General features: G+C 58.6%; 60 protein-coding genes and 7 pseudogenes (2 of these 67 cut by a window edge). 54 read left to right on the top strand and 13 right to left on the bottom strand.

Annotated features, from left to right (window positions below):
• From BLW22_RS03275 to BLW22_RS03410, 28 genes are all read left to right on the top strand, one after another.
• On the top strand, nt 1–46 hold the final stretch of the coding sequence (locus BLW22_RS03275) for a hypothetical protein (RefSeq protein ID WP_074844110.1). The gene continues 179 nt to the left of window position 1, outside the view; 46 of the gene's 225 nt are visible here — the last part of the coding sequence; its start codon lies off the left edge, out of view; the stop codon is at nt 44–46.
• 63 nt (nt 47–109) lie between these two features.
• Nucleotides 110–454: a phage holin family protein gene (locus BLW22_RS03280; RefSeq protein WP_065927355.1), complete on the top strand. Its 345-nt coding sequence runs from the start codon at nt 110–112 to the stop codon at nt 452–454.
• A gap of 19 nt (nt 455–473) precedes the next feature.
• Nucleotides 474–1,205 (top strand): hypothetical protein, encoded by a 732-nt coding sequence (locus BLW22_RS03285; RefSeq protein WP_143045090.1) that lies wholly within the window; start codon nt 474–476, stop codon nt 1,203–1,205.
• Between the two features lie 208 nt (nt 1,206–1,413).
• Nucleotides 1,414–1,908, top strand: a complete 495-nt coding sequence (locus BLW22_RS03290) for a hypothetical protein (RefSeq protein ID WP_053130817.1) — start codon at nt 1,414–1,416, stop codon at nt 1,906–1,908.
• Complete coding sequence (locus BLW22_RS03295; protein WP_083381315.1) at nt 1,847–3,943, top strand: phage terminase large subunit family protein; 2,097 nt, start codon at nt 1,847–1,849, stop codon at nt 3,941–3,943. Before BLW22_RS03290 ends, BLW22_RS03295 begins: the two co-directional genes overlap by 62 nt.
• A gap of 3 nt (nt 3,944–3,946) precedes the next feature.
• A complete protein-coding gene (locus tag BLW22_RS03300; protein WP_074844112.1) occupies nt 3,947–4,168 on the top strand; it encodes a DUF6148 family protein in 222 nt (73 codons plus the stop codon).
• Nucleotides 4,165–5,775 carry a phage portal protein gene (locus tag BLW22_RS03305; protein WP_074844114.1) on the top strand — a complete coding sequence of 537 codons (1,611 nt, stop codon included), beginning with the start codon at nt 4,165–4,167 and terminating at the stop codon, nt 5,773–5,775. Before BLW22_RS03300 ends, BLW22_RS03305 begins: the two co-directional genes overlap by 4 nt.
• Before the next feature lie 2 nt (nt 5,776–5,777).
• A complete protein-coding gene (locus BLW22_RS03310; protein WP_074844116.1) occupies nt 5,778–7,142 on the top strand; it encodes a S49 family peptidase in 1,365 nt (454 codons plus the stop codon).
• 42 nt (nt 7,143–7,184) lie between these two features.
• Nucleotides 7,185–7,601: a hypothetical protein gene (locus tag BLW22_RS03315; protein ID WP_074844118.1), complete on the top strand. Its 417-nt coding sequence runs from the start codon at nt 7,185–7,187 to the stop codon at nt 7,599–7,601.
• 62 nt (nt 7,602–7,663) lie between these two features.
• Nucleotides 7,664–8,611 (top strand): Mu-like prophage major head subunit gpT family protein, encoded by a 948-nt coding sequence (locus tag BLW22_RS03320; protein ID WP_074844120.1) that lies wholly within the window; start codon nt 7,664–7,666, stop codon nt 8,609–8,611.
• 35 nt (nt 8,612–8,646) lie between these two features.
• A complete protein-coding gene (locus tag BLW22_RS03325) occupies nt 8,647–8,895 on the top strand; it encodes a hypothetical protein (RefSeq protein WP_065899730.1) in 249 nt (82 codons plus the stop codon).
• Nucleotides 8,885–9,094 (top strand): hypothetical protein, encoded by a 210-nt coding sequence (locus BLW22_RS03330; RefSeq protein ID WP_074844122.1) that lies wholly within the window; start codon nt 8,885–8,887, stop codon nt 9,092–9,094. The genes BLW22_RS03325 and BLW22_RS03330 overlap by 11 nt, the downstream gene beginning before the upstream one ends.
• The gene (locus BLW22_RS03335) at nt 9,087–9,374 is read left to right on the top strand and encodes a hypothetical protein (RefSeq protein WP_074844124.1); all 288 of its coding nucleotides are present in this window, start codon (nt 9,087–9,089) and stop codon (nt 9,372–9,374) included. Before BLW22_RS03330 ends, BLW22_RS03335 begins: the two co-directional genes overlap by 8 nt.
• A 4-nt stretch (nt 9,375–9,378) precedes the next feature.
• Nucleotides 9,379–9,831: a hypothetical protein gene (locus tag BLW22_RS03340; RefSeq protein WP_074844126.1), complete on the top strand. Its 453-nt coding sequence runs from the start codon at nt 9,379–9,381 to the stop codon at nt 9,829–9,831.
• 10 nt (nt 9,832–9,841) lie between these two features.
• Entirely contained in the window at nt 9,842–10,597 is a 756-nt protein-coding gene (locus BLW22_RS03345) for a hypothetical protein (RefSeq protein WP_235865553.1), read from the top strand.
• Nucleotides 10,594–10,941 carry a hypothetical protein gene (locus BLW22_RS03350; RefSeq protein ID WP_074844133.1) on the top strand — a complete coding sequence of 116 codons (348 nt, stop codon included), beginning with the start codon at nt 10,594–10,596 and terminating at the stop codon, nt 10,939–10,941. The genes BLW22_RS03345 and BLW22_RS03350 overlap by 4 nt, the downstream gene beginning before the upstream one ends.
• Before the next feature lie 65 nt (nt 10,942–11,006).
• Nucleotides 11,007–11,207 carry a hypothetical protein gene (locus BLW22_RS03355; RefSeq protein ID WP_141122928.1) on the top strand — a complete coding sequence of 67 codons (201 nt, stop codon included), beginning with the start codon at nt 11,007–11,009 and terminating at the stop codon, nt 11,205–11,207.
• Between the two features lie 84 nt (nt 11,208–11,291).
• Nucleotides 11,292–11,693 carry a hypothetical protein gene (locus BLW22_RS34230; protein WP_143045091.1) on the top strand — a complete coding sequence of 134 codons (402 nt, stop codon included), beginning with the start codon at nt 11,292–11,294 and terminating at the stop codon, nt 11,691–11,693.
• A gap of 64 nt (nt 11,694–11,757) precedes the next feature.
• A complete protein-coding gene (locus BLW22_RS03360) occupies nt 11,758–14,529 on the top strand; it encodes a coiled-coil domain-containing protein (RefSeq protein WP_074844139.1) in 2,772 nt (923 codons plus the stop codon).
• 9 nt (nt 14,530–14,538) lie between these two features.
• Nucleotides 14,539–15,189 carry a DUF2460 domain-containing protein gene (locus BLW22_RS03365; protein ID WP_083381316.1) on the top strand — a complete coding sequence of 217 codons (651 nt, stop codon included), beginning with the start codon at nt 14,539–14,541 and terminating at the stop codon, nt 15,187–15,189.
• Complete coding sequence (locus BLW22_RS03370) at nt 15,186–16,046, top strand: DUF2163 domain-containing protein (protein ID WP_074844145.1); 861 nt, start codon at nt 15,186–15,188, stop codon at nt 16,044–16,046. Before BLW22_RS03365 ends, BLW22_RS03370 begins: the two co-directional genes overlap by 4 nt.
• Nucleotides 16,043–16,501, top strand: coding sequence for an NlpC/P60 family protein (locus BLW22_RS34235; protein WP_074844148.1), 459 nt, complete (start codon nt 16,043–16,045; stop codon nt 16,499–16,501). The genes BLW22_RS03370 and BLW22_RS34235 overlap by 4 nt, the downstream gene beginning before the upstream one ends.
• The gene (locus BLW22_RS03380) at nt 16,485–18,995 is read left to right on the top strand and encodes a phage tail protein (protein ID WP_074844151.1); all 2,511 of its coding nucleotides are present in this window, start codon (nt 16,485–16,487) and stop codon (nt 18,993–18,995) included. Before BLW22_RS34235 ends, BLW22_RS03380 begins: the two co-directional genes overlap by 17 nt.
• 12 nt (nt 18,996–19,007) lie before the next feature.
• Entirely contained in the window at nt 19,008–20,879 is a 1,872-nt protein-coding gene (locus BLW22_RS03385; RefSeq protein WP_143045093.1) for an SGNH/GDSL hydrolase family protein, read from the top strand.
• Nucleotides 20,879–21,718, top strand: coding sequence for a hypothetical protein (locus tag BLW22_RS03390; RefSeq protein ID WP_074844157.1), 840 nt, complete (start codon nt 20,879–20,881; stop codon nt 21,716–21,718). Before BLW22_RS03385 ends, BLW22_RS03390 begins: the two co-directional genes overlap by 1 nt.
• A gap of 435 nt (nt 21,719–22,153) precedes the next feature.
• Nucleotides 22,154–22,663 (top strand): glycoside hydrolase family 24 protein, encoded by a 510-nt coding sequence (locus BLW22_RS03400; protein WP_074844163.1) that lies wholly within the window; start codon nt 22,154–22,156, stop codon nt 22,661–22,663.
• Nucleotides 22,660–22,968 (top strand): ubiquitination-like system serine protease family protein, encoded by a 309-nt coding sequence (locus tag BLW22_RS35185; protein ID WP_074844166.1) that lies wholly within the window; start codon nt 22,660–22,662, stop codon nt 22,966–22,968. The genes BLW22_RS03400 and BLW22_RS35185 overlap by 4 nt, the downstream gene beginning before the upstream one ends.
• 2 nt (nt 22,969–22,970) lie before the next feature.
• A complete protein-coding gene (locus BLW22_RS03410) occupies nt 22,971–23,477 on the top strand; it encodes a lysis system i-spanin subunit Rz (RefSeq protein ID WP_074845147.1) in 507 nt (168 codons plus the stop codon).
• A 355-nt stretch (nt 23,478–23,832) separates the two neighbouring features.
• On the opposite strand, the gene BLW22_RS03420 is transcribed toward BLW22_RS03410, so the two are convergent.
• Entirely contained in the window at nt 23,833–24,021 is a 189-nt protein-coding gene (locus tag BLW22_RS03420; protein ID WP_074844172.1) for a hypothetical protein, read from the bottom strand.
• A gap of 380 nt (nt 24,022–24,401) precedes the next feature.
• Between BLW22_RS03420 and BLW22_RS35790 the strand changes: the two are divergent.
• The 3 genes and pseudogenes from BLW22_RS35790 to BLW22_RS03430 all read left to right on the top strand — a co-directional run.
• Nucleotides 24,402–24,959 (top strand): annotated as a pseudogene (locus tag BLW22_RS35790) (MCP four helix bundle domain-containing protein); the annotation flags it as partial.
• A gap of 486 nt (nt 24,960–25,445) precedes the next feature.
• A pseudogene (locus BLW22_RS35795) lies at nt 25,446–26,057 on the top strand (methyl-accepting chemotaxis protein); the annotation flags it as partial.
• Between the two features lie 351 nt (nt 26,058–26,408).
• Entirely contained in the window at nt 26,409–27,203 is a 795-nt protein-coding gene (locus BLW22_RS03430) for a DNA adenine methylase (RefSeq protein WP_074844178.1), read from the top strand.
• 526 nt (nt 27,204–27,729) lie between these two features.
• Here the strand turns inward: BLW22_RS03430 and BLW22_RS03435 are convergent.
• A complete protein-coding gene (locus BLW22_RS03435) occupies nt 27,730–28,056 on the bottom strand; it encodes a DUF2388 domain-containing protein (RefSeq protein WP_065926521.1) in 327 nt (108 codons plus the stop codon).
• A gap of 213 nt (nt 28,057–28,269) precedes the next feature.
• Here BLW22_RS03435 and BLW22_RS03440 point away from each other — a divergent pair, with 213 nt between their 5' ends.
• From BLW22_RS03440 to recX, 15 genes and pseudogenes are all read left to right on the top strand, one after another.
• A complete protein-coding gene (locus BLW22_RS03440) occupies nt 28,270–29,004 on the top strand; it encodes a LexA family transcriptional regulator (RefSeq protein WP_074844180.1) in 735 nt (244 codons plus the stop codon).
• Nucleotides 29,005–29,600: 596 nt separating this feature from the next.
• Nucleotides 29,601–29,945, top strand: a complete 345-nt coding sequence (locus BLW22_RS03445; RefSeq protein WP_027604569.1) for a phage holin family protein — start codon at nt 29,601–29,603, stop codon at nt 29,943–29,945.
• A 20-nt stretch (nt 29,946–29,965) separates the two neighbouring features.
• The gene (locus BLW22_RS03450) at nt 29,966–30,481 is read left to right on the top strand and encodes an ATP-binding protein (protein WP_074844183.1); all 516 of its coding nucleotides are present in this window, start codon (nt 29,966–29,968) and stop codon (nt 30,479–30,481) included.
• Between the two features lie 3 nt (nt 30,482–30,484).
• A pseudogene (locus tag BLW22_RS03455) lies at nt 30,485–30,913 on the top strand (phage baseplate assembly protein V); the annotation flags it as partial.
• Nucleotides 30,911–31,126 (top strand): annotated as a pseudogene (locus tag BLW22_RS35070) (phage baseplate protein); the annotation flags it as partial. The pseudogenes BLW22_RS03455 and BLW22_RS35070, both read left to right, overlap by 3 nt.
• Nucleotides 31,123–31,308 (top strand): annotated as a pseudogene (locus BLW22_RS03460) (baseplate J/gp47 family protein); the annotation flags it as partial. The pseudogenes BLW22_RS35070 and BLW22_RS03460, both read left to right, overlap by 4 nt.
• 373 nt (nt 31,309–31,681) lie before the next feature.
• Nucleotides 31,682–31,867: a Com family DNA-binding transcriptional regulator gene (locus BLW22_RS03465; RefSeq protein WP_074844186.1), complete on the top strand. Its 186-nt coding sequence runs from the start codon at nt 31,682–31,684 to the stop codon at nt 31,865–31,867.
• An 8-nt stretch (nt 31,868–31,875) separates the two neighbouring features.
• Complete coding sequence (locus BLW22_RS03470; protein WP_074844189.1) at nt 31,876–32,199, top strand: hypothetical protein; 324 nt, start codon at nt 31,876–31,878, stop codon at nt 32,197–32,199.
• Nucleotides 32,200–32,395: 196 nt separating this feature from the next.
• Nucleotides 32,396–32,514: pseudogene (locus BLW22_RS03475) on the top strand (chemotaxis protein); the annotation flags it as partial.
• Nucleotides 32,515–32,745: 231 nt separating this feature from the next.
• A pseudogene (locus BLW22_RS03480) lies at nt 32,746–33,144 on the top strand (phage late control D family protein); the annotation flags it as partial.
• Between the two features lie 22 nt (nt 33,145–33,166).
• On the top strand, nt 33,167–33,724 hold the full coding sequence (locus BLW22_RS03485) for a glycoside hydrolase family 19 protein (RefSeq protein ID WP_074844192.1): 558 nt from the start codon (nt 33,167–33,169) through the stop codon (nt 33,722–33,724).
• Complete coding sequence (locus BLW22_RS03490; RefSeq protein ID WP_065926516.1) at nt 33,712–34,212, top strand: lysis system i-spanin subunit Rz; 501 nt, start codon at nt 33,712–33,714, stop codon at nt 34,210–34,212. The genes BLW22_RS03485 and BLW22_RS03490 overlap by 13 nt, the downstream gene beginning before the upstream one ends.
• Before the next feature lie 81 nt (nt 34,213–34,293).
• Nucleotides 34,294–34,794, top strand: coding sequence for a CinA family protein (locus BLW22_RS03495; RefSeq protein WP_065926515.1), 501 nt, complete (start codon nt 34,294–34,296; stop codon nt 34,792–34,794).
• A gap of 83 nt (nt 34,795–34,877) precedes the next feature.
• The gene (gene recA, locus BLW22_RS03500) at nt 34,878–35,936 is read left to right on the top strand and encodes a recombinase RecA (RefSeq protein WP_065926514.1); all 1,059 of its coding nucleotides are present in this window, start codon (nt 34,878–34,880) and stop codon (nt 35,934–35,936) included.
• 8 nt (nt 35,937–35,944) lie between these two features.
• Nucleotides 35,945–36,412 carry a recombination regulator RecX gene (gene recX, locus BLW22_RS03505; RefSeq protein ID WP_012722522.1) on the top strand — a complete coding sequence of 156 codons (468 nt, stop codon included), beginning with the start codon at nt 35,945–35,947 and terminating at the stop codon, nt 36,410–36,412.
• Between the two features lie 205 nt (nt 36,413–36,617).
• On the opposite strand, the gene BLW22_RS03510 is transcribed toward recX, so the two are convergent.
• Nucleotides 36,618–37,730 (bottom strand): LOG family protein, encoded by a 1,113-nt coding sequence (locus tag BLW22_RS03510; RefSeq protein ID WP_065926513.1) that lies wholly within the window; start codon nt 37,728–37,730, stop codon nt 36,618–36,620.
• Between the two features lie 376 nt (nt 37,731–38,106).
• A complete protein-coding gene (locus BLW22_RS03515) occupies nt 38,107–38,547 on the bottom strand; it encodes a PA3611 family quorum-sensing-regulated virulence factor (protein WP_027604548.1) in 441 nt (146 codons plus the stop codon).
• A gap of 179 nt (nt 38,548–38,726) precedes the next feature.
• On the opposite strand from BLW22_RS03515, the gene BLW22_RS03520 reads away from it, so the two are divergent.
• The 3 genes from BLW22_RS03520 to BLW22_RS03535 all read left to right on the top strand — a co-directional run bounded on the left by BLW22_RS03520 (nt 38,727) and on the right by BLW22_RS03535 (nt 40,787).
• Complete coding sequence (locus BLW22_RS03520) at nt 38,727–39,446, top strand: tRNA-uridine aminocarboxypropyltransferase (RefSeq protein WP_065926512.1); 720 nt, start codon at nt 38,727–38,729, stop codon at nt 39,444–39,446.
• Nucleotides 39,447–39,698: 252 nt separating this feature from the next.
• Nucleotides 39,699–40,349: a response regulator transcription factor ErdR gene (gene erdR, locus BLW22_RS03530; RefSeq protein ID WP_074844194.1), complete on the top strand. Its 651-nt coding sequence runs from the start codon at nt 39,699–39,701 to the stop codon at nt 40,347–40,349.
• Nucleotides 40,350–40,424: 75 nt separating this feature from the next.
• On the top strand, nt 40,425–40,787 hold the full coding sequence (locus tag BLW22_RS03535) for a diacylglycerol kinase (protein ID WP_065938722.1): 363 nt from the start codon (nt 40,425–40,427) through the stop codon (nt 40,785–40,787).
• Nucleotides 40,788–40,790: 3 nt separating this feature from the next.
• On the opposite strand, the gene BLW22_RS03540 is transcribed toward BLW22_RS03535, so the two are convergent.
• Nucleotides 40,791–41,717 (bottom strand): LysR family transcriptional regulator, encoded by a 927-nt coding sequence (locus tag BLW22_RS03540; protein ID WP_027604543.1) that lies wholly within the window; start codon nt 41,715–41,717, stop codon nt 40,791–40,793.
• A 124-nt stretch (nt 41,718–41,841) separates the two neighbouring features.
• On the opposite strand from BLW22_RS03540, the gene fpr reads away from it, so the two are divergent.
• On the top strand, nt 41,842–42,621 hold the full coding sequence (gene fpr, locus BLW22_RS03545) for a ferredoxin-NADP reductase (protein ID WP_003172178.1): 780 nt from the start codon (nt 41,842–41,844) through the stop codon (nt 42,619–42,621).
• Nucleotides 42,622–42,736: 115 nt separating this feature from the next.
• Here the strand turns inward: fpr and tsaA are convergent, their stop codons facing one another.
• The 3 genes from tsaA to BLW22_RS03560 form a co-directional block, all read right to left on the bottom strand.
• Nucleotides 42,737–43,432, bottom strand: coding sequence for a tRNA (N6-threonylcarbamoyladenosine(37)-N6)-methyltransferase TrmO (gene tsaA, locus BLW22_RS03550; RefSeq protein WP_065926508.1), 696 nt, complete (start codon nt 43,430–43,432; stop codon nt 42,737–42,739).
• Between the two features lie 70 nt (nt 43,433–43,502).
• Nucleotides 43,503–43,964, bottom strand: a complete 462-nt coding sequence (locus BLW22_RS03555; protein ID WP_065926507.1) for a YehS family protein — start codon at nt 43,962–43,964, stop codon at nt 43,503–43,505.
• A 69-nt stretch (nt 43,965–44,033) separates the two neighbouring features.
• The gene (locus tag BLW22_RS03560; protein WP_027604539.1) at nt 44,034–44,744 is read right to left on the bottom strand and encodes an rRNA pseudouridine synthase; all 711 of its coding nucleotides are present in this window, start codon (nt 44,742–44,744) and stop codon (nt 44,034–44,036) included.
• A gap of 169 nt (nt 44,745–44,913) precedes the next feature.
• Here BLW22_RS03560 and BLW22_RS03570 point away from each other — a divergent pair, with 169 nt between their 5' ends.
• A complete protein-coding gene (locus BLW22_RS03570; protein ID WP_065924368.1) occupies nt 44,914–46,119 on the top strand; it encodes an ISL3 family transposase in 1,206 nt (401 codons plus the stop codon).
• A gap of 12 nt (nt 46,120–46,131) precedes the next feature.
• On the opposite strand, the gene BLW22_RS03575 is transcribed toward BLW22_RS03570, so the two are convergent.
• The 4 genes from BLW22_RS03575 to BLW22_RS03590 form a co-directional block, all read right to left on the bottom strand.
• On the bottom strand, nt 46,132–46,605 hold the full coding sequence (locus BLW22_RS03575; protein ID WP_074844201.1) for a GNAT family N-acetyltransferase: 474 nt from the start codon (nt 46,603–46,605) through the stop codon (nt 46,132–46,134).
• A gap of 99 nt (nt 46,606–46,704) precedes the next feature.
• Nucleotides 46,705–48,045 carry a 30S ribosomal protein S12 methylthiotransferase RimO gene (rimO, locus tag BLW22_RS03580; RefSeq protein ID WP_005785474.1) on the bottom strand — a complete coding sequence of 447 codons (1,341 nt, stop codon included), beginning with the start codon at nt 48,043–48,045 and terminating at the stop codon, nt 46,705–46,707.
• A gap of 169 nt (nt 48,046–48,214) precedes the next feature.
• The gene (locus tag BLW22_RS35075; protein WP_065926504.1) at nt 48,215–48,418 is read right to left on the bottom strand and encodes a type II toxin-antitoxin system YafQ family toxin; all 204 of its coding nucleotides are present in this window, start codon (nt 48,416–48,418) and stop codon (nt 48,215–48,217) included.
• A gap of 75 nt (nt 48,419–48,493) precedes the next feature.
• The gene (locus BLW22_RS03590) at nt 48,494–48,784 is read right to left on the bottom strand and encodes a type II toxin-antitoxin system RelB/DinJ family antitoxin (RefSeq protein ID WP_074844204.1); all 291 of its coding nucleotides are present in this window, start codon (nt 48,782–48,784) and stop codon (nt 48,494–48,496) included.
• A gap of 367 nt (nt 48,785–49,151) precedes the next feature.
• Here BLW22_RS03590 and BLW22_RS03595 point away from each other — a divergent pair, with 367 nt between their 5' ends.
• From BLW22_RS03595 to BLW22_RS03605, 3 genes are all read left to right on the top strand, one after another.
• Complete coding sequence (locus BLW22_RS03595; RefSeq protein WP_027604535.1) at nt 49,152–51,053, top strand: potassium transporter Kup; 1,902 nt, start codon at nt 49,152–49,154, stop codon at nt 51,051–51,053.
• Nucleotides 51,054–51,289: 236 nt separating this feature from the next.
• Entirely contained in the window at nt 51,290–52,396 is a 1,107-nt protein-coding gene (locus BLW22_RS03600) for an NADH:flavin oxidoreductase/NADH oxidase (protein WP_074844206.1), read from the top strand.
• Between the two features lie 270 nt (nt 52,397–52,666).
• Nucleotides 52,667–52,852 carry a hypothetical protein gene (locus tag BLW22_RS03605; protein WP_065926501.1) on the top strand — a complete coding sequence of 62 codons (186 nt, stop codon included), beginning with the start codon at nt 52,667–52,669 and terminating at the stop codon, nt 52,850–52,852.
• A gap of 47 nt (nt 52,853–52,899) precedes the next feature.
• Here BLW22_RS03605 and BLW22_RS03610 read toward each other — a convergent pair whose 3' ends face one another.
• Nucleotides 52,900–54,133, bottom strand: partial view of a glucan biosynthesis protein D gene (locus BLW22_RS03610; protein WP_065948862.1) — the 3' portion only. The gene runs 392 nt beyond the window's last position; the window shows 1,234 of its 1,626 coding nt (coding positions 393–1,626); its start codon lies off the right edge, out of view; its stop codon occupies nt 52,900–52,902.

Genomic DNA, 54,133 nt, shown 5'->3' on the forward strand with positions numbered 1-54,133 from the left:
TGAGCACTGCATTAGCGTTGACGAGGTACCCGTCCCTCAAACCTAATCGGACTAACTTCTCACTCAAGCCCTGCCCAGCGCAGGGCTTTTTCGTTTAAGGGGCAAGGCAATGACGAACGAACAGCAAGCGCTGGCAGAAATGCCGATCTGGTTAGTGATCGTCCTGGCCCTGGTGGGCGGTGTGTCGGGCGAGATGTGGCGAGCGGACAAGGAAGGGACGCGTGGTTGGGCATTGATCCGACGATTGGCCCTTCGGTCCGGCGCCTGCGTGGTGTGCGGGGTATCGGCGATCATGCTGCTGTATGCGGCAGGCATGTCGATCTGGACGTCCGGTGCGCTGGGATGCCTCACGGCGATGGCAGGGGCAGACGTAGCGATCGGGCTGTACGAGCGCTGGGCGGCCAAGCGCCTTGGTCTGCGTGAAGCGCAAGCCAACGGTGAAGCTGGACCATAAGCATCCAGGGGCAATGACCATGATGCGACTTGAGTTGCGTGACAACATCGACAAGATCGTTAGGGAGATGCGTGGGCTCAGCAAGTCGAAGGTGCCGATAGCCGCTGCCAAAGCGCTAACCTTCACCGCCGAACGCGTCCAGGCAGCTGAGAAGGCCGAGCTTGAGCGAGTGTTCGATAGGCCCACACGGTGGACGCTCAATTCGGTTTTCAAGCGCAGTGCCACGACCAGCCGCCTGTTTGCCCGGGTGTGGGTCAAGGACGAAGCCAGCTCAGGCGTGCCCGCGTCCAAGTACTTGCCGGTGCACATTGACGGTGGCAACCGGCCACATAAGCGATTTGAGAAAGCGCTGATCCACTACGGCTTGATGCCAGCTGACATGTACGCCGTCCCTGGTCGGCGCGCCAGGATGGATGGCAACGGCAATATCAGTCGCGGCCAGATCGTGCAGATCTTGTCCGCACTCGGAGCAGCTGAGCGGGTGTCGGGCTTCATGGCCAACCGCACTCAGCGCAGCCGGCGCCGTAACCGCAACGCACCGGACTATTTCGTAGGTCGACCTGGCAACGGCACCGGCCCTTTGGGTATCTGGCAGCGGATCGGCAACGGGGCACGGCCCATCCTGATCTTCGTCAAGCGCCCGACGTATCGGCGGCGCTTTGACTTCTACGGGGTAGCCAATCGCGTCGCCGAGGCCGAGTTCGAGCCGCTGTTCCGGCGCGCCCTGGCACGGGAGATGGAGCGAGGTTGACCTCTTGTCGGTCTCGTGCATTTTTTCTAAAAAACTTTCGAATTTTCAATGATTTGTCGGGGTTTTGGCTTGGCAGGTCGGCCTGCGACCCTAAATCAATGGGTCCTTCCAGGCAGCGGGGCCATCGGGGTAATTCGAACCCCGACTTTTTTGCAGATTCAACCCGACATAGGGGGTTCCGCTTCCCCTTCTGTAACAGGACCAGACCATGCCAACCCAACTTGAAATCGCCGAGCACCTGGATATGAGTGAGCGTGCTGCGCGCGATGTACTCAAGCGGTTGAACCTGGACTGGCAGGCCGTAAGCCTTGCCGATATTCGTACCGCCTATATCCGCGATTTGCGCGAAAAAGCCGCTGGGCGCGGGGGCAGCCAACTTGAACGGCTTAACAAAGCTCGCATTGATGACCTTGAGCAGAAGGCGGCAAACGGGCGGTTGGTGTATCACGAAAAGTTGCGCGTATTGATCCCGGCAGATGACGCTGAGCAGGTCCTATCCGACTGGACCAGCTACGCCAACCTTGAATATCTGGGCTGTATTGAGCGACTCATACAGGACATCGACAACGTGCTGAAAGTCACGGTAGATCGAGCAGGGGTAAACAAAATTGTCGGACCTACACTCGAGCGAATTGCAGGCTATGCGCAAAACCTTGGCGCGCAGCTTGTTGGCAGCAGCGACGAAGTTCAGCCCGCCGCGTGACATCCCGACGGCGCAGTATCTGAGTACCGAATTTCACTTACCTGCTGAGGGTGCTGTGTTGCGCGGCCTCTATGATTTCCAATACACACCTTACTTCCTTGGCGTTGCCGCTGCTCTGGACGATCCCAAGGTCCGTGAAGTGGACCTGATGAAGGCCGCACAGATCGGCTGGACATGGTTCCTGATCGGTTTTCTTTTCAAAGTGATCCAGCACCTGCCGCGCCCGATCTTGATCCTGTTTCCCAGGGAAAAAGATGGCAAAAACTTTCATGACGAAAAGATCTTCTTCGGTGTCAACGTCAACAAAAAAGTGGCGAAGTTGATGCCGGTCAATACCAGCCGCACTGCGGGCAATCGCTGGGACCACAAGAACTTCCCCGGCGGGTTTCTTAAATTGGTGGCATCGAACTCTCCCGGTAACGTCAAATCCACGTCATCGGTTGGCTTGTCGGTGGTGGAAGAACCGGACGACACCAGCGATGACGTTAAGGGGCAGGGGGATGCGGTCGCCCTGCTGGAGGAGCGCGGTAAGCGTTATCCCGGTTCAAAAATGTTGGTTGGTGGGACGCCTGCTATCAAGGGCGCGAGCAAGACCGAGGCTCGATTGGCGCTTACTGACTGCCGGGTACTGCCGATTATCTGCCATGCCTGCGGCCAGGCTCACGTATTGGACTTTGCCCACATTCGGTGGCTCGATATTCCAGAGGAGGTACAGCCCCACGAGATTTACGGGCGTGCGGATCCGGAAACGGCTGGCTACGCCTGCCCGCACTGTGGCGATATTTGGGACGATTACCAGCGAAAAGAAAACATCCGCAACACGGTGTTCAATGCGATTGACGCGGGCGATCCTTACTGCGGTTGGGTACCGACCAAACCTTTTTTCGGGCGCGCTGGATTCATTGAACTCAACGAACTCTACGCATGTTTACCCGGTACCCACCTGGCCGAAATTGTTCGCGAGAAACTCAATGCAGAACACCGCGCATCGCTGGGCGACCTATCGGTGTTGATCAAGTTCGTCAACCAGAAACAGGGCCGTGCCTACGAGTACAAATCCGACCTGCCTGAGGCCGATAAACTGGCTGAGCGAGCGGAGGACTACCCGGAAATGTTTGTGCCCATGGGGGGGCTGGTGATCACCGCGGGGGTCGACGTGCAGCACGATCGTCTGGCGGTGGTGATGCGGGCCTGGGGCCGAGGCGAGGAATCCTGGCTGATCTACTGGGGGGAGATCTACGGCGAGGTGGTGCTACCTGACCAGGGCGTCTGGCTGGATCTGGAAAAGTTGCTGTTTGCGCCGATCCCACACGCCTGCGGCGCCAAGCTGAGAGTGATGGCAGTGTCGCTTGATACTTCGGACGGCACTATTACCCAAGATGCTGCGTATGCGTTTTGCCGTAAGCATCAGCGCAGGCGAGTGATGGCGATCAAGGGGGCGAGTGAGCGTGGTAATACCCGTGCTGATGAACGAATGGAGATCTTCAGTGCGCCTCGGCAAGGTGTAGATACGGACAAAGAGCAAAAGGCCTCAAAATACGGCCTACGCCCCTATATGGTTGGTACGTCTCGGGCCAAGGACCTGTGGATTGAGGGGCGGCTGCCGTTGACGGGGAACGGTCCCGGTCGGATGCACTTTTACAAAACGGTGCGCCCCGATTATTTCCGGCAGATCACTGCCGAAGTGAAGGCGCCGAGCCGGCTACACCACTACCGCAAGGTCTGGCAGAAAAAGTCCGGCCAACCCAACGAAGGTACCGACTGCGAGACGTATGCGTTGCACGCGGCCCGCTCCCTGAAAACGCACTTGATGCGCGAGCATGACTGGGCAGGGCTCGATGCACAGATCCGTCAGGGGGCGTTGTTTGACCCGCCCGAGTCTGATCAATCCGAGACAGATCCCGATCCCGATACGGACGGGGGTAATCCGGAACCAACACCGCCAGTCGAACCACCCAATCTCCCGCCCTCTGGCGGGAGAGTTGTTTCTGGGCGCCGTAGTGCAATGCGCGTGCTCTCCCAACGCAGGAATTAATTCATGGCTATCACCCTGGAACAAGCGCAGGGCCAGCTGCAAGCCTGGCTCGATGCGAGCATGAAGGTCAGCCAAAAGCAGAGCTATCGCATCGGCACCCGGCAACTGGAATACGCCGACCTTGCCGAAATCACCAAGACGATCGACTACTGGCAACAGCAAGTTGATCGCCTGGAGAGCGGTCGCACTCGGGGGATCGTCCTGCGTGGGATTACGCCGCGATGAGCCGCGCGCCGAAAGTGCCAGAGCCGACGCTGCTGGATAAGGCCATCACCTGGCTCAGCCCCGAGCGCGGCGCCAAGCGCATGCACGCCCGGTTGACCATGACTGCCTTGGGCGGTTACAGCGGCGCGTCGAAGTCCAAGCGCACGTTGAGCGCCTGGACCCCGACGGCAGGCAGTGCGGCAGCAGATCTGCTGCCCGACTTGCCCACGCTTCGCGAACGCTGCCGAGACCTTGAACGCAACAACCCCATCGGTGGTGGTGCGATCAATACGGTGACGACGAAAACGGTCGGCACCGGCCTGGCGCTTAAGTCAGTGGTCAATCGCTCGATTTTGGGCTGGGACGAAGACCAAGCCAGGGAGTGGCAGCGCAAAACCGAATCGCTGTTCAAGTCCTGGGCGGAAACCACCTGCTGCGACATCACCCGCGAGCAGAATTTCTATGGTCTGCAGGATCTGACCTGGCGATCTGTGCTGAGCAGCGGTGACGTCTTTACGTTGCTCACGCACAAAGAACAACCGGGTCAGCACTACTCGGCGTGCATCCAACTGATTGAGGCCGACCGGGTTTGTAACCCTAGCAATAAGGCCGACACGGAAGCCCTCACGGCCGGCATTGAGCGTGACGCCGATGGTGCTCCGATCAGGGCTCACATTTTGCGCAGTCACCCGGGGGCACTCGGCGTCAAAGAGCGCGTTTGGGATGATCGTCCGTTCTTCAATGAGCGTGGCGGTCGCGTGCTGCTGCATGTGTACCGGCGTCGTCGGGTGGGCCAGCCACGCGGTGTGCCGTACTTGGCGCCGGTGATCGAGAAGCTCAAGCAGTTGGACCGTTACACCGATGCCGAGCTGGAAGCGGCGGTGGTGTCTGCGTTCTTCGCCGTGTTCATCAAACCGGGGCAGGGCGGCAATCTGAGCCCTCTGGCATCGGCCGTCAGCGGCAACACCCCGGTGGGTGGCGATAAACCCGCCGGGCGCGACCAGGGCGGTTGGGACGGCTCACTCAGTGGCGGCATTGTCGCCGAACTGGACGACGGTGCGTCGATTGATACCGCATCACCCGGTCGCCCGAACATGGCATTCGATCCGTTCGTACTCGCCATGCTTCGACAGATCGGCATGGCCCTGGAGCTGCCTTACGAGGTGCTGATCAAGCACTTTACCGCCAGTTACACCGCCGCACGTGCTGCGGTGATGGAGGCTTGGCAGTTCGTTCGCGGTTGCCGTGATTTCCTGGGCCAACATTTCTGCCAGCCCGTGTACGAGCATTGGCTTGAAGAGGCCGTGGCACAGGGAGACATTGAGGCTCCTGGGTTTTTCGACCACCCGTTGCTGCGCTATGCGTACAGCGGGTCGCTGTGGGTGGGTGATGGTCCTGGCACCGTTGATCCTCTCAAAGACATCAATGCCGCCGAAAAGCGCATCGATATTGGTGTCAGCACGCTCGCCAAGGAATCCATGCTTTACGACGGCAGCGACTGGGAAGAGAACCACGAACAGCGTGCGCTTGAAGTGAAGCGTAGGCGCGATGACGGCCTATCCGTGTCACCAACGGCTCGCCCCGAGGATGAGCCTGCGGCCAATCCTGATCTACCTGAACGGACCTAACTATGAGCGACAACCCAACCGATGCACCTCCCGTGCACCGGGTGACGGCGTTCGACCTGGTATCACGCGAGCCCTGGGCCATCACCCCGGACATGCTGCAGACCATCACCGCCATCGCCCGCCGGGAGCATGAAGGCCCGGAAGCCTTGGAGGCCAGGCAGGGTAAACCCCTGCAGAACAGCCGCGCGGTGAACCAGCGCGGCAATGTGGCGTTGCTGCCCGTCACCGGCCCGGTGTTCCGCTACGCCAACTTGTTTACGGCGCTGTCCGGTGCGACGTCGCTGGATGTGCTGGCCAAGGAGTTCACCACCGCCGTCGACGATCCGCGCACCGACACCATCATCCTGGTGATGGACACCCCCGGTGGTATTGCCAGTGGCATCGCTGAGTTCGGCCAGATGATCCGCGCCTCGCCCAAGCGGGTAGTTGCGTATGTATCCGGCAACGCGGCCAGCGCTGGCTACTGGATAGCTGCAGCAGCCCATGAAATCGTCATGAGCCGCACCGGCGCAGTGGGCTCCATCGGCACGGTGCTGACGGTGCGCAAAAGCGACGACGACGGCAGTTTTGAGATTGTCAGCAGCCAGAGCCCGAAAAAGCGTCCTGACTTCGGTACCGAGTCAGGGCGGGCAGTAGCGCAGGCCCATGTCGACCGGCTGACTGACATCTTTGTCGAGGACGTCGCCAATTACCGTGGCGTCAGTGTTGAAACCGTTTTGGCCGACTTCGGCCAGGGTGATATGCGGATTGGCTCCGATGCCGTGGCATTGGGCATGGCCGACCGTGAATCCACCCTTGAACAACTCATCGCCGAGTTCAACAGCAGTTCTTCTGGAGAAAGACCTATGTCTACTACCACCAACAGTAACGCACCCGCTCCAACTGCAGATAAACCCGTTATTAACCGTGAATACCTGGCCGCGAATCATGCCGAGCTGCTCGCCAGCCTGGAACATGACGCGCATGCCGCTGGTGCAGCTGCCGGCGCCCGCGCCGAGTGCGAACGCATCCAGGCGGTGGAAGCCGCCGCGCTGCCCGGGCACGAGGAGTTGATCGCCACGCTCAAGTTCGACGGCAAAACCAGCGGTGCCGAAGCGGCGGCGCAGGTCATCGGCGCCGAAAAAACCAAACGCGCCGGTGCGCTGGCCGACATTCGCACCCAGGCGCCTGCGCCAGTGCCCAACGTGCTGACGCCACCGGCAGCCCCAGAGGCTGTGAAGGAGGATCCAGAGGCGCCGCTGGAGGAACGCGCCAAGGCTACCTGGGACGGCGACAAGGAGCTGCGCGCCGAGTTTGGCACCTTCGAGGCCTATCACGGCTACCGCAAGGCCACCGAGCGGGGCCTGGTCAAGGTTCTGAAAAAGTAAGTACCGGGTAACCCCTTTCCACCCATGGCTCTGGAGAATCCTATGCCTCTTACACTCGACACCCCCCGCGCTTATGAGATCGGGGACATCAACGATTTGTCGGTCGCGGCCGGCGTGCAAATTTTCGAAGGTTCGGCGGTCGGCATTGTCGCGGCTAACGGCCTTGCGCGACCTCTGGCGGCAGGGGATCTGTTCGTGGGCTTCGCCGATCGCGGCGTCGACAATCGAATTGGCGCCGCTGCAGCAGCGCGTGTGCGTCTTCGCGAAGTGGGCAAAGTTGAACTGCCCGTCACTGCGCTGGCGATCACCGACATCGGTAAGCCGGTGTATGCCAGCGACAGCGGCACATTTGCGCTCACCGCCGCTGGTAACAGCCTGATCGGGCATGTTCACCGGTTCGTGCGCACCGGCGTCGGCATCGTCAAGTTCACCGCCCAGGCCATCCCCGCAGCGGCCTGACGCATCACTCAACCCGGTTTCAAACTTTTCTCTGACCGTATCCTTCTTCAGGAGAATCACCCATGGGTGCTGAAGTACTTTCCAGCCGTGCCATCATCGGCATGTTTTACGAACTGCTCGAGCAGAATGTGGGGTCGAACTGGATCGACGCCGTGTCCAACCTGTTCGACTCCGACCAGGCCAAAGAAACCTATCCATGGATCGGCATGGTGCCGACCTTGCGTGAATGGATTGGTGGTCGCCACGCCAAGGGCTTTATCAGCGCTGATCTCGAAATCGAAAACCTGCATTTTGAAGCCACCCTCGAAGTGCTGGTCACAGAGCTGCGCCGCGACAAAACCGGACAGTTGCGCATCCGCCTGGGCGAGCTGGCCGACCGCACCAACGCGCACTGGGCGCGACTGCTGTCGGTGCTGCTGCTCAACGGTGAAAGCCAGACCTGTTATGACGGCCAGTACTTCTTCGATACCGACCACGAAGAAGGTCAGAGCGGCGTGCAGTCCAACAAGATCACAACCAGTCTTGCCAGTTTGACGGCGGGGACTTCCGGTACCCCAACCCGGCCGAGTGTCGAAGAGTTTCAGCAGGCCGTCGCCAAATCCATCACCCAACTGACCAGCCTGAAGGATGATCAGGGCGAACCCATCAACGAGCTGGCCCGCGAGTTCCTGGTGATGGTGCCGTTCAACCTGCTGAGCGTTGCGCAGACGGCGCTCAGCGTGCCGCGCGGTACCAACATTAACGAGATCGTCATGCCGGACAACGTGGTGGTTCGCGTGGTGGGCAACGTGCGCCTCAACGCCTGGCAGGACAAGTTCGTGACCTTCCGCACGGATGGTCGTTTGAAAGCATTCATCCGCCAACAGGAAACCGACGTGGCCATGAAAGCCAAGGCCGAGGGCTCGGAGTACGAGTTCGACAACGATGCTCATCAGTACGGCGTCGACACCTGGCGCAACGTGGGTTTTGGGCGCTGGCAGTATGCCGTTCTTAACCAACTGGTGGCGTAAGCCTTTCGGCCTGACACCTCACTGAGGGCATTGATATGCCGAAATACCGCGTGGAACAGACGATCACCCTTTATGGGGGGGAACTGATCCTGAATGCGGCCCAGGCCAGTGCGCGTGCGCATAACCTGGAGCCGGTCGAAAACAAGAAGGGTCGCTACACCATTGTGTCGCCTGTTCAGTTCAAAGCCGGGGAGGTGATTGTGATCCCCGGCGAACCGGACAAGGCATTGGGGCAGCGGTTGTCGAAACTGGACAAGGTCGCAGGAGAGCGTAATGCCGAATAAATCCTACACGGTGCTATCCGGCTCCTTTCGCGGGCCAGATGACAAACTGACCGGTGCGGGGGGCGTGATCGAGTTGCCTGATGACGTGGCCCAGCGCTTTCGCCACCAGTTGGAAGTGTTGGTGGTCGAGTCAGCACCGGCACCTTCCGCTGTGGGTGAGGGCGGACGCAAGCCCGCCAAGGTGAGCCCTGATGTTTGACGAAGATCTCAAGGGCTTCCTTGAGGACTTCGACGTTGGCGGGATGGTTGATGGTCAGCCGTTTCTGGCCGCGCGGGATATGCCGGACGAAATCCACGGCATGGGCGGTATCAATAGCCAGTCGACCGGTTACGAGATCCTGGTCATCACCGCCGAGGCCGAGCGCCTGGGCATCGACAACCCAAAACTGATCACCGTAGCCGGCGTGAATTTTCGCGTCCGTGACCGCCGGATGATCGATGACGGCGCCTTTAGCCTGGCCTCCCTCACCAAGGTTTAACCTCATGCCCTCGATTCAAGAACGCATCGTCGCAAAGGCGCAGGCGCTGATTCTGGGCGCCGGTACGTTGGCGGCAGACCGGGTGTATCGCAGTCGTACTGAGGCGATCAAACGGGACATGACTCCGGCGATCGTGCTGCGCCCTGACCTTGAAACCTGTGAGCGCGAAAGCGCTGCAGTGGATCGCAACCAGTTCGAGCTGACGGTGGAAATCATCGCCCGGGAGGACACGGTCACAGGTGCTGCCTGGGATCAGGTCGCCGACTTGGTCAAGGTTGCCGTGCATGCGGTCCTGATGGCAGAGGAAGCCTTTGAGGAGGCGGATCGGGTGCAGCGCTTCTACATCGACTGGATCGAAGACGAGGGCGACAACACCGCCGGCAACTGCATGGTGCGCTACCGCTTCACCTACCTGTGCAACACCGGCGACCTGACGGCCGGACCTACCTTTTACTGAGGAACACATTATGCAAATCGCATTCGGCAGCGGGTTGTTTTACGCGACTCCGCTGATGGACGCCTATGGCAATGCCATTTCTGCGCCGACCCCCATCCTGCTAGGCATCATGCAAGAAGCCTCGGTGGATCTGTCGTTTGATTCCAAGGAATTGTTCGGCAGCGAGCAGTTTGCGGTCGACGCGGCACGGGGCCAGGGCAAGCTGACGGGCAAGGCCAAGTCTGCCCAGATCAGCCTGCTGCAGTGGAATCAGTTGGTGTTCGGGCAGACCCTGACCACCGGCCAGGTGTTAGTTCATCACTCCACGGAGCCCACAGCGGTGCCTGCAGGGGCCACCATTACCGTGGAGCCTCCGGCGGGCGGGACGCTCTCGGGTGATCTTGGGGTACGGGGCGCCGGTGCGATCCCTTACGTACGGGTACTGAGCGCGCCGATCGCGGGGCAGTACACCTTTGATGCTGCCACGGGGGAATATGCATTTGCCGCTGCAGACGTGGCCAAGTCGGTGTTCATTGATTACCGCTACACCGTTGCGACGGGTAAAAGTCTGTCGGTGAAAAACCTACCCATGGGTGACATGCCGGTATTCCAGGGCGAATTGGTCCTGAAATACAAGGGCAAGACTGTGTACGTGCGCGTGCCGAACTTTGTCAGCAACAAGTTGGGTATCGCCACCAAACAGGATGATTACACCATCCCGGACTTTGAATTCACCGGCTACGCGGATGAGTTCGGCGAGGTGTGCTACTGGAGTGCCAACGAATGACGGTCGTGAATGTCCCCGGCGTTTCGTTCCCGTTTCCAGGGAAAACGCTCGTCATCCCACCCCTTTCGCTGGGGGATCTGGAGCAACTGCTGGAGCGGATCAACGCGGTGATGGCCGGCAACATGGACCGTGACAGTATCGCAACGGTGATCGATGCCACTCACGCGGCATTGCGTCGTAACTACCCCGACATTGAGCGCGCAGAAGTGGCAGCCCTTCTGGATCTTCGCAACATGCGTGATGCGCTGGATGCTGTTATGAGTGCCTCGGGCTTGGAGGTCACAGAGCCAGCACCGGGGGAAGGCCAGGCCCCTTCGACTGGGGCCAACTCTACGCTCACCTGATCGCCAGTACCGGCCAAAGCCCGGTCACGCTTCGGCGTGATTGGGACATGGTCATGGTGGGCCATATGACCGATTACTGGCGTACCCATCCACCGGTTCATGTCCTAGTCGCGGGTTATATGGGTTACAAGGCGCCTCAGGACGTCACTGATGCCCCCGATCTGGCGCGCGACCTGGCAGCGATGGCCGCAGATCTACGGGACGATTTGCCAGAGCATTTGCGCAGTGGTTTAGATGCATTTGTCGGTGCGCCTTCGACAATATAATCACCTATGCTGATGTTAGATTTTGTCCATATCTATAGGTCGTCGCTATGCGATAAATCCTAATCACAACTGAGGAGGACTTATATGCGATATGCGATGTTTTTTGCTATTACGGGAATTTTGTTGTCAGGTTGCGCTGCTGTTCCAGACGCCAAAACGGAGCAATTAAAGCAGGAGTATATGAGCACCATTCCCGTCTGCATCTCCGATAAAGACTGTGAGTTGAAGTGGAGTGCGGCACGCCGCTGGGTGCTGAGTAATGCAGGCTATAAAATTCAGAGTATCACCAGCGATTACATCGAGACATTTAATCCGCCAGAAGCATCTTCCTTACTTGGTGCTCGGATTATTAAAGAACCTAAAGGTGACGGGACCTATCGTATTACTGCGGAGCTTTGGTGCAGCAATTGGATAGGGTGTCATCCACCAGTTTGGGAAGCCGCTGTAGATTTCAATCGAACAGTGAATGCCGCAAGGCTAAATTAGTTATTCAAAAACCCATAAACCCGCTTATGCGGGTTTTTTGTTATTTGAAGTTTGAGGTTTCGGCATGGATAGAAATATCGCGTACCAGTTCACGGCCGGAACTCAGGGTTTCGACCGTGCAGTTGAAAGCATCGAGCGCAACATGCGCGAGGCGCGGACGACATTCAGTCGCGAGCTGCGGGCGATCAACACCGAGATGGTCGGTAGTCAAACCCGGCTCGCTCGTTTTGGTCCGGCAGTGAATGAGGCGTTCGCCGGCGTCAGCACCATCATGCGTTCGGGCCTCGGTGGTGTGGCGGCTGGCATTGCGGGTGTGTTTGGTCTGGGTGCTTTCAAGCTGGGCCAGATCGTTAGCGATAGCAAGGACGCGGCGATCCAACAGGAGGCTGCTTACCGTGGTCTGGAAGCGGTGGCCAATCACGCCGGTGTCGGTATTGGCCGGGCCATGGATGAGGCCAACAAGCTCGCCTCTGACGGCTTGCTCAGCGTCGGTGACGCGGCCAAAGCACTGCAAAACCTGCTCAGCCGTGGCTACAACGTTGACCAGGCTGTGGCGGTGATCAACCGCCTAAAAGACGCTGCAGCGTTCAACCGGCAGGCCAATCTCAGCATGTCGGAAGCTGTGGTGTCGGCCACCGAGGGCTTGAAAAACGAAAACTCGGTGCTGGTGGATAACGCCGGTGTTACGAAAAACGTCGCCAAAATGTGGGACGAGTACGCCAAGAGCATCGGCACCAGTCGTGACAAGTTGTCCGACTCGCAAAAGATCACGGCCGAATACAACGGCATCATGAAAGAGACCGAGGCCCAGGTCGGTAATGCTGCCAAGGCGGCGGATGGATTAACCGGCAGCCAGGCCGAGCTCGACTCCAAAAGCAACCAGCTGCAGGTCACCATCGGCACCATCCTTGAACCGGTCTTTATCAGCCTGAATAAGCGGCTGTCGGAGACTGCCAGTTGGTTTAACAACCTGCTGAAAGGCATGACTGGCGTAGGCCTTACCGTGGATGAGGTGGCGGCGAACGTCGCGCGCTACGAAGCGATGTTAGGCACAGTCATCGCCGGCCCACGCGGTGGCGGTGGCAAGGCTCAATTGGAAGCCACGCTGGTCGAAGAGCGCCTGCTGCTGGAAAACATGCAGTTGGTCTCCAACAAGCTAGAGGAAGTCGATGCGGGTATGCGCTCCCGTTCAGCCCGCATCGAAGAGCAGCGGCGCAAAGTGGCCGAGATGGCCGCGACCGGCAATACAGCCCTGACCAAGGCACCGCAGCAGGGCAGAGTTAGGCCAACCGCTTACGGCATTGAGATCGCCCAGTTAACCAAACTGGAACAGGCTTACGCGGCAGCCGTCGAGCATCGGAAGAAAGTAGTTGAGTCCACGACGCCCCCTAAAAAAGCGGATGACCCGGTAAGTGCGCCGACGAAAGCCAAGTCTCGGGTCAGTGAGTGGGCAGAGACGCTGGATGCACAGAAAGTGGCTCACGCCCAACAGCAGGCGGAGCAAGGCACCTTCCTGCAGTTTTCTCAGCAGCAGGAAATGCAGTACTGGCAGGGCATCCTCAAACGCACGGATTTGAGCGCGGCCGAACGGTTGAGCGTTCAGCGCAATTACCTGGCGTCATTGAATGCGTTGCGCCGGCAGGACGAGGGCCAAGCCTTTGCCGATCTGCAGGCCCAGGCGCAGCAGTACCGCAACAATATGGACGCGCGCCTGCAGATTGCTCAGCAGACCCTGGAGCGCAGCCGGCAACTTTATGGACAGGACAGCCAGGAATACCGCAAGGCTGCGGCTGAGGTGGTTGCTGTCGAGCGCGAAAAGCAGCAGCAAATCACCAACATGAAACAGCAGCAGCTGGCTGCCGATCAGCAGGCGCGGCTTACCGATGTTGCCCATGCCGAACAGATGGCCCAGCTGGATCTGCAAGCCAACCTGATCACCCAAGGCCAACTGCTGCAAGCCCAAGCTGAGTTCGAAAAGCAACGGTATGCGATCGAAGCCCAGGCATTGGCCGAGCGTAAAGCGCTGCTGGAGCAGGATCCTGACCGTAACCCGGTCGCCCTGCAGCAGGTCCAGCAGCAGATCCTGGCGCTGGAGCAAACCCACCGCAACAGCATGGCAGTGATTGGCAGGCAGCAAACCTTCGAGTCGCAAAGCAACTGGACGGGCATGGTCGACAGCCTGCGTACCAGCTGGTCGAGCGGGCTTACCGGGATCATCAGCGGCACCATGAGCACTCAGGGCCTGTTGCGCGGGATCTTCACCAGCATCGGGACCGCGTTCGTTGAGAACATGGTCACCAAGCCGTTGATGGCATGGATGTTCGGTGAGACGGCTAAAACCGGTGCGACGGTGGTGGGTGTTGGCGTTCGAACGGCTGCAGAGGCAGGCGGTGCGGCCATGTCCGTAGCGATCTGGGGCGCAGCCACGATCAAAAACATCATTGCCAGTGCCTGGCAGGCCATGGCCGGTGCCTTTGCAGCCATGTCGGCCATTCCGATCATTGGACCGATCCTCGGCGCAGCGGCTGCAGTGGCTGCCGGCGCATTCGTATTTGGCCTGGTGAAAAACGTCGCCTCGGCCGAGGGCGGCTATGACATCCCTGCCGGTACCAACCCCATGACACAACTCCACGAGCAGGAAATGGTACTGCCCAAGCAATACGCCAATGTCATCCGCCAGGCAGCCAGTGGAGAGGGGCAGTTGGGAGGGGCCGGTAACAGCTATCACTACCACGACAGCAGCGGCCGGATGTCACCTGCGGATATTCGGCGGGGTGCCCGGGTGCTGGCCGAGGAAATGCAAAAAATGCGGCGCAACGGCGCCATCAAAACTTAGGGGGGCGAGATGTCGTTAGGACCTTTTTGGCCGGCGCGCTGGATCGCCAGTTACCCCGATATGGGCGCGGCGGTTGAAGGCGTTCTGCCGCGCCTGCCCGGGCAAACCCTTCTTTCAAAAAAGGCGCCTGAGTGGAGTACCGGTGTGCAGAAAGCTGCCAGTGGTCGACGCCGGACAACGGCGTATTACCCAGCGCCGCTTTGGTCTTTCCAACTGAGCTACAACGCCGTGCGCAAGCGCCCCGGCTTGGATGAATGGTCGAGGCTGATTGAGTTCTTTAATCAGCGCAAAGGGCAATTTGGCGAGTTCCTGTTCTTTGATCGTAGCGATCACCTGGTAACGCTTCAGCGCTTTGGCACCGGTGATGGCACCACGCGAACATTTCAGCTTTCCCGGGAGATAGGCCACTGGATCGAGCCGGTGTACGGCGTCGTCAATGTGGACGTCGTCACTGTCAGTGGTGCTCCTACTTCAGCCTTCACTGTGGATGAGCTGGGGCGCATCACCTTCACGGTGGCCCCACCCATCAATGCGGCGCTGGTGTGGAGTGGGGCGTTTTATTTTCGCTGTGCTTTCGAGGCCGATTCGCTCGACGGGGCTCAGCCTTATCGCGCGATATGGGAACTCAAAAAAATCGCGTTCACGAGTATCAAACCATGATCGATGCCACACCCGAACTGAAAGCTTTTCTGGCCACGGCGCGCAGTTTCGTCATGGCGGATCTGTACACGATTGCCCTGGCCAGCGGCCAGGTGCTGCGTTACACCGATGCGGGTTTGCAGGTCTTCTATGCGGGCCAGAACTACTCGGCCAGCGGCCCCCTGATCAAGCGCACCGGCGTGCGGGCGGTGCGCGGGATTGAGGTCGACACGTTAAACGTGACCTTTACCGCCGGTATGGACGATACCGTGTTCGGCGAGCCCTTGCTGCCATTCATTGCCGGCGGCGGTTTTGACGGGGCCACCCTGAACCTTGTTCGAGCGTTTATGGCGGACTGGCGATCACCCGTGGTGGGCACGGTCACACGTTTTATCGGGCGTGTCGCCGAGGTGGATCCTGCCGATCGCGAGCAGGCGACGGTGACAGTGAAGTCGCCGATCGAGCTGCTCGATACCAAGGTGCCCCGGGGTGTCTATCAGCCCTCCTGCCTGCGCACGGTGTACAGCGCCGATTGCGGGGTGAATCGCGCCCTGTTTGAAACCGTGGGTGTGGTCCAGGGCGGCAGCACGGCCCTGCGCGTGAACTCCAATGTGCCCGCCACTCAGGGCTGGTTTGACCAGGGCGTGATTCGTTTTGTGAACGGTGCCAATGCAGGTGTGACAAGGACCGTACGCCGATTCACGGCAGATGGTGCCGTGACGATGATCCTGGGCCTGCCAGGCGTGCCAGTGGCGGGTGATCAGTTTCTGATTTACCCGGGTTGCCCACGGACGCTGGATGCCTGCACCAACAAGTTCGGCAACCGAGCGCGGTATCGGGGTATGCCGTTCATTCCCGTCGCGGAGACATCGGTATGAGCCCGTTCGAAGTGCTGCAGCGTGATGCCGTGGTCTCGCAGGCTGAGCGCTGGTTGCGTACGCCGTACCAGCACCGGCAGCACCTGCTGGGTGTTGGTGTTGACTGCGCCTGGTTGCTGATTGAGGTGTATCACGCCGCCGGGTTGATTCCCTGGATCGATCCCGGGGCGTATGCCCAGGACTGGCACCTGCATCGCAGTGAGGAGCGTTATCTGGGCTGGCTGGAGTTGTATGGCCGGCAGATCGATACGCCACAGCGTGGTGATGTCGCGGTCTGGAAATTCGGCCGGACCTTCAGCCACGGCGCGGTGGTGGTCGATGAGCACCGCATCATTCACGCCTATCGGGACATCGGCGTCGAGTTTGCGGACATGCGCGAGGAGCGGCTCTCCAGCCATACCGTGCGTTATTACACACTTAACCGATATGGAGTCAGCGATGGGGGGCAGCAGTAGTACCATTTCCAATAGTGCGACACGTATCAACGCGTTGCAGATCCAGAGCAGTGCGAGTGGCAAGCCGATCGCCTGGATCGCCGGCCGTAATCGCATCAGCCCTAACCTCATTTATTACAGTGACTTTGAAGCGGTCGCCAAAACCACGACGAAAAAGTCGGGGGGTAAAGGAGGCGGCGGGGCCACCCAAAAAGACACGACCTACACCTACTACGCGGCCATCATTTTGGCCGTCGGGCGAGGCCCGCTGGGTGCAACTCACCGCGTATTTCGTGACAAAGAGGTGTTTTCCTCACTGGCGCAGATTGGCTTGAATTATGCCAATGGCACTCATGATCAGGCGGTGTGGGGGTTTCTTCAAACTCGCCACCCTACCGAAGCGATTGCCTACGCTGACACGGCCTACGTTTTTTCCAGCAGGTACCTGCTCAACGACAACGCCGGCGTCCAGAATCATACGTTTGAGGTGGACGGGCGTTATCAGGTGCCCGGGCTGCCGGATGCCAACCCGGGTGACTTCTTGCCCGGGTTGTTGCTCGATCCGTTGGACGGCATTGGTTTTACCCCGGCATGGGTCGCGGATATGTCGAACTACCGCAACTATTGCTTGGCGGAAAACTTACTCTTGAGCCCAGTGCTTGACGAACAGTCGCCGGCGAATGAGGCCATCGCGCGCTGGTTGCAGCTGACCAACAGCGAGCTGGTGTGGTCTGCCGGTCAACTCAAGGTGATCCCCTACGGCGACCAGGCTGTCACGGGCAACGGTGTCACGTGGTTTCCGAACATCACGCCAGTGGCGGATCTGACCGATGACGATTTTCTTTCTGAGGACGGTGAGCCTCCGGTCTCGCTCAAGATCAAGAGCCAGGCCGACAGCTACAACGAAGTGTCGCTGGAGATCCTCGATCGTGATCACGAGTACAACACCGACGTAGTGCGTGCGCCTGATCAGACTGCCATTGAGCAGTTTGGCTCCAAGCCGATGGACACCATCAAAGCGTACGAGATCTGCAATATCGCCATCGGTGCCCATGCGGCGCAGTTGTTGGTGCAGCGCAAGCTGTACGTGCGTAATGAATATGAGTTCTCCCTCGGCTGGCAGCATGTGCTCCTTGAGCCTATGGACCTAGTCACGATCACTGAGCCAGGGTTGAACCTGCACCAGCGCCTGGTCCGGCTGATTTCGGTTGAGGAGGACGAGCTGGGTAAGTTGGCGATCGTGGCCGAGGATGCGTTGCTGGGCGTCGGCAGCGCACCTAACTATCCGGTGCAGAGCAAAAGCGGTTATCAGGGCAATCAGAACGTCGCGCCTGGTCCTGTCCTGGCGCCCATCATGTTCAACCCACCCGAGAGCTTGCTGCCCGCCGGCACATTGCAGATCTGGGGCGGTGTTGCCGGTGTGGGTGAAGCCTGGGGCGGTTGTGAGATTTGGATCAGCGCCGATGGCGACAGCTACCGGTTAGCGGAGACGATTTACGGCAGGGCGCGCATGGGGCAACTGACAACGACTCTGGCCGCTGGAAGCGATCCCGATACGGTCAACACCTTGTCAGTGCAACTGGCAGCGGCGACGGAGCTGGCTGCCGCCACTACTGCAGAGGCGGACAGTGGCGCCACGCTGTGTTGGGTGGCCGGTGAGTTGCTGAGTTACCGAGACGCGGTGCTCACGGGCGTCGGAGGCTATGAGCTGAGTTATCTGAGACGCGGACGTCTGAGCACGGCCATCTCCAGTCACTCGGCCGGTTCACCCTTTGTGCGGTTGGATGATGCCGTCTGGAAGTACAGCTACACGTCCGACCAGGTCGGCAAGACTGTCTGGGTCAAGTTCCGCTCATTTAACGTGTTCGGTCGAGCACTTGAGGATCTGGCGGATGTCACTGCCTACAGCGTCACGTTGTCGCCGGCTCGGGTAGCGCCTGATACCGCGCAAAACCTCGCCCTGGTCGGTGCCTTCGAGGCGCCGTACTTCACCGTCAGTTGGGTGGCCGGAGCTCGTGCCGAAGATCGCTTGGTACGTGTTCGTCACGCGGGCAGTAATGCCCTCCTGCGAGAGGTGGCGACTACCAGCACGGCATTTACTTACCAACGTGAAGATGCGCTGGTGGATGGTGCGCTCATTCGCAGCTATCGGGTGGAGGTCATAGAGCGCAACGCTGCAGGCCAAGCACAGTTGGTGTCGTTGTTGGTCACCAATACGGCGCCGGCGCCCGTTACGGGAACCGCCGCCTCGGTCACTGGCACCACCACTGCGGATGTCAGTTGCGCGGCCAGTGCAGCTGCAGACACGGCGGGCTATGTGTTTGTGTATTCGACAGAGGAGGACTTTGATCCGGCAACCGCAGGAACGGTCGGGTATCAAGGCGTATCACGCACCGGCCAGATCACGGGACTGACGCCAGACACCACGTATTACCTCTGCGCTGCAGCGTACGACACCTGGAGCAGTGTACGCAGTCAACTCAACTTCGCCCCGGCGATCACCTTCAACACCTGATAGAGACTCATCATGCAACCTATTCAATTCTTTGCCGCAAGGGCTGAAGACGGCGTGCTATTGCCCGGAGCAACGGTGAGTGTGCTTGTCTCCGGGAGTGAGACGTTGGCGCCGCTGTTTTCCGATGCAGCGGCGACCGTTGTCTTAGCCAACCCCATGCATGCCGATGCCAGTGCGCGGGTGTTCTTCTACACCGCGGCGGCCCGCATCGATATTCAGATCGGCTATGCGGGGTACCGAGCGCCGCTGCTGCAGGGCATCGGTACCAGTGATCCGGTGGATATGATCAATGCGGAAATTGATCGCCTCAACCGCGATATGGTCGATGGAAAAGTGCATGCCACTGTCGCGGCAGGTCTTCTGTCGACGGTCGACGGCCAGTCTTTTTACGTCGAGCCCACTTCGCCAGATATATCGCGCAGCCTGTATGTGCGGGTCAGTGCCACGGAGGCCAGGCACGTCTCCGATGACCCCTCTGTGGGCTACATCGCAGAGATAGACGTGCGCACCTCTGCGGTTGAGAGCGGCACGTTTAATGGATTGGAGCTGCGCTTTGTTCGATTGGCCGTAGAGTCCGGTTACACCTGGGCGCTGGTGGATTCGGTTGGACGCATGGCGCTGGGTTGCCGGGTGGATGGCTCACTCGTGGGCAAGTTCATGCTGCGAGACGGCACTGTCGATCGCAACACGCTGAAACTCGACCTCGACGGATTTATCGCCAAGGCGTTGGACCCCCAGTCGGGATACGCGTGGGCAGTGATCGATACCCTGGGACGGATTGGTCTGGCTCTTCGAGTGGACGGTACCGTTACCGGGAAATTCTTGCTCGGCACCAGTGCCGTACCTCGCAAAGCGCTGGGGGCCGATCTGTCGGGCTTCATTGCGGTTCAACTGAGCCCAGAGTCCGGCTATGTCTGGGCCGTTGTTGATGCGGTTGGCCGCATTGCGCTTGGCATCACCACAGCCGGCAAAACCGTGGGTAATTTTGATATTCATATCCCCGATGTGACAGGGATCGAGTACCTCAAACCGGTTCATGACCTGCTTTGTGTAGGGGACTCCCTGACAGCCAATAGCAGCCAGGTCACCTGGCGGGAGCAACTTGCGCCCCTGATCAGTGCGCGGACCATTGTGAATGGCGGCATTGGCGGCCAGACCTCTCGCCAGATCGCCGCGCGTTTCGGTGCTGGTACCGCACTGCTGACCGTCACGGACAACCAGATCCCGGCCTCGGGTTCGGTGACGGTCACTGCGTTGAGCACCTTATTGCTGTCCACGCCCGCGACCAATTCCGGCACCTACACGTTGCCAGGTACCTTGGGCGGCATCCATGGGACGCTTACGTGCACGCACAGTGAGACAGGGGACTCGTCGGACGTTTACACGTTTGCTCGGGATGCTGCCGGAGACGCCCGATACAGCGCGCCCAAGTCGCCGTTTGTGCCCGACGTTCCCGGTGACGGGTTTTACACCGAGATCATCTGGATGGGCCGCAACAACCTCGACAACATCGAGCAGATCAAGGCCGACATCCGGGCGATGGTGGGAGTGCAGAAAACCGTTGAAAAGCGCTATCTGATCATCACGCCGCCGCTTGGCGGTAACCCGACACCGGGCACGTCGACGGGGGAGGGGGTCGGTACCGCCACCTACAACAACTGCGTCGCGCTGGAAGATTGGGCCACCACCGAGTATGGCGATCGCGTGATCAAGATCCGCGAGTGGCTGATGCAGTTCAACGACGGCAGCGCCGACGATCTGGACGACGTGGCCAAGGGCGTGGTTCCGCGTTCGCTGCGGCTGGACATCATTCACAACACCACGATCAGCAACGGGCATATCGCCCGTCGCATCGCCTACGAAATTAACCGGAGGTCCTGGTAATGGCCGGACAAAAAACCGTGCTGGATGGCATCACCTTCACCGATACGACGTTGCCCATTCTGCGTTCCGATGCATTGCTGAGTGCGGGGTCGCTGTATCTGTTCGACTTGGGGCATAGCTTGGGTGGTGTGAGCGGAGTGCCGGCAGCGGGAGCTGTTATCCCCAATATCGCTTACGCCGAAGCGGCAGCGGTGCTCGGTGCGGGTACCGAGAGCAGCTTGGCGGGTGTGTTCAGCAGTAATGCGGTCGCAGCTGACGCTCTGTTTGAGAGGACGCCCAAGAAGGGGCTGCACGCCATTTACAGCCAGGTGAACAACACGGTGAGTGGTCATGGTTCACAGATCAATGTCGCAACCGCGATCCGCGACTACATCATCGCTAACAAGACTCACCTGTTCTATTTCTCGGTATGGACGCACCGTACACGTGCAGCACTCGCAACCGGTCACCGGTACATGGAGATCGGTAGCGGCGGCAACTTCCTGGGATACATGAGTGGCGCCGGAAACACCGGCAAGGCTTCCGGGCTATACAACGTCGTCGGTGGTGCCAACGCCGTGGCCAACCGGTACTCCTCAATGCGAGCGTCTGCGGGGAGTAGTGATACGGTTGCGGCAGCGGCCGGGAGCATTATTTTCGGTAACGGTGGGTCAGGTTCCGCGCTGACCAATCAATGCCCCTCTGACATCTTCTATCGCGGCTACTGCGAGGATCTGACCGTGTCGGGGCGAACCTATGCTGACGTCGACGCCCTCGACAAAGCGCTATGGGATGCCGCTTTCGCGGCAGGTGGCCGGTTTGCTGGTGACACCTTTACGGCACCGTCGACCTTCCCATAGTTGGCTAGGTAAACCGATCAGCCCGCCGCAACTCATGGTTTGCGGCGGAAGCGGAATTTTTCCCAGCCATTTTTGAACCTGAAAGTTCCGGTGTCTCCTCTGAGAGCGTAAAGACTCGCTCTGTAACAAGCAGTAAATCGAGAGAATCCAAGGCGTCTGATTCTTTTATAGACCCAAACCCATCCGTGGCGATTGGTAGTTTTGGCGGGCCTATGAACCATTAACGTGTTCCTCCGTAGCGAAATTTGGCGCAGATGATAGCGATGTGCCCCACCACAAAGGCTGTCAATTAATAACAAGACGGAACTTCTTAATACGACGAGATTCCTGGCCCCATTCGTTTGAGTGCAGCACCGTATAAAACGAATTCAACAGAGTTTCATTCACCTCTAATCCCCGCCGTTGTGCGGGTTTTTTTCGCCTGGAGAAAAGGCTATGGCACGACTTTCGACCACCCAAGCGGGCAGCCGCAATGCTCTGGCTTTCCTCGACATGCTCGCTTGGTCCGAGGGGACCAGCACATCGCCGGCCACTGCCCTGGATGGCTACGACGTCATCGTGACGGGCATCGACAGAAAGCCTGAGGTCTTCACAGATTTCAGTGATCACCCCTTCGCAAAGGGGCGCCGCTCGAAGGCCATCAACAGCAAGGGCCTGACCTCAAATGCCTCGGGCCGGTACCAGCAGATGCTCAAGGACTGGCCGTATTACCGAACGCTGTTGGCCCTGCCTGACTTCAGCCCGATCAGCCAGGACCTGCTGGCTCTGCAGCACATCCGCGAATGCCGCGCACTACCGGACGTGCATGCAGGCCGGGTCGAATCCGCAATCGCAAAGTGCCGGAATATTTGGGCAAGCCTGCCTGGTGCAGGGTATGGCCAGCGTGAACACCGGCTTGATGATCTGATCCAGCAGTACCGCTTGGCGGGTGGAGTGCTGTCATGACGGCATTACGGAAAGTGTCACGCTGCCTGGCTCAAGCCGAAGCAGATCGGCTGTATTTCGAATGCCCGGGATGCGGCATCGCGCATGGTGTTTCACATGGGAATGGACCAGGGCCACGGTGGGGGTGGAATGGGAACTTGGACGCGCCAACGTTCACGCCAAGCATTCTGGTCAGATACATCTGGTCTGACGGCCCCCGGGTTTGTCATTCGTTCGTGACCGGTGGGCGCATTCAGTTTCTCGATGACTGCACTCACCATCTGGCGGGGCAGACCATCGACCTACCCGATTGGGAGGATGAGTAATGCTGACCACACCACAGAAACTGGCAGTCTTGCTGATCGCGATGATCATTGCGTTCGGCGCGGCCTGGCAGGTGCAAGCGTGGCGTTACGCTGGAAAGCTCGCGAGCCAGGCCGCGCTGCAGGCTGACGATCTAAACAATCTGACCCAGGCCGCGCTCCGCCAGCAGCAGGCCGAGCAGGACAAGCGCCTGGCCACAGAGCAACAACTCGCCGTCTCCGATCAACAGCACACCCGAGAACTGTCCGATGCCAAACGTAATCAGGCTCTATTGCGTGACCGCCTTGCTACTGCTGATGTGCGGCTGTCAGTCCTTCTCGACGCTTCGGATTCAGCCAGTGGCTGTAAAGTGTCTGCCGCCCCCAGCTCCATCGGCGTGGTTCATGCAGCCGGTCGAGCCCAACTTGACCCTGCGCATGCTCAACGAATTATCGGCATCACCGATGCCGGCGACCAAGGACTGATCGCTTTAAAAGCGTGCCAGGCATATATAAATGCCGTAATGCGATAACCTATACGTATGCTGCGAGTACGATAGTAATAGTTCTACGTAGAAATAGAGTTTGCGTGCTGTGTAAATGAAGGGCGCTGTTTGGTCAACGTAAAATCAGTTCAAGCTCCGGCTACTGTTTCTCTGCACGCGAAATCTTTCCATCACCCACCTCATCTGAATAGCTTAATAATTTAACTTCCATGTCATGATAGTTTAACGCCATCGTCATGATTTCGTTCGCACCTGTCTCATCCCCCTGTGTAAGAAGGGTTTCCGCTATCCTTAGAAGGTCGATGCTGGCCCATTTTAGAAGAGCGGCCGCTTCTCTGAGGTCTCGGCTAAGCTGCTGACATGGTTTAGGGAGCGACATAGGCTATGTGCTCATCAGACCTCTTAACTCAGCTACTGCAAGCTTTAACTTCTTTGCTTGGGACAAAACAGCCTCTCCCAGGCTGTCAAGTCCGTTATCTTTTAACACTGTACCTTCACGTGTCAAGCCTTCAGCCGCCTGTTCGAGTTTTCTTGCATATAGCTCAACCTGAAAGTTAGCCGAATGCCCCATAAACGTTCTCCAACTTAGGTGATTTGGACCAATACAGTCCTATGCGAATACATAATCTAATACGCTATTTAGTACGCTGCAACAACCTCTGCCATTTGCCAATAGTTGTAAGTTTTTTGTAAATGGTTAGCCTTTGCGCTGTTTTGGTGCGCATGCTCAAGTCTGGTGCGCTATGCTTTTTGTGCGGGTGATCAACGTTTTTTTGGCGCCATAAAAAGTGCAAAAGATTTTGCCTGCCCGTCATGTGTTTTCTTGTTTTTATTATTTGCAGATTTGGTTGTTTTTAGGCTAAAGATAGTTCGTCGTCCGTCGACATAAGAGGTGACACGCCTTTAGCGTGAACGCCCCGTTATCTAATGATGCTTCGTTAGGAGAAGGTCATGACCAGCAGCAATCAAATAGCTCGTTCGGGGTTGACCGTTAAGTGGCGGTTAATGCTCTCTACTTTCATCATCATTGCCGCTTTCTTTGGATTGTCGGCTTATCTGATTTATCAGATAAAAGTAGCGACTGATAATACCGGTGCGTTGTTTAATCAGGACTTTGCTAATATGGAGAAAGTCGATGGTATTGATGGTCTGCTCACTAGGGCAGATATCAATATTCTACGGATGATTGCAATAGGTGACCCCATACAGATTCCTGAATGGAAAAAGCAGAACGAAAGTTCATTTGTTCAGATTGATGATTTAGTTTCTTCTCTGGCAGGACGAGCATCCGGCGCACCTTCAAATAATGATGCTGAAAAACTTAAAAGTGATTATGAAAAGATGCGTGACGGTATGCGCCATCAAACTGCTGTTATTGAGTCGGGAGATATTGCTGGTGCTGCGACGGTTAACCGAGAGGAAGTGAAGCCTTTTGCGGAGCGGGTTTTCCAGACGCTTCACTCGATGCGCGAACTGGGCAAAAATCAAGCAGGTCAGAGGTATAAGGAGCAATTAGCGAGCGCTGATTTCACTCGCACAATGGCCTTAGCTACGACGCTGTTAATAGTGGGGCTTAGCGTTATTATAACACTGTTAACCACGCGTAGTATTATTGGATCAATCGGCGGTGAGCCTAGTATGGTTGCTGATTTTACTCGCAATATTGCTCAAGGCGATCTTACCAAGTCGATCACGGTTTCGAAAGGCGATGAAAACAGCGTCGTATTTGCAGTAGGTGTAATGCAGGAACAGCTAAGACAAACGCTACAGCAAATTTTTAATTCGTCAGTACAACTCTCTGATGCTGCCGAAAAATTGACGACTGTTACTGAAGTTAGTGCTAGTAGCATGAAGCGGCAAAATGATGAGTTGGATATGGCTGCAACAGCGGTGAACGAGATGACCAGCGCCGTCGAAGAGGTTGCGCGTAACGCTGAACATACTGCTCGTTCCTCGGGTAGTGCTACCGGCGCAGCAGAGGAGGGTATGGCACTAGTTAGGCAAACCTCTATAGCAGTCGACAATGTGGGGGGGGATATCGCTAAGACATCGAATTTGCTCGGCGATTTGGCGGAGCAGTCTCGTGATATAGGCAAGGTTTTAGATGTCATTCGGGGCCTTGCAGAACAAACAAATCTGCTTGCATTAAACGCTGCAATCGAAGCGGCGCGAGCGGGGGAGGCAGGTCGAGGCTTCGCGGTGGTAGCCGATGAAGTCCGTGCGCTTGCCCATCGCACACAACAGTCAACTACCGAGATAGAGCGTTTGGTAACTAATGTTCAGAATGGTACAGAGCTTGCTGTAGATTCTATGCTTAGTAATACTGAACTGGTGACAAAAACACTTAGCATTGCAGAAGGCGCCAACGAAGCGCTGGGTAGAATTAATTCAGCTGTAAGTGAAATCAATGATCTAAACCTTGTGATTGCCAGTGCATCGCAAGAGCAGGCGCATGTTGCGCGAGAGGTCGATCGCAATCTGGTAAATATCCGTGATCTGTCCGCTCAGTCAACTCAAGGCGCTGCTCACACGATGGGAGCGAGTCAAGAGTTGTCGCGCTTGGCTACAGATCTTAGTGCAATTGTTAGTCGTTTTCGACTGAGCTAACAAGTCAGGATGATTTGGGAGTTACCTGTTAAAGACTTTTCTTGGGCTAATGGGTGACCTCTACATTTGTGGAGGCTCGCCCAAGAGCTACCTATCCCAGCAGAACTGGATATCAGCATCTATTAGATTGCAGTTTTACCACTAGCCCAGTTCCGCCAGTCTGAGGGCATATCAGGTTCTCAAAGAAGTATTTACAACGAAGTAAAGGAGCGGCCGGGCAAGATGCGTCAACATCTAACCCGGTCACTTTCCCCGCAGACCATACCTGCAAGTCCAGCCAAGGCTCCTGCTTCGTGCACAAAGCGATATGAGCCTAGCACTGTTTATCCATACAGCAAAGGTCTTGCTTTTATGTCCTCCCCCATTATCCCTTGGATGGGCGGTAAACGCCGTCTAGCCGATCGCCTTATCCCACTCTTTCCACCTCATGAATGTTACGTCGAGGTCTTCGCTGGCGGCGCCGCACTCTACTTCTTGCGCCCCCAGGCTGCGCCGGTTGAGGTTCTCAATGATATCAACGGCGAGCTGGTGACGCTGTACCGCGTGGTGCAGAACCACCTGGAAGAATTTGTGCGCCAGTTCAAATGGGCGCTCAGTTCGCGCCAGGTGTTCGAGTGGCAGAAGATGACCCGCCCTGAAACCCTCACCGACATCCAGCGCGCGGCTCGGTTTTTCTACCTGCAGCACCATGCATTTGCTGGCAAGGTGACGGGGCAGACGTTTGGTACTGCGACTACAGGCCCGGCGATCAATCTGTTGCGGATCGAGGAAAATCTATCTGCAGCTTGGCAGCGCCTTTCCGGCACTTATGTCGAAAACCTGGGTTGGCTAGAGTGCGCAGAGCGCTACGACCGTGACCACACTTTCCACTACATGGATCCGCCTTACTGGCAGACGGCTGGCTATGGCATGGACTTTCCCTATGAGAACTACGAGCGGATGGCCGATTTTATGCGCCGCTGTAAGGGCAAGGTGATGGTCAGCATCAACGATCATCCCGAGATCCGGCGCGTGTTTGATGGGTTTCACTTCGAGATGATTGATATTCGATACAGCACCGCTAATCTGCGGCAGGGGAAAGCGGAAGTCAGTGGAGAGTTGGTCATCATGAATTGGGAGCCGGCAGCATTGGGGAGCCTGTTCTAATAGGAGCACGTGCCGCCGTGTTGAGCGGTGGCGCGTTGTCCTCATTGAACTAAAGTTGTCCCTTTAGCCCGTATTGCAGTCTTTCAAACTCACATTGGGTAGTGGATGGATAGGAAACAAAGCGCGTTCGGGCATACCTGATGTGGGGCAAAAATGGGGCAAATCGTACGCCAACCTATGCCACCCAATGCCATTTATGCATCTGTGCAACCTGCTATGAACAGCCGCCGTAGCCAATAACCACGGGCCTATGCCTCAAAATCACAGACATACTCTTACACAATCGGGGTGTGGGAGGACAGATCGGACGTGTTTTTACTCATTGGATAATAGGCAAATTCGTTGAAAGGAGTGGGGCAAAGGTGGGGCGCTCGGCCCTGCTGATTTTGCAATGGCTGCAAGGTTAACACGCGAGGTCGGCCCTTCGCAGGTCGCAAACGGATAGGTAAAACGCAAAGTGGGATGGCGCATTTGTTTAAATGCGCAGGGACGTGTCGCTATTGGCGCGCAGCCGAAAATGCCTCCCTCAGTACGATGAGGCGATCGCCTTGGCCAGTTGCATGTCGGACATAAGAGGCGAGGCGTAGGTCGCGCGATAGTACCGAGATGCCTGTTCGAACTCAGCACCGCGGATCTCGCCGTCCGAACCGATAAAGGCGAGGGCATCGGTTTTGGAGGATGTGAAAAGCTTTGGCGCATCGGTCGTGAGAACGCTGGCTCCCCCAATCAGGATGGTGGGCACGAACGTCGTGTACATCAGCGCTTTATCGAAAGGGTTGGCGTTTTCAGCCGCCGCTACCGGGTTGCCGATCACTGCCACGGCAGCGATCGCCAGCGTCTTCCATGAGCCCATTCTTCGATGCTTCCATTTCTGTGAGAGGCCGCACGATAGCAGAGGCGGTCCCTTTGCAGATATAAGGCGCTGCCGAGCACAATGAATCCCGCGCTGAAGATGCGCTTTCGATTGAAGCAGGTCCACTGAAAGGTATTGCGAGTGCATAATTAATGCATGAATGATGCAAATTAGCATTTGCCAACCCCAAAAACTCCCGTCACTATCGCCGCTATGCAAAAACGCAACGTTTCTATCGTCTTAAGAGAACTGCTGGACCGCGACCGGATCTCCCCCACGGAGCTTCACCGGCGTACTGGCGTGCCTCAATCCACGTTGTCCCGGATTCTCAGCGGCAAGATCGTTGATCCGTCGGATAAACACATCTCGCGTATCGCCGAGTACTTCCGCGTCAGCACCGATCAACTGCGCGGGCGTGCGGCGGTGGGGGCTTTGCGCGATGACGGGCGCGCCCCGACGCATTCGGAACTCAAGGATATAAGCCTGTGGGACGATGACACCCCCGTTAATGATGACGAGGTGTCGATCCCCTTTCTGCGCGAGGTTGAATTGGCTGCTGGATCAGGAAGATTCGTCATCGAGGAAAGCGAGAAGGCCAGCCTGCGTTTTGGAAAGCGCAGCCTGCGACATAACGGTGTGCAGTTCGACCAGGCCAAGTGTGTGACGGTGCGCGGCAACAGTATGTTGCCGGTACTGCGCGACGGCGCGACGGTCGGCGTGAATGCTGGCAAAAGTGGCATCGGCGACATCGTCGATGGCGACTTGTATGCCATCAATCACAATGGCCAGCTGCGGGTTAAACAGCTCTATCGCCTGCCTTCCGGGATTCGCCTGCGCAGTTTCAATCGCGATGAACACCCGGATGAGGACTACAGCTTCCAGGATATCCAAGATGAGCAGATCAGCATCCTCGGTCATGTGTTCTGGTGGGGGATGTACGCCCGTTAACCTCCTTGCGTAAGAGAGAGCCCGCCATCGAGCGGGCTTTTTTTCGCCCGTGGAAAATCGCCAAACCCTTTGCCCGCAAGGCATGAAATGCATCAGTGCATTATCATGGTGAAATAAATGCATTTGTGCATTGACTGTATATGCATACATGCATATCCTTCATCTCAAGCCAGCCAACAAGGCCTGGTGGAGGCGGCAAGGATGCTGCCAAGGAAGACAAGGAAGGCACGCAACATCGGCAAGGACGCCATCAGAGCGATGGCAGGGATGCCAGGCAACACCGGCAAGGATGCCGACGCTCTTTAGTGACACCGCTTCAGCAACAGGCAGCGATGAACCGGCCTTAACGGTTCAGAGGGTTGGCAACTGACCCGGGTGTGCAGCGTAAAGCACCAGAAGCAGTTATCCGGCAGACAGGGATCGTGGTCGGAAAAACATCGAGGAAAGATCCGTACCGCGCCAGTAGCGCCGAAAGATCGACGCTGGACCGCATTACTGAAAAGCCTGGGCAACCGGGCTTTTTGGAATGCCTACCTATACATGGATTTACCCAAAAGCCGGTGCGTTGCCGGCATTGCTCAGCCAGGAGGCGTGACATGACAAACGAGCAGCAAGCGTTAGCGGAAATGCCTATCTGGCTGGTGATCGCACTGGCGCTGATTGGCGGCGTATCCGGCGAAATGTGGCGTGCCGACAAGGAGGGCGCCCGCGGTTGGTCGCTGGTCCGGCGTCTGGCCCTGCGGTCCGGGGCGTGCATGGTCTGCGGGGTTTCGGCATTGATGCTGTGCTACGCCGCCGGCATGTCGATCTGGACCGCCGGCGCCATTGGTTGCCTGACGGCCATGGCCGGCGCAGACGTCGCCATCGGCCTTTATGAACGCTGGGCGGCCAAGCGCATCGGGGTCAACGAAGCGCCGACATCCCGCTCGGATCAGCAGTAACTGCTGCAAGGACGCAACTGATGACACTTATCGAAAAACCCTCCCAACTGCCTGTAGCCATTGAGGGGGCGCTGAAGCGTGCCTTCCCACAATTACAGGTAGGCAACCACCAGGACGTTGGCGGCGCCGGGGATCACACTGGCGTGCTGATCAGCGTGGAACGCAACGGCCCCGGTGTGCGTTCCCGTGAAGGGCGCAAGGCGCATGCCTTGTCGGTATCACTCAGGGTTACGGTCGCCAGCGCGGCGGCGCCTTTTGACGCGTGCGACCTGGCCAACCAATTGATGGACCTGGCCCTGGATAACCGCTGGGGCCTGCCGTCGGACCAGTGCGATTTACCCACGGCCGTCGTCGCGGCGCCCTCTGGGCTCGCCAGCGCCGAAACGGACTACGACACCTGGACCGTGTCCTTCACCCAAACCCTCTATCTCGGCCCGTCGTTGCTCGAAGACCCCACCGGCACACCGCTGTTTGCCCGCACCTGGGAAGTCTCGGACATCGACGATCCGGATCAATATCGGCCCCTGCAGGAGTAGTCCATGTTCGACGCATTGTTACGCATGCAACTGGGGCCGATTGTCGAGCGCCTGGCGGAAATGGAAGCCCAGCTCGAAGACCTGTATCGACGCGCGGACAGTTTCTGCCGCATTGGCGTGTGCCAGGAGGTCGACGCTGCCAGCAATACCTGCAAGGTCAGCCATGGTGAGTTGCTTACCCCGGCGATTCGGTTCTTCAACCCCAGCGCCGGTGCGCAGACCGAAACCCGTATTCCGTCGGTGGGCGAGCAATGCCTGTTGCTCAACTACGGCGGTGGGGAAGGGGGCATGCAGTCTGTGGCGCTGTTCGGGCTGAACAGTAGTCTGTTTCCACCGGTGTCCAGCGTGGCCTCGCTGACCCGGCGGCGCCATCAGGATGGCACCCAAAGCGACTACGACGATGCCAGCCACACCTTCAACTGGATTAACGGCTCGATGATCCCGCAACTGCTCGGCCAGAACCTTGGCGATGACCTGTTGATCCTCGCCCAAAGCCACGCCGCGCAAGCGTTCTACAACAGCCAGAACGGCATTGTCGACTTCCAGCCCCAGGTCATCGTCGCCACCCGCCAGGGCGCCGGGTTATTGCTGCGTTTTGCCGGCACCTGGAAAAACCGCCAACAATCCTTCGAGGTTGTGACATGAGCATGCTGATCCCAGGCCAGAACCAACTGGCGGAGCCGGCGATTATCGCGGTCGATGAGTTCGAACCACTGCTGGCGGAGTTCAAGGCGTTTGTCGTCGACTACGTCGCCACCCGCGCGCCGCAGAGCGCGGCCAGACTCAAGGTCAGCCTCGACAACGAAAGCGGACTGCTGACCCAAGCGGCCGCGCAGCAACTGCTGCAAACCTACGCCGACTCCTGCCCTTGCTTGGACGGCCGCGTGAACCCAAGTTGGATCGACTATGCGTTCCACAGCGCCGGTGCGCGCAACTGCAGATACTCGAGCACTTGAGGCCGATCATGATGATTCACAAAAAACGGCCATTGTGTCGGATTTTTTGTGCCCGGAAGAAAGCAAAAAGCCCCGACAAGTTCAGGGCTTTTTGTTGAGATCGAAAAAAGAGAGGGCGACTCCAGAGGGTGCACTAACACCCTAAGGAGACGCCAGATCGCAGATCTAGCCTGCAAGCCAGCCAGGGCCCTCACTGCTCGCACGAGCGGGACGGAGCCTAGCAGATAAATAAACGGACTTGCAGATGTTGAAAGAATTCAGATGCGGTAACTGCAAAAGACTTCTCGCCCGTACGGGTGGGTTTACAGAGCTCCAGATCAAATGTTCCCGATGCGGGACGTTGAATCATGGGAAGGCCACGAGCCTCGAGCAATCGCCTTTGAGCGACATGAAAGCGGAATCCTCCGCGACAAATCATTCGACTCAATAGGTGAAAACATGGACGCACAACCAATCGGCTCTAAATTGTTTTCTGGCGAATACAGTGCCAGCGTAGTTCAAGTCATCAATCCTGCGATGAACACCAATGGAGCAGTGCTTCGAACGGCTTCTTTCCTCGGTACGCAGTATTCGATCCTCGCAACTGGCACAACCCCCGTCACCGGGGCCACCGACAAGACGAAGCCTGTTGTTTTGGCTTCGGTAGCGGCGACCTACAATGCCTTGCAGTTCCCCGTCACTTTACCGGCGGGGTATGGGCTTTGGATCGCCACTAACTCGGGCTCATCCTCGCTGTTCCTGACCTACGATCTGCTGCCATAAGCGAGACCTGGCCGACTCTAGAGTCGGCCATCTTGTTTGTTACGTAAGCCACGTGAATCTTTCCAATACCCCCGCCATCGTGGGGGGCCTTTTCGTTTTCGGCTCCACCACACCCATTGCTCCAAGCTGGGAGTGCTGCTGGGGCTAACTCATTTGTACAGGTCGTACTTCGGCCACCTTTCTCTATGGAGTGGCGATGGATCCTAACGACCTGGGGCCAGGCACACGTTCGCGTGGCTTGGCGGTACCGGCACTGTTCTGCTCGGTGGTCTGTTATGGCTGAGAAATTTCTCTTCAAGTCAATGTGGTTCAAGGCGTACGCAGCGGTGGCGTAAACGCCGTCGGCTCAGGCCTCAGCACCGCTGTCGGTGGCGCAATCGGTGGTTTGCTCGGCAGCGAGGCAGGCAGTTGGCTCGGTGACAAACTGTTCGGCTCAACGGATCGCCTGCCTGCACCCAATGCGGTGAGCAAGGAACTCAATGCGGCGCGCACGGATAACGTGCAAGTCACCCTCGCCCCGAGTATCCAGATCACCGGTGTAAACCCCGCCCCGGTGAACAAGGCTTTATCACCGCCAAGCTCGACGAAAAATCCCGCTCGAAATACCAAGGCTGCCGTGCCAGTTGGTGGGATGTCTCCGCCGGCAAGCAGCGCGTCGTCCAGGTGGGGAATGCACCGTTCAAAACCTTGCGCCAACGCTACCAGAACGAAGCCGAAGCCCGCGCCGTTGCCGAAGGTGAACTGCGTCGTGTGGGGCGTGAAAATTTGAAGTTGCTGATCGATTGCCCGGGCAATCCATTGTTGGCCGCGGAAGGCCTGTTAGTGCTGGATGAGAGCTGGCCGTCCTATATGCAGGGGCGCTGGTCGATAAAGCAGGTGGTTCATGTCGGCGATCCGGCGACGGGATACCGCAGTTCGATCACGGCCGGTGGGTTGTCGATATAGCTACTTTTCGAGAGTAAAACCAATGGTGATAACACTCCCCCAGCTGCTTGACGTTATGCCGGATGCCCGCCTTAGAGCGGGCGTTTTTTTAATGCCCTTGAATGCGGCTTTCGTTCGTTTCGAGATCAACTGTGCGAAGCGCATCGCCGCCTTCCTCGCCCAGATTGGCCACGAATCCGCCGAACTGCGTTACGTCCGTGAACTGGGCAGCGATTACTACCTGAGCAAATACGACACCGGCAGCCTGGCCGCGCGCCTGGGCAATAGCCCCGAAGCGGATGGCGATGGTCCTTTGTACCGGGGGCGGGGGCTGATCCAGATCACCGGTCGGCGCAATTACCTGGCCTGCAGTCAGGCGTTGTTTGGTGACGATCGTCTGTTGCGTGAGCCTATGTTGCTCGAGCAACCCCAATGGGCGGCTGAGTCGGCCGCCTGGTTCTGGCAGGTCAATGGCCTGAATGAGCTGGCCGACAAGGACCAGTTCACCACCATTACACGGCGTATCAATGGCGGGCTGAATGGGCTGGAGGATCGCTTGCGGCTGTGGGCGCGGGCGAAGGCGGTGTTATGCGTTTCCTAGGGGCCTACCAACTGATCGGTGCTTGCCTGTTGGTGGCGGTGACCTGGCAGGTCCAGGCCTGGCGCTTGGGGGTACAGCTTGAGCGCCAGGCTTCTGTCCATGCACAGGCGCTCAGCCAGCAAAGCCAGGCGGTCTTGCATCAACAACAGGCTGAACAGGACAAACGGCTGGCCCTGGAGCAACAGCTCAGTGCCAGCGACCAACACCATGCTCGGGAGTTGAGCGATGCCCAACGTAACCAGGCTGCTCTGCGCGACCGTCTGGCCACTGCTGATGTGCGGTTGTCAGTCCTTCTCGACGCCACCGAAGCCGCCGATGGCTGCGCAGTGCCAAGTACCACCACCACCGGCGGCCTGGTTCATGCAGCCGCACGAGCCCGACTTGACCCGGCGCATGCTCAGCGAATTATCGGCATCACCGATGCCGGCGACCAAGGACTGATCGCCTTGCGCGCTTGCCAGGCGTATGTGCACGCTGTCGCCCGCTAATCTCTTGTTCCAGTCTGTCGCTTGCATGAGCGATTTGCTCCTGTAGGGTAGGCAAACCCCCGCCCACTTCTGGAGACCGTCGTGAAGGAAATCACTCAACTTGCCGCTGACCTGGGCCGCCGCCTGCAGATGCTCAATGCCCACGTCACCACGGCCGAATCCTGTACCGGTGGCGGTATCGCCGAGGCCATTACGCGGATCCCGGGGAGTTCGGCCTGGTTCGAGGCGGGGTATGTCACCTATTCCAATCGGCAGAAGACCCGGCAGTTGAATGTGCCGGAAACCTTGTTTCCAAAGGTTGGGGCGGTCAGCCAGGAAGTGGTGGAGGCCATGGTGCGCGGCGCCCAGGAGAAAAGCCTGGCGCGCTTTGCCGTGGCGGTCAGCGGTGTGGCGGGGCCCGATGGTGGTTCGGTGGACAAGCCGGTGGGCACCGTCTGGCTGGCCTTTGGCGTTGGCGAGGAGGTCACGGCCGAGCTTGCGCACTTCTCCGGCAACCGAGATGAGGTCCGCCGACAAACGGTGAAGGCCGCGCTGGAGGGCTTGTTGCGACGAGCTGCAGCAGAAATAGAAAATCAGGGGTAGGCGATCTCCGATCTTTGTGGAACAATACTGTCTACTTATACAGGTGTTGGCCGTCAGGCCTTATTGATTACGTGAGGACTTTAATGGACGACAACAAGAAGAAAGCCTTGGCTGCGGCCCTGGGTCAGATCGAACGTCAATTCGGCAAGGGTGCCGTAATGCGTATGGGCGATCACGACCGTCAGGCGATCCCGGCTATTTCCACTGGCTCTCTGGGTCTGGACATCGCGCTCGGCATTGGCGGCCTGCCAAAAGGTCGTATCGTTGAAATCTACGGTCCTGAATCTTCCGGTAAAACCACCCTGACCCTGTCGGTGATTGCCCAGGCGCAAAAAATGGGCGCCACCTGCGCGTTCGTCGACGCCGAGCACGCCCTGGATCCTGAATACGCCGGCAAGCTGGGCGTCAACGTTGATGACCTGCTGGTGTCCCAGCCGGACACCGGTGAGCAAGCCCTGGAAATCACCGACATGCTGGTGCGCTCCAACGCCATCGACGTGATCGTGGTCGACTCCGTGGCAGCCCTGGTACCCAAGGCTGAAATCGAAGGCGAAATGGGCGACATGCATGTGGGCCTGCAAGCCCGCCTGATGTCCCAGGCGCTGCGTAAAATCACCGGTAACATCAAGAACGCCAACTGCCTGGTGATCTTCATCAACCAGATCCGCATGAAGATCGGCGTGATGTTTGGCAGCCCGGAAACCACCACCGGTGGTAACGCGCTGAAGTTCTACGCGTCGGTCCGCCTGGACATCCGCCGTACCGGCGCGGTGAAAGAGGGTGACGAGGTTGTGGGTAGCGAAACCCGCGTCAAGGTCGTGAAAAACAAAGTGGCTCCGCCTTTCCGCCAGGCTGAGTTCCAGATTCTCTACGGCAAGGGTATCTACCTGAACGGCGAGATGATCGACCTGGGCGTGCTGCACGGCTTCGTCGAAAAGTCCGGTGCCTGGTATGCCTACAATGGCAGCAAGATCGGTCAGGGCAAGGCCAACTCGGCCAAGTTCCTGGCGGACAACCCGGACATCGCTGCCACGCTTGAGAAGCAGATCCGCGACAAACTGCTGACCCCAACACCAGACGTGAAAGCTGCCGCCAACCGCGAGCCGGTTGAAGAAGTAGAAGAAGCCGACACTGACATCTGAAATAAACGATGACCGTTGTACTGGATACACTTGTCGCCGTTCGGCGCACCGCAATGGACCTGCTCGCTCGCCGCGAGCATGGTCGAGTCGAGCTGACGCGTAAACTGCGTCAGCGCGGTGCGGAACCTGAGATGATCGAAACCGCCCTTGACCGGTTGACGGAAGAGGGGCTGCTTTCGGAATCCCGTTATCTCGAAAGTTTTGTCTCCTACCGAGCCCGGTCCGGCTATGGCCCGGCGCGTATTCGCGAAGAGCTGAGCCAGCGCGGTTTACAGCGCGCTGATATCGACCTTGCCTTGCGTGAGTGCGGTATCAGTTGGCAGGCGCAGTTGGAGGACACCTGGCGCCGCAAATTCTCGGGTCATCTCCCCATTGATGCCAGGGAACGCGCCAAGCAGGGACGCTTCTTGAGTTATCGCGGTTTTTCTATGGAGATGATCAGTCGCTTACTCAGCGGTCGAGATATGGACGACTGAACAACCTTGTTGTGCGGTGAACGGCCTTGTTATGGCGAGCGGGCTTGCTTGTGGTGAGCGGGCTTGCCCCGCGCTGGGCTGCGAAGCAGCCCCAATAACCTCACCTTCGATCTAAACCTGAAACACCAAACCTGAAGCCCCCAAAAAAGGCCCGCTATGAAAATAGCGGGCCTTTTTGCGTTTCTGGATCCTGCGTTTCTGGATTTCACGCCGGCTGCGGCGCTACCCGCTGTTGCGTCTTCCCCTGAGCCTGCGCCCAGTTCTCCGGCAAGTTGATGTAATCCACCAGCTCCCGCAACCGGCCCTGGTCACGGCCATTGAAGTTGAACACCAACCGCGTCAAATGGCTGAACTTCGGCTCATCATGCTCCTCACCGGTATAGGCAAGCTGCTGGAATTCTCCGCTCAACCGCAGGCTGGCAAATTCACTCTGCAAATGAGCCAGCGCTCGATCGCTGAGCGGGTGATTCATGCGCACCACAAACTCACGTTTCAACCAGCGCGTGGAATGGAAGTTGGCATAGAACTGATTGATCTCTTCCACTGCCTCTTCAGCGCTGTACACCAGGCGTACCAGCTTGAGGTCGGTGGGCAGGATGTAGCGATTGGCTTCCAGCTGGCTACGGATAAAGTCCAGGGCGCCTTGCCAGAAACCGCCACCGGGCGCATCCAGCAACACTACCGGCACCAGCGGGCTTTTGCCGGTCTGGATCAGGGTCAATACTTCCAGGGCTTCATCCAGGGTGCCGAAACCACCCGGGCACAACACCAGCGCATCGGCTTCCTTGACGAAGAACAGCTTGCGGGTAAAGAAGAAGTGGAAGGACAGCAGGTTCTCGGTGCCATCGATGGTCGGGTTGGCATGCTGTTCAAACGGCAGGGTGATATTGAACCCCAGGCTGTGCTCCAGGCCTGCCCCTTCGTGGGCCGCCGCCATGATGCCGCCGCCACCACCGGTGATTACCATCAGGTCCGAACGGGCCAGTGCGGCACCCACCTCGCGGGCCAAGGCGTACAGTGGGCTTTCCACCGGGGTGCGTGCCGAGCCGAACACCGTAACCTTGCGGCGCCCCTTGAACTGTTCGAGTACGCGGAAGGCGTGGTCCAGTTCGCGAATGGCTTGCAAGGTGATCTTGGCGTTCCAGCGGTTGCGGTCGTCCTGGGCCATGCGCAGCACGGTCAGGATCATGTCGCGATACAGGGGGATATTCGGGCTGTTGGGGGCGATCTGCTGGAGCTGAGCTTCAACCTGTTGCGTAAGGTCGGCCCCGTTTTCTTCAAAATGCCGGAGCAGGCGGTCATTCGGTTCGTAAGGCATTCAACTTCTCCTTCTTCACAGAGGCTGGGCCAACGGCGAGAGATTCGTCCGGGGGCCACGACACTGCATGTGTCGCTGCATACCAAGGCATTGCACGTGTTCGCCAGGCAGCAAACGGGCTCTGTATGTTCCTTGTGATTTAAAAAACCTTTGCACTGCACTTCGCAGGAGGGCAACCCTCTTTTGCCCTGGAAATGTTACAGAACGGCGTGGAAGCCGTGATGAACGGGCGGTCGGGATGACTTGATCATGGGCCGAAAAACCCTTGGCTGGCAACCGCTTATTGGTCACTCAGCAGGGAGTTTAGCCGCCTGCAGGGAAATGAAGCAGGGGAGTGCGCGCTACTGGACAGCAGCGCGCGAAGGGCAAGCGAAGATTACTTTTTCTTCTTGGCGGCAGCCGGTGCCGGGCAATCCGCTTCCACGAATTTCACCGATGCCACAGGACGATTGGTCTTGTTCTCGGTGATTTCATAGCGCATCACTGCGCCCTTGGCCATCAGCTCGCGATAACCTTTGTTCAGGCACACGCTTTGCCCCAGCTGGAAGTACACCGCCTTGGGGTTGGCGCGCATCTGTTCGGCGCGATCAGGCAATACGCTGAGGTGATCAATCAGTTGCATGCCCTCAACGGTGTAGGCCACTTCCAGGGTTTTTTCGTCGATTTCCCGCGGCAGGTCCTTGTTGCTTTCAGTCGCGACGCTTTGCAGCTTCCGGTTCATTTGGGCCTCCAGCAGCGAGGCCGCCTGGGCGCCCACGGGCAGTACCAGCGCAAGTGCGATGGATGGGGCGGCAAGACGCAGCATGGAACGCAGCATGAAACTCTCCTGATTCGGTTACTGGTGCATAGACCAGCCACTGCGCTGTGCGTTCAGTGGCGCGCAATTATAGGTGACCCCTTGCCACTACAGCCAGGCGTATCGCTGGTAAACTGCGGTCACTTCAGCCTTCCACGAGTTTTCTCCGTGTCGATCTACCCCTCTGTACGGCGCATCCGATGAGCCATGCCGTCTCCCGCCTGCGCACACAGCGCCTGGCACGCGCGATCAAGCCCTTCGTCAATCGAGGCTCACGTGCCGAACGCTGCCCCGGCTGCCGGGTCATCCCCGAGTATTGCCTGTGCGCCTGGCGCCCCCAGGTCGCGGCCAGGTCCGCCATGTGCCTGCTGATGCACGATGTCGAACCGATGAAACCCAGCAACACCGGCTGGCTGATCGCCGACGTGGTCGAGGACACCACGGCATTCGCCTGGTCGCGTACCGAAGTCGACCCGGATTTGCTCACCCTGCTCGCTGACCCGCAGTGGCAGCCCTACATCGTGTTCCCCGGCGAATTCGTGGCGCCCGAGCGTGTCGTCAGTACCGTGACGGTGGCAGAAGGCAGGCGCCCGCTGTTCATCCTGCTGGATGGCACCTGGAGCGAAGCGCGCAAGATGTTCCGCAAGAGTCCCTATCTGGAGTATCTGCCGGTATTGAGCCTGGCGCCTGAGCAGCTTTCGCGCTACAAACTGCGCCGCTCCAAGCGTGATGACCATTTCTGCACCGCCGAAGTCGCCGCCCTGTGCCTGGAACTGGCCGATGACACCGCTGCCAGCGAAGTGCTGGACGCCTACCTCGACGTATTCAGCACCCATTACCTGGCCGCCAAGTTCCAGCTGCCATTGGACCCGACCGACAGCGTCCATACTCGTCTTGCACCCTATATAGCCACGCTATAGCCAGACGACGTTTGCATGATGGCACCGTAAACCTGCATGCCGCTAAAATGCCCATGGGCGTAGTGCTTGACCCCCCAGGCTGCGCTGGGCATGCTGAGCGCCGATTGGGGTGCAACCGTGAGTTTTCGACGTCGTTCCAAGTGCTTTTGACGTTGAACGTACCCTGTGGCGATGGCTGCCTGGCCGTCGCCTTGTGTATTGGTGAACCCCGAACCCATCGGGGCTGCCATAAAAAACAGGATCATTTAATCAATGGCCACATACGAAATCCTGATAGCCGATGACCACCCGCTGTTTCGCAGTGCGCTCCATCAGGCCGTGACCCTGGGCCTTGGCCCGGACGTGCGCCTGGTTGAAGTGGCCAGCATTGCCGAGCTGGAAGCCCGCCTTACCGAAAAATCCGATTGGGACCTGGTGCTGCTCGACCTGAACATGCCCGGCGCCTACGGTTTTTCGGGGCTGGTGCTCCTGCGTGGGCAATACCCGCAGATCCCCGTGGTGATGGTCTCTGCCCAGGAAGATGCCGACGTGTTGGTGCGTTCCAAGGAGTTTGGCGCCAGCGGCTTCATTCCAAAGTCCAGCGCGATGGAAGATATTCAGAAGGCCGTGCGCGCAGTGTTGGACGGTGATGTGTCCTGGCCGCCGCAAGCGTTTGAACACATCAACGTGTCCGACGAAGCCAAGGCCGCCCGTGATGGCTTGGCCAGCCTGACACCCCAGCAGTTTCGAGTGCTGACCATGGTCTGCGAAGGTTTGCTGAACAAGCAGATCGCCTATGAGCTGAGTGTGTCGGAAGCGACCATCAAGGCTCATGTCACGGCAATCTTTCGCAAATTGGGGGTGCGTACGCGGACCCAGGCGGCGCTGCTCTTGCAACAACTTGAGTCAATTGCTCAGCATTAAGTTGTTACCGATTCACGCTTTTTTGACTTTGCGTGATCTAGTTTCCCCACTCCTTTGGTTCAGTTGCCTACGTCTATGTCGCCTTTCAAGGGTCAAACCGGTCTCAAACGTATCTTCAATGCAGGGGGCTATTCCCTGGATGGCCTGCGCGCGGCTTTCACCGGTGAGGCGGCGTTCCGTCAACTGGTCTTGTTGAACGTCATCCTGATCCCGCTGAGTTTTTTCCTGCATGTCAGCCGTGTTGAGCGCGCGCTGCTGATTGCGGTGTGCCTGTTGGCCTTGATCGTTGAATTGCTCAATTCGGCGGTAGAAGCGGCGATCGACCGTATTTCCCTCGATCGCCACCCCTTGTCGAAAAACGCCAAGGACATGGGCAGCGCCGCGCAATTCGTGGCACTGACCATGATCACCCTGGTGTGGGCAGTGATTCTGATCTGACGATCAGGCAATGCTCGGCAGCACGATCTCGTCGCTGCGCTGAACCCCGGCAGTGAAGGCGCGGCACAGCTCCAGGAACTCCCGCATCGCGGAGGTCTGGTATTTCTGTTTATGCCAAATGAAGTAGAACTGCCGGGCCAGGTCCAGGTCCGGGGTTTCTACCGGCACCAGGCTGCCACGGCGAAATGCATCGCGCAGCGCCAGCCGAGAAATACACCCAATGCCCAAACCCGATTCCACCGCCCGTTTGATCGCCTCGGTGTGCTCCAGCTCCAGGCGGATATTCAGCGCGCTGCGGTGATGGCGCATGGCCTGGTCAAAGGTCAGGCGCGTGCCGGAGCCTTGTTCCCGCAGGATCCAGGCCTCATGGGTCAACTCTTCGAGGGTGGCCACGCCGCGTTTGGCCAAGTGGTGCTGAGGCGCGCAAAACACCACCAGCTCATCTTCCACCCAGGTTTGCACCTCGATATCCGGGTGGCTGCAGTCGCCTTCGATTAGACCCAGGTCAATTTCGTAGTGCGCAACCTGGTGCACGATATTGGCAGTGTTCTGCACATGCAGCTTCACCTGGCTTTCGGGGTGCTGCTGCATGAAGCTGCCGATCAGCAGGGTGGCCAGGTAATTGCCAATGGTCAGGGTAGCGCCGACCGCCAGGGAGCCGAAGCCGGACTTACCGTTGAGCAGGTCTTCGATCTCCTTGGCCTGGTCCAACAGCGCCACCGCTTGAGGCAACAGCTGATGGCCCAAGGCGTTGAGACTCAGGCGCTTGCCGGCACGGTCGAATAATTGGCAGCTGGATTGGCGCTCCAGCTCGGTAATCGAGGTGCTGGCGGCGGATTGAGATAAGGCCAGAAGGCCAGCAGCGCGGGAGACGCTTTCCTGCTGGGCGACGGCGACGAAGACTTGCAGTTGACGGAGAGTAAATCGCATATCGATATAACCGATAACCCTTATCTTAATAATCCAGTTAACAGATATTGTCGCCGCCATTAGAATGCTGTGCAATTGCGCACTTCATCTTTGGCGCAGACCCATTTCCAGGAGTCCCCCGTACATGAGCAACATGAACCACGAGCGTGTCCTCAGTGTTCATCACTGGAACGACACTCTGTTCAGCTTCAAGTGCACCCGCGATCCGGGCCTGCGCTTCGAGAACGGTCAGTTCGTGATGATCGGCCTGCAACAGCCCAACGGCCGCCCGCTCATGCGCGCTTACTCCATTGCCAGCCCGAACTGGGAAGAGCATCTGGAGTTCTTCAGCATCAAGGTGCCGGATGGCCCGCTGACTTCCCAATTGCAGCACTTGAAGGAAGGCGACGAGATCATCATCAGCAAAAAACCGACAGGCACCCTGGTGCTTGACGATTTGAAGCCGGGCAAACACCTCTACCTGCTCAGCACCGGTACTGGCCTTGCTCCGTTCATGAGCGTGATCCAGGACCCGGAAACCTACGAGCGCTTTGAAAAAGTGATCCTGTGCCACGGCGTGCGCTACGTCAACGAAGTCGCTTACCGCGAATTCATCACCGAGCACCTGCCGCAGAACGAGTTCTTCGGCGAGGCCCTGCGTGAGAAGCTGATCTACTACCCGACCGTGACCCGCGAGCCGTTCGAAAACGAAGGCCGCCTGACCGACCTGATGCGCAGCGGCAAGCTGTTCAGCGACATCGGCCTGCCACCGATCAACCCCGAGGACGACCGCGCCATGTTGTGCGGCAGCCCAAGCATGTTGGACGAGACCAGCGAAGTGCTGAACAGCTTCGGCCTGAAAGTTTCGCCACGCATGCGTGAGCCGGGTGATTACTTGATCGAGCGCGCGTTCGTCGAGAAATAACTGCGGTAAAAAATGTGGGAGGGGGCTTGCTCCGATGGCGATGGGTCAGTCGATATACACGTTGACTGATCCACCGCCATCGGGAGCAAGCCCCCTCCCACATTGGGTTTCCGGTTTATCCCGCTGGCACCACTTCCAACACACAAATCATCCCGGCCTCTGGATAGTGCCAGCGCACATCCACATCCCAGAACTGCGCCCCGTATTCGCGTTCAGGCCCTGGCGTCTGGTATGCCGGCCGTGGATCCTGTGCCAGACACTGGTCGATCAACTCCACCAACGGTTCCCCAAGGCGCTGGGCGTGGCCTTGTGCCTGCTGCAGTGCGCTCTTCAGCCACTGCACGGGAATCAGCTGCGGCGCACCACTGGCGATGCTGTTGGTGGCTGTGTCGATGATGTCGGCATAGGGCACATACGGCTTGATATCCAATACCGGGGTGCCATCGAGCAAATCGATCCCGGAGATCCACAGCCGGCCTGGCTCCACCTTGTCCAGCTTGACCACTGACTGGCCAATCCCGTTGGGCCGATGAGTCGCGCGGGTCGCAAACACGCCCATGGACGTGTTGCCGCCCAGGCGGGGCGGGCGCACTTTCAGGCGGGGCTTGTCCTCCAGGGCCTGGTGGAACAGAAACAACAGCCACACATGGCTGACCTGCTCCAGGCCCTGTACCGCCTCGCCCTGGTCGAACGGCGCCACCAACTCCAGCACGCCCCGCGCGGCAGGCGCCAGTTGCGGTTGGCGCGGAATGGCGAACTTCTCCTTGAAGCAGGAGCGTACGAAACCGACGGGCGAGACCTGGTAGGCCATTATTGGAGCCTCAAGTTGCAAGCCGCAAGCCACAAGCTTTTAACTTGCAGCTTGAAGCTTATGGCTGTTCTTAAGCTCTGACGCGCAGCGTCAGGCCCTTGAGGAAGTTACGCAGCAACTGGTCGCCACAGGTGCGGTAGTTGGTGTGGCCGAACTTGCGGAACAGCGCGCTCAGCTCAGGCTTGGACACCGGGAATTCGGCAGCCTTGAGGATGGCGTGCATGTCGTCCTCCTTCAGTTCGAAGGCCACACGCAGTTTCTTGAGGATGATGTTGTTGGTCACCGGGGTTTCGATCGGCTGCGGCGGACGGCTTTCGTCCTTGCCGCGCTTGAAGATCACCAGGCCATCGAGGAAGTGGGCCATGACCTCATCCGGACAGAACACAAAGCCTTCTTCCTCGTCTTTCTTGAGGTAGGTCAGCAGGTCTTCCTTGGTCACGTCCATGCCGCCGAGCTTGATAAGCTCGACCATCTTGTTGTCGCTGATGTCGAGCATGTAGCGCACGCTGCGCAGTACGTCGTTGTGAATCATGGTGGGCAATCCTGGTTTTCAACGGTGGGCGCCGCCGGGTGGGGCGGTGCCTGGAAAGGGGGAGGCTGTTTAGAACTTTTCTTTGCCGGACAGATAACGCCATTGGCCAACCGGCACTTTGCCGATGGACACGCCGCCGATGCGAATGCGGCGGATAGCGACGACTTTCAGGCCAACGGCTTCGCAGAACAGGGCGATCACGCCTGGTTGCGGGTTTTTCATCGCAAATCGCAGGCGATTTTCGTTCTGCCAGCTGGCTTTTACGGCTGGCAGCTCTTTGCCTTTGTAGGTCAGGCCGTGGTTCAGGCGGTTGAGGCCGTGGGCAACCATGTCGCCTTCAACCTCCACCACGTATTCCTGCTCGATCTTGGCGGCATCGGCGGTCAACTTGCGCAGGATCTTCCAGTCCTGGGTAAACACCAGCAGGCCGCTGGCCTTGGCCTGCAGGTCGGCGCTGGCGGTCAGGCGCAGGAAGTGGCCCTTGAGCGGACGCTTGCTGAAGCGGTGTTCCTCCGAGAGGGTTTCGGCGCTGATCGAGGCCATTGCCGTCTCGGCATCGACACCAACCGGGGCGTGGAACAGGATGGTCACCGGCTCTGGCGCAGTGGCCTTGGCCTCCGGGTCCAGTTCGACCTTCTGGGTGGTGATCTTGAATTGCGGCTCGTCGATCACTTCACCGTCCACCGAGACCCAGCCGCCTTCGATAAACAGCTCAGCCTCCCGACGGGAGCAACCGACCAGTTCGATAAGGCGTTTGGAGAGGCGTATGGGGTCAGTCATGACAAGGGCCGTAACAAAAGGGGGCGGCTATTGTACCTGTGTGGGCACGGTTAATCCCGGCCCCATTTCATTTGGTTCATCACGGAATCCCGGGAAACACAGAAACAAGAACGCCGATTTGATTGATGATGTTCGTGCGAGCAAACACATCTAAAAAACCGGCGTTCTTATGCGTGATATTAATACTTTCCTTCCTTTTTGGGAGGGCTTTTCTGTCGTCACGATCAAGCCCGATGGTGACGCTCTAAAGATCGATCTGATTCCCCACGCCACCCGATTCCCTTCCTGCGGCGGCTGCCAAAAACCTTGTTCAACCACTCATGAGTATTGTGAGCGAACCGTTCGTGATCTGCCCATTCTCGGTCGCGCGGTGCGCCTCAGCATTTTGCTCAGGCGTGTTGGCTGCCGCGACTGTGGAAAACGCATGGAGGCCGTCAGTTGGCTGGATCGCTATGCCCGCATGACGCGCCGCTTGGCCGAGGCGGTCATTCAGGCCTGCGAGCGCCTTCCCACCCTGCACGTGGCCCAGATGTTTGGACTGCATTGGGACACTGTTCGGTTGCTGGAGCGTCGAGCCTTGCAGGCGGTGTTGAGTGAGTTGCCGAAGGCGCAACCACGACGCCTGATCATGGACGAGTTCGCGTTATTCAAAGGTCATCGTTACGCCAGCGTTGTGCTGGATGCCGATACACGACGAGTGCTGTGGATCGGTGAAGGCCGTAGCCGAGCGGCAGTCAGGCCGTTCTTCGAGGAACTGGGGCCGGAGGGCTGCGCTCGAATCGAAGCGGTGGCGATGGACATGAATACTGCTTTTGATCTGGAGGTTCGCCAGCATTGCCCGAAAGCGCGAGTGGTCTACGACCTTTTCCATGTGGTGGCCAAATATGGCCGAGAGGTGATTGATCGGGTCCGCGTCGACGAAGCTAATCGGCTGCGTCATAACAAGCCGGCTCGCAAGGTCATCAAGCAGGCACGATGGCTGTTGCTGCGTAACCCACAGAACCTGAAAACGCCGGAACAACAGGTCCATTTGCAGGATTTATTGGAGGCCAACCAATCGCTGATGACAGTTTATTTGATGAAGGCTGAACTCAAAACGCTCTGGACACCGAGCACTGCCTGGACCTGGAGATCGGCCTGGAAGCAATGGCTGCGCCATGCATATGAAAGCGAAATACCGGCTCTGATCCAGTTTGCCAAACGGCTAAAGGGTTATTGGCGGGGCATCGTCAGTCGGGTTCGCTGGCCGATGCACACCGGTCAGTTGGAAGGAATAAACAATCGAATAAAGGTCATCAAACGGATGGCGTACGGTTACCGGGATAGCGAATTCTTCTTCATGAAGATCAAGAGCGTCTTTCCCGGTAATCCGTGATGAACCTTTCATTTAGCCCTGACGGGCGTTTTGTTGTTGCTGGCGCAGGCGCAGGTGCAGCAACGGATAGGGCTGGCCCAGGCCGTCATGCTCGGTGCGTCCGACCACTTCGAAACCCTGCTTGAAATAGAACCCCAAGGCTTGGGGATTCTGCTCGTTAACGTCGAGTTCGTCGGCGTTCATGCGCTCGATTGCATAACGCAGCAACTGCCGGCCGAGGCCTTGCCTGCGGTATTGCGGGTCGATAAACAGCATCTCCACCTTACCGCACGCCACCCCGGCAAACCCGGTAATACGCTGGCGTGCGTCTTTGGTGCAGATCAGCATCACCGAATCCAGGTAGCGGGTCAGCAGCAGGTTTTTCAGCAATATGATGTAACTGTCCGGCAAAAAATCATGGGTGGCCCGCACCGAGGCCTCCCAGATGCGCGCCAACTCCGCGTAGTCGCTGGCTTTAGGTGTGTGGATAACCGAATGCTGACGCATGCCCGCTGCCCCTTGCGATGATTGGCGCTGATGGGCAAAAGATAGACCTAAAAAAGCCCCGCATCTTGTCCAGAAGCAGGGCTTTTCAAGTTTTTTCGATCAGTCGCGCTTTTCAGCCCACAGATCGTACTCATCAGCGTCGGTCACGGTGCACCAGACCTTGTCACCCGGCTTCAAGCCGCTGGCATCGTCGATAAACACGTTACCGTCGATTTCCGGTGCATCGAAGAAGCAACGACCGACTGCGCCTTGCTCGTCGACTTCGTCGATCAGCACTTCGATTTCCTTGCCGATACGCAGTTGCAGGCGCGCCGAGCTGATTGCCTGTTGGTGCGCCATGAAGCGCTCCCAACGGTCCTGCTTGACGTCATCCGGGACCACGGCCAGGTCCAGCAGGTTGGCCGGGGCACCTTCCACGGGCGAGTACTGGAAGCAACCCACACGGTCCAGTTGCGCTTCGGTCAGCCAGTCCAGCAGGTACTGGAAGTCTTCTTCGGTTTCGCCGGGGAAGCCGACGATGAAGGTCGAACGGATGATCAGCTCGGGGCAGATCTCGCGCCAGTTCTTGATGCGCGCCAGGGTCTTGTCTTCGAAGGCCGGGCGTTTCATGGCCTTGAGCACTTTCGGGCTGGCGTGCTGGAACGGGATGTCCAGGTACGGCAGGATCTTGCCGGCGGCCATCAACGGGATCAGCTCGTCCACGTGCGGGTACGGGTAGACGTAGTGCAGGCGCACCCACACGCCCAGGCTGCTGAGGGCTTCGCAGAGCTCGGTCATGCGGGTTTTCACCGGCGCGCCGTTCCAGAAGCCGGTGCGGTATTTCACGTCGACGCCGTAGGCGCTGGTGTCCTGGGAGATCACCAGCAGCTCCTTGACGCCGGACTTGACCAGGCGCTGGGCCTCGTCGAGTACGTCACCCACCGGACGGCTGACCAGCTTGCCGCGCATCGACGGGATGATGCAGAAGCTGCAGCTGTGGTTGCAGCCTTCGGAAATCTTCAGGTACGCATAGTGACGCGGGGTCAGCTTGATGCCTTGAGGCGGTACCAGGTCGATCAGCGGGTTGTGATCCTGGCGCGGCGGCACCACGTCGTGCACGGCATTGACCACCTGCTCGTACTGCTGCGGGCCGGTCACGGCCAGTACGCTGGGGTGCACGTTGCGGATATTGCCTTCTTCCACACCCATGCAGCCGGTCACGATGACCTTGCCGTTTTCCTTGATGGCTTCGCCGATCACTTCCAGGGACTCTGCCTTGGCCGAGTCGATAAAGCCGCAGGTGTTGACCACCACCACATCGGCGTCCTGGTAAGTGGACACCACGTCATAGCCTTCCATGCGCAGTTGCGTGAGGATGCGTTCGGAATCGACGAGCGCCTTCGGGCAACCCAGGGAAACAAAGCCAACCTTGGGGTTGGCTTTTGCGATGGTGGTGGACATGTCTAACCTCGGTATTGAATGACGCCGCCAGTCGGGCACGACAGGGCTGCGGACGGGCGCTTGCCGCGCCTCTGATCAAAAAGTGCGCAATTCTAGCGACGGGCAACGCACTTGACCAGCTTTATGCAGGGAAATGCGACGAGTGCTGCGTCATTCGATTCGCCAATCACTACGCGAACAATTCCGCGTGACTCCCCAAGTCCACAAAGGTGGTCAGGTCAGCCCGCGATTGTTCATAAATCATCAGAAAATCACCGCCGATGTGGCACTCTCTGAAACCGTCCCAATTCCCGGTAAGCGCATGGTCTCGATACTCGGCGGGTAGTTGTTCGCCTAAAAAAAGCATCACCATCACCACCCGGACCTCATTCATATCCCGACGCCCGGCACGTTTGTAGCGTTCCCAGACTTTTTAAACTCAGGCGTCTGCGCGCATTGGTTTGGCAGGTCAGCGCGCTTTTGTTTCTTCTCCTGTTTCGCCATCAGTGTCCCTTAGCATGTCGTCGATCGAGTCAAACTGGCGACGTATCGCATGCGCTTGTGCCATGGCACGAGCGGTCTTCTGCGAAGGAACCCGCACCTCAAACGGTATTCCCTGTGTTGTCACGACCTGGCGGAGGAAAAGACGCATGGCGTCACTGAGGCTAAGCCCACAGGCATTGAGCACAGCAGTGGCACGCTCCTTCAAATCCTCATCGATGCGGCATCGCACGTCAGTAGTCTTCAGTAATGCAGGCATATCATGACTCCCTCTCAAAGTTGTAGCTACGTTGTAGCTACAGCCAGAGTATGAGACAGCCCATAAAATTTGATCAAACGCTTTTTGTTCCCAGCACGCCGCTATGCAACCCATGCGTCGGAAATCGCGAAGTCCGTAAAAAGCGAAAAACCTAGCGTTGGAACTAAATGACGTCAATGCAGGCAAAAAGACTCCAGCTTTATGCAGGGAAATACGACGACTGCTGCGCTATGCTTCGCGCCGTTGCGCACGGGGAAAACCCTTGGGTCAATAAAACGTCTGTTACGAGAAGTAAAACAGCGCATGCTAGGGTCAGCTTAGACGCGCTGTTTATAAGAGACCTCAGGTCAAAGGGCAGGAGTGGTTGATGGGTCAGGCAAGTAGTCAGGCAGCAGGTGCCGAGCATTCCAACGCAAAGCCGATCGGCATGCTGGTGGCAGCGGTCGGGGTGGTTTACGGCGATATCGGGACCAGCCCGCTCTATACCCTCAAAGAGGTGTTCAACGGCGGTTATGGGGTGCAGGTCAACCATGACGGTGTGCTGGGGATCCTGGCGCTGATCTTCTGGTCGTTGATCTGGGTGGTGTCGATCAAGTACATGCTGTTCGTGCTGCGCGCCGATAACCAGGGCGAAGGCGGCATCATGGCCCTGACCGCGTTGGCGCGAAGGGCGGCGGGGGAGCGCAAGAAGTTGCGCAGTTTCCTCGTGGTGTGCGGCCTGTGCGGTGCGGCGTTGTTCTATGGCGACAGCATGATTACCCCGGCGATTTCGGTGCTGTCGGCCATTGAAGGCCTGGAGCTGGCGTTCGACGGCCTGGAAAAATGGGTGGTGCCGATCGCCCTGGTGGTGCTGGTGGCGCTGTTCCTGATCCAGAAGCACGGTACCGACCGCATCGGCAAGCTGTTCGGGCCGGTGATGGTGACCTGGTTCCTGGTGCTGGGTGGCCTCGGTGTGTATGGCATTACCCTGCACCCTGAAGTGCTCAATGCCCTGAACCCGATGTGGGGCGTGCGTTTCTTCGAGGCCCACCCTGGCATTGGCGTGGCGATCCTCGGTGCGGTAGTGCTGGCGTTGACCGGTGCCGAGGCGCTGTATGCCGACATGGGCCACTTCGGCCGCAAACCCATCGCCCGCGCCTGGTTCATCCTGGTCTTGCCGGCGTTGGTGCTCAATTATTTCGGCCAGGGCGCCATGCTGCTGGGCGACCCGGAAGCCGCACGCAACCCGTTCTACCTGCTGGCGCCAAGTTGGGCGCTGATCCCGCTGGTGGTGTTGTCCACCCTGGCCACGGTGATTGCGTCCCAGGCGGTGATTTCCGGTGCGTTTTCGTTGACGCGCCAGGCGATCCAGTTGGGTTATATCCCGCGTATGCATATCCAGCACACCTCAAGCGCCGAACAGGGCCAGATCTATATCGGTGCGGTGAACTGGTCGCTGATGGTCGGCGTGATCCTGCTGGTGCTGGGTTTCGAGTCCTCCAACGCACTGGCGTCGGCCTACGGCGTGGCGGTGACGGGGACCATGCTGATGACCACCATCCTGGTGTCGGCAGTCATGCTGTTGCTGTGGAAATGGCCACCGATTCTGGCCGTACCGGTCCTGGTCTGCTGCCTGTTGGTGGACGGGCTGTACTTCGCGGCCAACGTGCCGAAGATCATCCAGGGTGGCGCCTTCCCGGTATTGGCGGGGATTGTGCTGTTCGTGCTGATGACCACCTGGAAGCGCGGCAAGCAATTGCTGGTGGACCGCCTCGACGAAGGTGGCCTGCCGTTGCCGATCTTCATCAGCAGCATCCGCGTGCAGCCGCCGCATCGCGTGCAGGGCACGGCGGTGTTCCTTACCGCGCGCCCGGACGCCGTGCCCCATGCGCTGTTGCACAACCTGTTGCATAACCAGGTGCTGCATGAACAGGTGGTGTTGCTGACAGTGGTCTACGAAGACATCCCGCGTGTCCCGGCCTCACGGCGCTTCGAGGTGGATTCCTACGGCGAAGGGTTCTTTCGCGTGATCCTGCACTTCGGCTTTACCGATGAGCCGGATGTCCCCGAAGCCTTGAAGCTGTGCCATTTGGACGGCCTGGATTTCAGTCCGATGCGCACCACGTACTTCCTCAGCCGTGAAACCGTCATCGCCTCCCGCATCAAGGGCATGGCCCGTTGGCGCGAAGCGTTGTTTGCATTCATGCTCAAGAACGCCAACGGCAACCTGCGGTTCTTCAAGCTCCCGGTCAACCGAGTGATCGAATTGGGCACCCAGGTCGAAATGTAAGCCTGCGCGGTACGGGAGCCGGCAATCGGCTCCCGCTTTACGTCTGAACCCTGTGCAATCCACGGTTGTCGACTAGGCTCTAAGCACTGTTGTGTAGGAGCGGGGGGGACGCCTAGTCCTTGCCCGCGAAAAACGTCACGGTAACGCGTTAATCCTGGATAAACGCGGCGCCTATGAGGCCTTCGCGAGCTAGCTCGTTCCTACAAAAGTACCCAAAAGCCAAGAAGAGGTGCGCCATGAGCCAGCTGCTCGAACCCTATACCCTGCGCCAATTGACCCTGCTCAACCGCATCGCCGTGTCGCCGATGTGTCAGTACTCAAGTGTCGATGGCCTGGCCAACGACTGGCACCTCGTCCACCTCGGCAGCCGCGCGGTCGGTGGCGCCGGGCTGATATTCACCGAAGCTACCGCCGTAACCGCCGATGGTCGCATCACGGCCGAAGACCTGGGCCTGTGGAACGACGAACAGATCGAACCCCTGCGGCGCATCACACGGTTTATCGCCGCCCAGGGCGCGGTGGCGGGCATCCAGCTGGCCCATGCCGGGCGCAAGGCCAGCACCCACCGCCCATGGATCGGCAAGCACGGCAGCGTCAAGCCGCAAGACGGTGGCTGGGTGCCGGTGGGACCGTCGCCGATTGCCTTTGACCCGCAGCACACCCAACCCAAGCCTTTGGATGAGGCGCAGATCCAGCAAGTGATCGCCGACTTTGTCGCCGCCGCCAGGCGCGCCCTGACCGCCGGTTTTGAAGTGGTGGAAATCCATGCCGCCCATGGTTACCTGCTGCATCAATTCCTCTCGCCCATCAGCAACCAGCGTCAGGACCAGTACGGCGGCTCCTTCGAGAACCGTATCCGCCTGGTGCTGCAAGTGACCCAGGCGGTGCGCGAAGCCTGGCCCCAGGAGCTGCCGCTGTTCGTGCGGGTGTCGGCCACCGACTGGGTGGAAGACGGCTGGAACCCTGATGAAACCGTGGAGCTCGCGCGCCGTCTCAAAGACCTGGGCGTGGACCTGATCGACGTGTCTTCCGGCGGCACTGCCGCCAACGCCGAAATCCCCACCGGCCCCGGTTACCAGACGCGCTTTGCCGAGCGTGTACGCAAGGAATCGGGCATCGCCACCGGCACCGTCGGCATGATCACCGAGCCGGCCCAGGCCGAACACATCCTGCGTACCTGCCAGGCCGACATCATCTTCCTGGCGCGTGAACTGCTGCGTGACCCTTACTGGCCGTTGCATGCCGATGATGATCTGGGTGGGCGCAAGGCCATTTGGCCGGCTCAGTACCAACGAGCGACCCATCGGGACCAACCGATTCATGAGTCTGACTTGAGGGATTGATCCTGCGTCGGCGCCCTCGAAACCCACCTTGAACCGGTGGGTTTTTTTTGCCTGCTGCTGTGGGATGGGGTTGTAGGTATTTGTTACCGAAGTGATTTTTTAAGTGAATGCTCTAAAAAAATCCCACACGTAACGAGATTGTTTCTACGCTTAGGGTACGACTGATTTCTGGCCCAGGGAGTCCGTCTGTTTGTACAGAGAGGCATTGCGCTCCCCGGGAAACGGTTTGTGGGCACAGGAGTTTTTGATCGATATCAGGAGAAACAGTCCATGGCCAAGTCCTATGGTGTAGCGGGTGCGGTGGTGTCTTTTTTTACCCGCAGGGTGTCCTTGCGTGGCCGCAGGTTGAGTTCGGACGAAGCCGAATTACTGGCGCAGTATCGCGCGCTGACCGAAAGCGATCAGGTAGCGATGCGGTATCTGATTGGAGCGATGAAGAGTGTGTCGCGGTTCTGATGCTGTGCGCGAGGATCGTTCCCACGCGAGCGTGGGAACGATCTGGATCAGGTGTACTTGCGCTGCTCCGGTGCCGGCGGGAAGTACTGATACAACCAGGTTTCACTCAGGGTGCGGTCCTGGGTGCGAATAAACAGCCGCAGTTCCACCGGCTCCACGCTGTCGCTGGTCGGGTACCAGTCGAACAGGATGCGGTAGCCCTTGATGTTGTCGAGCACCAGCACGCTGAAGTCTTTCACTTCGCCGTGGGAGCAGGTCACCACCGGCTCGATCCCGGTGCCGGCCGGCAAACGGTCCAGGCCGCCGCCCTTGAAGTCCACGGCAAAGCGGCGCGCCCACACTGGCGGGTAGTGCTCGCCCGGTGCCCAACCTTCGGTAAAACCGCCCATGCCGGAACGGGTCGCGTCGACTTGCGCCAGCGGCGTGCTGACCGGGGGCAGGGCGCTCCAGTACAGCTTGTAGCCATAGTTGAGTGAGTCGCCGGCCGCCACCGGCTTTTTCGGGGTCCAGAAGGCCACGATGTTGTCCAGGGTCTCACCGGTGGTGGGGATTTCCAACAGGTCGATCGAGCCTTCGCCCCAGGCGGTGGTCGGTTCGACCCACAGGCTTGGACGCTTGCTGTACCAGTCGACGGTGTCTTGGTAGCTGGCGAACTCATGGTCGGTCTGCACCAGGCCGAAACCTTTCGGGTCGGTGTCGGCGAACGCATTGAACTGCAGCTTGGCCGGGTTATTCAACGGGCGGCAAATCCACTCGCCATTACCCCGCCACATCGCCAGGCGGTCCGAATCGTGGATCTGTGGGTGGATGGTGTCGCACATGCGGCGTTCGTGGGTGCCGCAACTGAACATGCTGGTCATGGCGGCGATGCCCAACTGTTCGATGGCGGTACGTGCGTTGATATGGGCGTCGATGGCCATCACCACTTGGTTGGCCTGGCAGTCGATATCGAAGCGATAGGCGCCGGTGGCGCTCGGCGAGTCGAGCAGGGCGTAGACCACAAAGCGGGTCGCGTTCTTGTCCGGGGTCTCGAACCAGAACTGCGTGAAGTCGGGGAACTCCTCGCGTTTCTTCGCGTAGGTATCAATCGCCAGTCCGCGTGCGGAAAGGCCGTACTGGCCGGTGGAATCCACCGCGCGGAAGTAGCTGGCGCCGAGAAACGACAGCACGTCATGGCGATCCAGTTCCGGCGCCTTGAACAACTTGAAGCCGGAGAAACCCAGGTCGCCGGTCAGCTGTTTAGTGTCGACGGTGGTTTTTTCATAATTGAACAGTGAGGGG

It is taken from the genome of Pseudomonas marginalis (assembly GCF_900105325.1).
In the GTDB taxonomy this organism is placed as follows: Bacteria; Pseudomonadota; Gammaproteobacteria; order Pseudomonadales; family Pseudomonadaceae; genus Aquipseudomonas; species Aquipseudomonas marginalis.

What these genes read in the sequence shown, in the direction of transcription:
- BLW22_RS03280 (WP_065927355.1), top strand. Translation starts at nt 110, where the DNA reads ATGACGAACGAACAGCAAGCGCTGGCAGAAATGCCGATCTGGTTAGTG.
- BLW22_RS03285 (WP_143045090.1), top strand. Translation starts at nt 474, where the DNA reads ATGATGCGACTTGAGTTGCGTGACAACATCGACAAGATCGTTAGGGAG.
- BLW22_RS03290 (WP_053130817.1), top strand. Translation starts at nt 1,414, where the DNA reads ATGCCAACCCAACTTGAAATCGCCGAGCACCTGGATATGAGTGAGCGT.
- BLW22_RS03295 (WP_083381315.1), top strand. Translation starts at nt 1,847, where the DNA reads ATGCGCAAAACCTTGGCGCGCAGCTTGTTGGCAGCAGCGACGAAGTTC.
- BLW22_RS03300 (WP_074844112.1), top strand. Translation starts at nt 3,947, where the DNA reads ATGGCTATCACCCTGGAACAAGCGCAGGGCCAGCTGCAAGCCTGGCTC.
- BLW22_RS03305 (WP_074844114.1), top strand. Translation starts at nt 4,165, where the DNA reads ATGAGCCGCGCGCCGAAAGTGCCAGAGCCGACGCTGCTGGATAAGGCC.
- BLW22_RS03310 (WP_074844116.1), top strand. Translation starts at nt 5,778, where the DNA reads ATGAGCGACAACCCAACCGATGCACCTCCCGTGCACCGGGTGACGGCG.
- BLW22_RS03315 (WP_074844118.1), top strand. Translation starts at nt 7,185, where the DNA reads ATGCCTCTTACACTCGACACCCCCCGCGCTTATGAGATCGGGGACATC.
- BLW22_RS03320 (WP_074844120.1), top strand. Translation starts at nt 7,664, where the DNA reads ATGGGTGCTGAAGTACTTTCCAGCCGTGCCATCATCGGCATGTTTTAC.
- BLW22_RS03325 (WP_065899730.1), top strand. Translation starts at nt 8,647, where the DNA reads ATGCCGAAATACCGCGTGGAACAGACGATCACCCTTTATGGGGGGGAA.
- BLW22_RS03330 (WP_074844122.1), top strand. Translation starts at nt 8,885, where the DNA reads ATGCCGAATAAATCCTACACGGTGCTATCCGGCTCCTTTCGCGGGCCA.
- BLW22_RS03335 (WP_074844124.1), top strand. Translation starts at nt 9,087, where the DNA reads ATGTTTGACGAAGATCTCAAGGGCTTCCTTGAGGACTTCGACGTTGGC.
- BLW22_RS03340 (WP_074844126.1), top strand. Translation starts at nt 9,379, where the DNA reads ATGCCCTCGATTCAAGAACGCATCGTCGCAAAGGCGCAGGCGCTGATT.
- BLW22_RS03345 (WP_235865553.1), top strand. Translation starts at nt 9,842, where the DNA reads ATGCAAATCGCATTCGGCAGCGGGTTGTTTTACGCGACTCCGCTGATG.
- BLW22_RS03350 (WP_074844133.1), top strand. Translation starts at nt 10,594, where the DNA reads ATGACGGTCGTGAATGTCCCCGGCGTTTCGTTCCCGTTTCCAGGGAAA.
- BLW22_RS03355 (WP_141122928.1), top strand. Translation starts at nt 11,007, where the DNA reads ATGACCGATTACTGGCGTACCCATCCACCGGTTCATGTCCTAGTCGCG.
- BLW22_RS34230 (WP_143045091.1), top strand. Translation starts at nt 11,292, where the DNA reads ATGCGATATGCGATGTTTTTTGCTATTACGGGAATTTTGTTGTCAGGT.
- BLW22_RS03360 (WP_074844139.1), top strand. Translation starts at nt 11,758, where the DNA reads ATGGATAGAAATATCGCGTACCAGTTCACGGCCGGAACTCAGGGTTTC.
- BLW22_RS03365 (WP_083381316.1), top strand. Translation starts at nt 14,539, where the DNA reads ATGTCGTTAGGACCTTTTTGGCCGGCGCGCTGGATCGCCAGTTACCCC.
- BLW22_RS03370 (WP_074844145.1), top strand. Translation starts at nt 15,186, where the DNA reads ATGATCGATGCCACACCCGAACTGAAAGCTTTTCTGGCCACGGCGCGC.
- BLW22_RS34235 (WP_074844148.1), top strand. Translation starts at nt 16,043, where the DNA reads ATGAGCCCGTTCGAAGTGCTGCAGCGTGATGCCGTGGTCTCGCAGGCT.
- BLW22_RS03380 (WP_074844151.1), top strand. Translation starts at nt 16,485, where the DNA reads ATGGGGGGCAGCAGTAGTACCATTTCCAATAGTGCGACACGTATCAAC.
- BLW22_RS03385 (WP_143045093.1), top strand. Translation starts at nt 19,008, where the DNA reads ATGCAACCTATTCAATTCTTTGCCGCAAGGGCTGAAGACGGCGTGCTA.
- BLW22_RS03390 (WP_074844157.1), top strand. Translation starts at nt 20,879, where the DNA reads ATGGCCGGACAAAAAACCGTGCTGGATGGCATCACCTTCACCGATACG.
- BLW22_RS03400 (WP_074844163.1), top strand. Translation starts at nt 22,154, where the DNA reads ATGGCACGACTTTCGACCACCCAAGCGGGCAGCCGCAATGCTCTGGCT.
- BLW22_RS35185 (WP_074844166.1), top strand. Translation starts at nt 22,660, where the DNA reads ATGACGGCATTACGGAAAGTGTCACGCTGCCTGGCTCAAGCCGAAGCA.
- BLW22_RS03420 (WP_074844172.1), bottom strand. Translation starts at nt 24,021, where the DNA reads ATGGGGCATTCGGCTAACTTTCAGGTTGAGCTATATGCAAGAAAACTC.
- BLW22_RS03430 (WP_074844178.1), top strand. Translation starts at nt 26,409, where the DNA reads ATGTCCTCCCCCATTATCCCTTGGATGGGCGGTAAACGCCGTCTAGCC.
- BLW22_RS03435 (WP_065926521.1), bottom strand. Translation starts at nt 28,056, where the DNA reads ATGGGCTCATGGAAGACGCTGGCGATCGCTGCCGTGGCAGTGATCGGC.
- BLW22_RS03440 (WP_074844180.1), top strand. Translation starts at nt 28,270, where the DNA reads ATGCAAAAACGCAACGTTTCTATCGTCTTAAGAGAACTGCTGGACCGC.
- BLW22_RS03445 (WP_027604569.1), top strand. Translation starts at nt 29,601, where the DNA reads ATGACAAACGAGCAGCAAGCGTTAGCGGAAATGCCTATCTGGCTGGTG.
- BLW22_RS03450 (WP_074844183.1), top strand. Translation starts at nt 29,966, where the DNA reads ATGACACTTATCGAAAAACCCTCCCAACTGCCTGTAGCCATTGAGGGG.
- BLW22_RS03465 (WP_074844186.1), top strand. Translation starts at nt 31,682, where the DNA reads ATGTTGAAAGAATTCAGATGCGGTAACTGCAAAAGACTTCTCGCCCGT.
- BLW22_RS03470 (WP_074844189.1), top strand. Translation starts at nt 31,876, where the DNA reads ATGGACGCACAACCAATCGGCTCTAAATTGTTTTCTGGCGAATACAGT.
- BLW22_RS03485 (WP_074844192.1), top strand. Translation starts at nt 33,167, where the DNA reads ATGGTGATAACACTCCCCCAGCTGCTTGACGTTATGCCGGATGCCCGC.
- BLW22_RS03490 (WP_065926516.1), top strand. Translation starts at nt 33,712, where the DNA reads ATGCGTTTCCTAGGGGCCTACCAACTGATCGGTGCTTGCCTGTTGGTG.
- recA (WP_065926514.1), top strand. Translation starts at nt 34,878, where the DNA reads ATGGACGACAACAAGAAGAAAGCCTTGGCTGCGGCCCTGGGTCAGATC.
- recX (WP_012722522.1), top strand. Translation starts at nt 35,945, where the DNA reads ATGACCGTTGTACTGGATACACTTGTCGCCGTTCGGCGCACCGCAATG.
- BLW22_RS03510 (WP_065926513.1), bottom strand. Translation starts at nt 37,730, where the DNA reads ATGCCTTACGAACCGAATGACCGCCTGCTCCGGCATTTTGAAGAAAAC.
- BLW22_RS03515 (WP_027604548.1), bottom strand. Translation starts at nt 38,547, where the DNA reads ATGCTGCGTTCCATGCTGCGTCTTGCCGCCCCATCCATCGCACTTGCG.
- BLW22_RS03520 (WP_065926512.1), top strand. Translation starts at nt 38,727, where the DNA reads ATGAGCCATGCCGTCTCCCGCCTGCGCACACAGCGCCTGGCACGCGCG.
- erdR (WP_074844194.1), top strand. Translation starts at nt 39,699, where the DNA reads ATGGCCACATACGAAATCCTGATAGCCGATGACCACCCGCTGTTTCGC.
- BLW22_RS03535 (WP_065938722.1), top strand. Translation starts at nt 40,425, where the DNA reads ATGTCGCCTTTCAAGGGTCAAACCGGTCTCAAACGTATCTTCAATGCA.
- BLW22_RS03540 (WP_027604543.1), bottom strand. Translation starts at nt 41,717, where the DNA reads ATGCGATTTACTCTCCGTCAACTGCAAGTCTTCGTCGCCGTCGCCCAG.
- fpr (WP_003172178.1), top strand. Translation starts at nt 41,842, where the DNA reads ATGAGCAACATGAACCACGAGCGTGTCCTCAGTGTTCATCACTGGAAC.
- tsaA (WP_065926508.1), bottom strand. Translation starts at nt 43,432, where the DNA reads ATGGCCTACCAGGTCTCGCCCGTCGGTTTCGTACGCTCCTGCTTCAAG.
- BLW22_RS03555 (WP_065926507.1), bottom strand. Translation starts at nt 43,964, where the DNA reads ATGATTCACAACGACGTACTGCGCAGCGTGCGCTACATGCTCGACATC.
- BLW22_RS03560 (WP_027604539.1), bottom strand. Translation starts at nt 44,744, where the DNA reads ATGACTGACCCCATACGCCTCTCCAAACGCCTTATCGAACTGGTCGGT.
- BLW22_RS03570 (WP_065924368.1), top strand. Translation starts at nt 44,914, where the DNA reads ATGCGTGATATTAATACTTTCCTTCCTTTTTGGGAGGGCTTTTCTGTC.
- BLW22_RS03575 (WP_074844201.1), bottom strand. Translation starts at nt 46,605, where the DNA reads ATGCGTCAGCATTCGGTTATCCACACACCTAAAGCCAGCGACTACGCG.
- rimO (WP_005785474.1), bottom strand. Translation starts at nt 48,045, where the DNA reads ATGTCCACCACCATCGCAAAAGCCAACCCCAAGGTTGGCTTTGTTTCC.
- BLW22_RS35075 (WP_065926504.1), bottom strand. Translation starts at nt 48,418, where the DNA reads ATGAATGAGGTCCGGGTGGTGATGGTGATGCTTTTTTTAGGCGAACAA.
- BLW22_RS03590 (WP_074844204.1), bottom strand. Translation starts at nt 48,784, where the DNA reads ATGCCTGCATTACTGAAGACTACTGACGTGCGATGCCGCATCGATGAG.
- BLW22_RS03595 (WP_027604535.1), top strand. Translation starts at nt 49,152, where the DNA reads ATGGGTCAGGCAAGTAGTCAGGCAGCAGGTGCCGAGCATTCCAACGCA.
- BLW22_RS03600 (WP_074844206.1), top strand. Translation starts at nt 51,290, where the DNA reads ATGAGCCAGCTGCTCGAACCCTATACCCTGCGCCAATTGACCCTGCTC.
- BLW22_RS03605 (WP_065926501.1), top strand. Translation starts at nt 52,667, where the DNA reads ATGGCCAAGTCCTATGGTGTAGCGGGTGCGGTGGTGTCTTTTTTTACC.